We start from the raw sequence: 54,970 nt of genomic DNA, 5'->3' as shown, positions 1-54,970 counted from the left end.
GGCCAGTTGCGCCAGGTGATCGGAGATGGGCGCGGCAAAGAACGAAATCTCGCGCTTCACGATGCCCGGCCCGTTCGCGAGCTTGTCGGCGAAGTGCAGCGCATCGGCGAAGTTGTCGAAGGTCACCAGCGTTTCGAGCCACGGGTGCGCGGGCGCCAGTGCAATCTCCAGTTCCAGCACGAGGCCGTTCGTGCCCCACAGATGGTGCATGCGCATTGCATCGGCGCCGCGCAGTTCGACCACCTGAGGCTCGGCCTCGATGGTCATCGCGCGGATGCCCAGCACGTTGCCCGGCGCACCGAGCGGCCCGTAGTTGATCGAACCCACGCCGCCGAAGCCGCCGCCGAACAACCCGCCCAGCGTGGCGCTGCGGTAGGTGGAAGGCACGCAGCGCATTTCCTGCCCCGAGGGTTTTGTCTGCTTTTCGAGTTCGCCCAGGCGGATGCCGGCCTGTGCGCGCGCCACGCCGGGCTGCACCCAGAGGAAGGCGTTGTAGCCCGTCATGTCGAGCACCACGCCGCCGGCCAGCGGCGTGGTCTGGCCGTAGTTGCCGGTGCCGCTGCCGCGAATCGTGATCGGCACGTTGCGGCGCGCGCAGGCCCCAACCACCGCGCGGATCTCGTCCTCGGTGCGCGGGCGCACGACCACGTCGGCGCGCTTGTCCTTCAATTGGCGGTTGAGCACGGGGCTGAACCACGAGAAGTCTTGCGACAGCCGCGTCACGCGGCCTTCGTCGGTGATCCAGTCCAGATCGGGCAACTCGAGCAGCAACTGCTCGATGGAAGAAACGGGAGCGTTCATGGTCAAGTTCAATCCTGGGAAAGTTCGCTCGCATGCCACGAGCCGAGCGCCACCTTGGTGAGCCACGCCATCAGCACGAAGAGCGCGACACCGGTCAATGAAATCAGCAGCAGCGCGGCGAACATGCGCGGAATGTTCAGTTGAAAGCCCGCCTGCAGGATCTGGTACGCCAGCCCCGCGCCCGAGCCACCGGTGCCCGCGACGAACTCCGCCACCACCGCGCCGATCAGCGCCAGGCCGCTGGAAATGCGCAGCCCGCCGAAGAAGTAGGGCAGAGCGCTCGGAATGCGCAGCCGCACCAGTTGCTGCCAGCGCGTCGCGCGGTTGAGCTTGAAGTAGCTCTGCAGGTCGGGGTCGATGCTGCGCAGGCCCAGCGTGGTGTTGCTGATGATCGGGAACAGCGCCACCAGCGCCGCGCACACCGTCATCGCGGCCACCGGGTTCTTCACCCAGATGATGATGAGCGGCGCCACCGCCACGATGGGCGTCACCTGCAGCAGCACCGCATACGGAAAGAGCGCGGTCTCGATGCGCTTGCTCTGCACGAACAGGAACGAGATCAGCACGCCCGCCACCGTGGCCAGCGCGAACGACAGCACCGTGATCTTGAGCGTGACCAGCAGCGCGCTGCCCAGCGGCGCCCAGTCGGTCACCAGCGTCTGCATCATGAGGAAGGGCGAGGGCACCAGGTACGGCGGCAGCTCCATCGCCACCACCAGCCATTGCCACAGCGCGACCAGCACCACGCCGATCAGCACCGGGTACAGCACGCGCTGCGCGCGCGGCTGGTTCAGCAAGGGTGTTCTGTGCTTCATCGCGCGATCTCCTCGTCGGCGTGGCTGCTCGCGCGCAGCAGGCTGTCCTGCAGTTGCTTTGCATGGCGGGCGAACTCGGGCGTCACCATGAAGTCGGCGCTGCGCGGATAGGGCTCGTCGATCCGGAACTGTTCGACCACGCGACCCGGCCGCGCGGCCATCATCACCACGCGGCTCGACAAAAACACCGCCTCATGGATCGAGTGCGTCACGAAGATCACCGTGAGCTTCTTCTTGCGCCACAGCTCCAGCAGGTCGGCATCGAGCTTGTGGCGCGTGATCTCGTCGAGCGCGCCGAAGGGCTCGTCCATCAGCAGCAGATCGGGCTGCGTGACGAGCCCGCGCGCGATCGACACGCGCATCTGCATGCCGCCCGACAGCGCACGCGGCAGCGCGCCGGCGAACTTTTCAAGGCCGACCAGCGCGAGCGATTCCATCACCCGCGCATCGGCCTCCTTGCGCGGCACGCCGGCCAGGTCGAGCGGCAGCCGCACGTTGGTCTGCACGCTGGCCCAAGGCATCAGCGTGGGCGACTGGAACACGAAGGACATGCGGCGCGCGCTGTCGTGCAACTGGCTCACCGGCTTGCGCCACACCAGCAAACGGCCATCGCTCGCTTCGAGCATGCCGGCCACCATCTTGAGCAGCGTGCTCTTGCCGCAGCCCGACGGGCCCAGCAGCGTGACGAATTCGCCCTCTGCAATCGACAGGTCCACCGGCAGCAGTGCCTGCGTGCCGTTGGGGTAAGTCTTCTCGGCCGAAAGTATTTCGACGGCGGGCACCGAAGGGGCGAGTTCAGGCGGTGGCGCCAGGGTGTGAGGTTCGATGCGGTTCATGCGTGGGGCCTTTCGAGAACGGCCGCAATGCGCGGCCGCCTGGTTTCAGGGCTGAAGGGCGTCAGGGCAAGACCTTGGCGTCTTTCACGAACTCGGTCGTGTAGGTCTTTGCCAGTTCGACCTTGGCCGGGTCAAGCAGCTTCGCGCTCACGAGGAAGTCGTAGCTCGCCTTGGAGCGCGCGTCGGTCATCACGCCGATGCCCAGCTTGGCTGCGTCGCCGCCGGTGACCATGCCCATCTCCTTGAGCTTGGCCACGCTGTAGGCCAACTGGTCGTCGGTCATGTTGGGGTTGTCCTTCTTGATCAGCGCATTGGCGGGCGCCGGATCGGCCAGGTAGCTCTTCCAGCCTTCGGCCGAGGCCTTCACGAAGGCGGCCACCTGCTTGTTGCGGTCCTTGAGCGTCTTCTCCATGCACGACACCGTGGTCGCATACGCGGGGAAGCCGTGGTCGCTGAACATCAGCACCGTGCTCTTCACGCCGGCCTTCTGAATGGCGTAGGGCTCCGAGGTGAGGTAGCCCTGCTGCGCGGTGTTCTTGTCCGCCACGAAGGGCTGGATGTTGAAGGTGTAGGGCCGCGTCTGCTCATCGGTGAAGCCGAACTTGGCCTTGAGCCACGGCCAGTAGCCGCGGTTGGCCTGCGCGCCGATCAGCAGTGTCTTGCCCTTCAGGTCCTCGAACTTCTTCACGTCGTCGTGCGCGATCAGCACCTGCGGGTCTTTCTGGAAGAAGGCCGCCACGTTGACCACCGGCACGCCGCCTTCGCGCACCTGCATCATCTGGATGTCGCTCGAACCCATGATGCAGTCGGCCTGGCCGGCCGCCATCATCTGCGTGATGTTGACCTGCGGGCCGCCCATCTTGATGGTCACATCGAGGCCGTACTTCTTGTAGATGCCCAGCGCCTGTGCCTGGTAGAAGCCGCCGTGCTCGGCCTGCGCGTACCAGTTGGTCATGTAGGTGAACTTGTCCTCGGCCTGCGCGGGCGCGGCGGCGGCGAGGAAGGCGATGGCGGCGGCGCCGGCCATGGACAGGGCGAAAGAGCGCATGGGGAGGACCTCTCGAAGGACTGGATTGAGAAAAGGAAAAGGGGTGAGCGGATCGGTCGATGCAAGGAGCGGGCCGAAGCCGCTTCAGGCCGGCACGAAGGACTGCTGGATGAAGCCCTGCTGGTGCCCGCGCTCCCAGGTGGCTTCCTCGCGCACGACCCAGCGCAGCGCATGCAGCTCGGTCAGTGCCTGCGTCCAGCTGTCGGAGAGCGTGTCCAGGATCTCTTCGCCCTGTTCGCGCGTGGCGCTGGTGGGGTCGCCGATGACGCCGCTGGGGCCGAAGTCGCGCGCGGTCCATGCGCAGGCCGGGCGGCCGTCGGCCGACAGCAGCTTGATCGGGAAGGGCGGCGGAAAGTTGGCGGCTGCGCGCTCCATGTGCACCGTGTCGGGCGCGAGCGCGAGCATCAGCGCGGTTTCGGAATGGCCGGCGTGCATCGACAGGCGCTTTTCCTGGTCGCTGATCTGCTTGCTCGACGCATTCGGCAGGCGCGACACGCCATGCGGCACCACCACGAAGTCGCCATGCCGCAGCCGCAGTTCGCGTGCAGCCATCTCCAGCACCTGCGGCTGGCCGCCGTGGCCGTTGGCGAACAGCAGCTTGCGAAAGCCCGCGCGGTAGACCGACTCGCCGATCTCGGTCACGGTCGACAGCAGCGTGGTGCCGGTGAGCGTCATCGTGCCGGGGAAGTGCAGGTGCTCTTCCGACTTGCCATAGGTGATGGTCGGCAGCGCGAAGGCGCGCACCTCGGCGGGGAGCTTTTCGAGCGCCTTGCCCATCACGCCCGAGGCGATCACGCTGTCGACCGAGCAAGGCAGGTGCGGGCCATGCTGCTCGATGGCGCCGCAGGGCAGCACGATGACCGTGTTCTCGCGATCGGGCAGCGCGGCGATTTCGGTCCAGCTCAGGTAGGGCAGGAAGCGGTGGGGCGGGATGTAGCCGTGGAGCATGGGAGTCCTTGTTCTTTACTGGGGGAAGAAAGGCGTCGCGTCGCCGTGCGTCACGCGGCCGTCGCGCAGCACCACGCGGCTGGCGGTGCGCGAGGGCCAGCCGTGGCGGTCGGCCTGCGTGAACAGCACGAGATCGGCCTTGGCGCCGATCAGCGTGGATGTAGCGGTGGCCGGCGCGCGTTGCAGCCAGTCGCTGCGGCACAGCGCCTGCGACCAGTTGTCGAAGGGGTCGTCGAGCTGCGCCACCAGCGCGGCCGTGCTCAGTGCCTCGACCGGATCGAAGCTGCCGAGGCGACAGAACGGGTCTTGCACGTTGTCGCTCGCGAACAGCAGCGGAATGCCGCGCTCACGTATTTCCTTCACGAGCGTGATGCCGCGCATGCGTGGCGTGCGGCCCGTCACCGCGTCCTGCAGCAGCAGGTTGGTGGCTGGCAGCGACACCACGGTGATCGGCGCGCGCGCCACCGCATCGAGCGTGGCGAAGGCCTGCGCTTCGGGCTGGGCCGCGAGCGCGCAGATGTGGCCGCAGACCACGCGGCCTTCGTAGCCGATCTCGCGCAGGATGCGGGCCGTGGTCTGCAGGCCCACTGCTGAAGCGTTCAGTTCTTCGTCGACGTGCAGGTCGATGTCGAGGTCGCAAGCCTGCGCCGACAGCAGCAGGTTGCGCAGTGCGTTCTCGCTCCAGTTGGTCGAGTGCACGAAGCCGCCGAGCAGCGCATGCGGGCCCGTGGCCTTCACCTGCTTCGCAAGGCGCATCGCCTGTGCCGCGTCCTCGAACAGCGGCAGCTTGATCAGGCTGACCTGCTCCAGCTTCACCTTGCCGGCCCATTCCTGCGCCAGCTCGGCCATCACCGGCCAGGCCAGCGGCACCGCATCGGGCTCCCACCAGTCGACGTGCGTGCGCACGTGCGTGGTGCCGCATTCCCAGGCCCACTGCAGGCCGCGCGAGGCGCGCGCGTGCACGTCGGCGGGGCTCCAGTGCACGCGGTCGGCCAGCATCGCGTCGATGGCGCCGAGCAGGCCGGGCTGCACCTGCTTCATGCGCGGCAGCGTGAAGGCCTTGTCGAGGTGCGTGTGGGCGTCGACGAAGCCGGGCAGTACCAGCGTGCCGGCCAGGTCCCAACCAGCGAGCGGGCGTTCGGCTTGATCGGATGCGGGGCGTACCGATGTCACGCGACCGGCTTCCACAGCGATGCGCGCCAGCACCGGCACGCCGTCGTGCTGTGGCCAGTCGGTCGGCAGCAGCCAGCGCGGCAGGCGCGCGTTGTCGAGCAGGGCAGGGGCGCTCATGCGAAGCGCGCCATGGCCTGGCCTACACGCGCCATGAAGCGCTTGAGCTGGGGCTCGGTCGCCACGTTCATGTGGTAGTGGGCGTGGTAGTCCACCCTGGCGCGCTGGCCGGTGAGCCGCTTCATGTAGCGCGTGACGATCTTGCGCGGCGGATCGCCCATGTACCAGGCCATCCAGCGCGGCCGGCCATAGGTGACCACCGCGCTGATGCGTTGGATGTGCGTGAGCATCGGCTTCACATTGGCCGGGTCGCTGATGTCGAAGGCCACGCCCGGCATGAAGAGCCGGTCGAAGTAGCCCTTGAGCATCGCCGGCAACCCGAAGCACCACGTCGGAAAGCAGAACACGATGCCTTCGGCCCACTGCAGCCGCTCTACATAAGGCTTCAGCGGCAACTGGTTGGCCGGCACCTCGTGGTAGCCGAGCCGCTCCTCGCGCGACAGCACCGGGTTGAAGCCTTCGGCGTAAAGGTCGCAGTCGTCCACCTCGTGCCCCGCGGCGCGCAGGTTCTTCAGCACCTCTTGGTGCAGGGCGGCATGGAAGCTGGTTTCGACCGGGTGGCAGTAGACGACGAGCACGCGCATGGTGTGTTTGACCGCTTAATCAGAGCAAGTGGTCAGGTTATGCAAGTGACGTGCCAGTCCCGATGCACCGGATTGGATTGCAGTCGTGCAAGCGCAACATGCATGCATTTAGGGGGGCTAATTGGTTACATAAGAGTACGTTTTTGACGACTGTTGACTAAAATTAACATTTCCAAGGTATGAGCACTTTGGAATTACTTTTGCCCGTCAACTCAGTCGATACACCGAGAGTTCCTCTTGAAAAAACTACTTTTGATTGCAGCCATCGCAGGCGCCCTCCCTTTCGCTGCGCAAGCAGAGTCCAATTTCACGAGTGCAGCCTCGGGACAGTTGAGCGCCACCGCCCGCCTCAACTTCACGGTGACGATTCCGCGCGTGATGTACCTGCAGGTCGGTACTGGTACCAACTTCACCACCGTGGGCACGGTCGACGCCCTGGCCTTCACGGTGCCGGGTGCATCGGTCGGCGCGGGCGGCACCATCGCCGGCACGGGCGGTGACCTGACCGGTGGCGCGGTCACGGTCCGCGTGCTCGGCAATGCCGGCAACCTGTCGCTCAACTCCGGCGTGACCGGCCAGTTGAGCAACGGCACCAACACCATTCCCTGGAGCGCCATCACCGTGACGGCAGCGCCGCTCACCACGGGCACGACGGGCTTCACCAACGCGGCCATCGCCCACCCGGCCTTCAGCACCACGACCGGCGCGGGCCCGACCGCCACGGGCTTCACGGCCGTGAACACGGTGGTGCGCCAGGAAAGCAAGTGGACCTTCGCGTACGACAACACCGGCGTCTACGCGCCCGGTACGTACGGTGCCACGGTGGCCAACAACGGTGTCGTGACCTACACGCTCACCTCGCCCTGACCCTGCGTCATCGCCACGGGAAGAAGGCGGCCTGGCGCCGCCTTTTTTTCCGCCGCGGGAGAAGCCCCTTGAAATTGCGTCGTCCTTCGCTCGAACATCTCTGCTTCGCGGCCGCTCTCTGCGCGCTGGTGCCTGCGCACGCTTACACAGTGGCCATCAGCTCCGCGTCGCGCTCGCTGTACTTGCAGGTCGGCGTCGGCAACATGACGACCGGCAACGTCAACACCGCCGGCAACAACGCGACACGAAACAACGTGACCGTGACCGTGCCCGTGGCCGCGCTGTTCACCGGTGCGGCGCAGACGATGAACACCGACAGCACCGTCATCAACAGCCCGATCGACGGCGCGGCCTACTGCACCCCCGCGGGGAAGGTCTACATCGGCAGCTTTTTCCGCACCACCGGCTCGTCCAACAGCGGCGCCACGCTCACCGTGAGCACGCCGGCCACCCTGTCCAGCGGCAGCGCCACCATTCCGTTCAGCACCATCGCGTGGACCAGCCCCGGCACCGCTCCGTACAACTCGGAGATCCCGTCCGGCTCGTTCAGCAGCACCTTGCTCACGCTGGCCACGGTGGCCAAGAACACCTGGTCGGAAAGCTGCCTGCTGTTCACCTATAGCAATCCGGGGATCATGCCGTCCGGCACCTTCACCGGCACGGCCACCTACACGCTGACGGCGCCATGACGAACGCATGCCGCGCGCTCGCCGCTGCCTTGCTGGCCCTGCTCGCCGCGCAGGCGGGCGCTGCCACCTATCGCGTGGACGACACCGGCACCGTGGTCGGCCAGCCGGTCACGCCGATGCGCTGGCGCCAGCCCGTGCCCGGCCGCATCGCGGACAACACCGTCGACGGGCAGGTCTCCGTGGCGCTGCGCCTGAACCTGTCGCAATGGGTGATGCGCCAGGCCCGCATCTACATGCTGCTGGCCCCGACCGAGAACGAACGCTTGGTCGCCACCTGGCGCACCCAGGGCCGGCTGCTGCCGGGCGCCATGCGCGGCGGCGACCGCGTGCTGGTCTACGAGGGCGTGGTGCGCGAACCCTTCCTGCAGGAAACCATCCTGCTGAACCTCACGGCCGACGGCCGCGCCCTCGAGCGCGCCCAGTCGCTGCAATTCAACTTCGAGATCGAGATGACGCCATGACGCGCGCGATCGGACTTTCTTCCCGCCTGCTGCGTGCACTGGCGCTGGTGGCAATCCCCGCGTTGGCTGCCCTCATGGGCACCAGTGCACAGGCCCAGTTCGCACTGGCCGTCTCACCCCCGCGGCTGGAGCTGACCGGCAAGCCCGGCGAGCGCGTGCGCGACGTGATCGAGCTCACCCACTCGGACGCGCGCCAGGGCGAGTACACCTTCAAGACCTCCGACTGGACGCTCAAGCCCGATGGCTCGGTCGACTTCAGCGACGAGCTGGTGCCGGGGAGCTGCCGGCCCTGGGTGGCCATCGAGCGCCGCGAACTCAGCATTGCCGCCGGCAAGCCCTACCGCTACCGCTTCGAGGTGACGCCGCCGCCCGACACACCGCCGATGGAGTGCCGCTTCGCGGTGCTGATCGAGGGCAAGGAACACGCCACCGCGCCCGGCACCCCGGTGGCGATGGCCGCGCGCATCGGCGTCATTGCCTATGTGGCGATCGGCGATGTCCAGCCCGCGCTCGATATCGCCGGCAGTGCCGTGAAGGCCGTGAACGGCCAGAACCAGCCGGTGCTGCGCATCCGCAACACCGGCACGGCGCACGGCCGGCTCGCGGGCTTCCTGAACGGCACCGACGCCAGCGGCGCGCGGCTCGAATTCCAGCCCGCCACCACGCCGATCATGCCGGGCGAGACGCGCGACATCGCGCTCACGGCAACCCGGCCCGGCGACACGGATGCGGCCGTCGCGGTGCGTTTTCCGGTCACGGTGACCGGCTCGCTCGAATGGGGCAAGAGCGGCTCCTTCAAAGTCAACGAACGCTTCGCTCAATGAAGAAACGGGCCCTGCGAACCGCGCTCGGACTCTGCAGCGCAGGCACGGCCTTGGCCGGCGCCGGCGCGTGGGCCCAGGCGCCGGTATCGGCAGGCGCCCCGCCAGCCACTGCGTACGTGGACCGCGTGCTCGAGGAGGGCCCGGTGGTGCCCGAAGCCCCGCAGATCGAGGAGCCCAGCACCGGCTGGCCGCGCGGCTGGAGCACCGAGCTGCAGTCCACCCAGCAGCGCAGCGGCACCGTCAAGACGCAGAGCCAGACACTGAATTTCTCGGGCTTTCTCGACACGCCCAACTACGGCGCCTTCTCCGCCAACCTCAACCTGAACCGCAACCCCGCGCCGGTGTACGGCTACGGTGTGTTCGGCAGCAGCGGCTCGCCCTACAGCGTCGTGCCCTTCAGCGCGAGCAACAACAGCACCTGGCGCATCGACCAGCGCGCGATGCCCTTCGACGGCGGCTGGTTCGGCAACAGTGCCATCGGCAACATCAACATGGTCAACACGCCGCTCGCGCGGGGCGTTGGCCGGGTGTTCCTGCCCAGCCTGCCGATCGAAGGCGCCGCCGTGAGCGTCGAGCAGCCGGGCCGCACGCAGCTCAATGCCTCGGCCGGCCGGCTCGGCTACTTCAACGGGCTGGCCTTCGAGGGTTTCTCGACCGGCCGCGGCACGGCCGCCAGCGTGGGTGCGCAGACGCAGATGGCCGGCGGCGACGGCCCGCTGGCGCTGGGTCGCACCGATGCCGCCGTGCAGTTCGTCGAAGCGCGCAACGTCAACACCAACGGCGTGACCGGCTACGCGCGCGACACCCGCACGCTGTGGGGCGCCGTCTCGTGGCAGGGGCTCGCACCCTGGGCTGACGCGCTCGGCAGCGGCACAGGTGGCGTCGGCGACCGTGTCGGTGGCATGCGCGTGCAGGCCAACCTCGTGCACAGCGCGGGGCGGCCATCGGACGCGACCTCGCAGGCCGCCTCCGACTCGGCCACCGGCGGCTGGCTCGACGCGGCATGGCGCACCGACTGGCTGCAGCAGAACGCCTCGGTGTTCTATTTCCAGCCCTCGCTGCGCTGGGGCTCGGACACGCTGCCCAACAACCTGCGCGGCGCCTCGTGGCGCGGCGACATCTCCACCCGCCAGTGGCAACTGGGCGGCAACGTCGAGCTGAGCGACAGCGTGAGCGGCGCCCCGCAGCGCTCGCTCTATGCCAACGCGTTCGGCCGCTACCGCTTCGATTCGCGCGACGCGGTCTCGGGCAACCTGGCCGTGCGCAGCGGCAGCTATGCCGCGCAGTCGGCCCAGGTGACGTGGGAGCACCAGTCCGACTGGGGCTACACCCAGTGGCGCACCGACGCGGCCCACGGCGTCGACCTGCGCGTGCTGCGCACCGGTGTCGACCACGCCTGGCGCGTCGGCGAAGCGCAGACGCTCTCGACTTCGCTGGCCATCGAGCAATCGAGCCGTTCGGGCGCGAGCCTGCGCACCGTGTACTGGGGCGTGCTCGGCACGACGCCGTTCGTGGCGGGCGCCCGGCTCGACCTGAGCCTGCGCGGCAGCAACGGCATCGGCGGCAACAGTTCGCGCTTTCTCAGTGCCAATGCACGGCTCGCGTGGCCGCTGGGCAGCGGCTGGTCGTTCATCACCCAAGTCACCGCCTCGCGCGGGCAGGAGGCGCTCGACCCCACCGTGGTGTCGGCCCTCACCACCGCCACGCTGCAGCCGACGCTGATCGTGCCTTCCACCCGTTCCTTCATGCTGGTGCTGCGCTACGAAGGCCGGGCCGGCTCGGCCAGCGCCCCCATCGGCGGTGCACCGGGCGTGGGTGATGGCCGGCTCGAAGGCCATGTGTTCTTCGACCAGAACAACAACGGCCGGCGCGAAGCGAACGAGGGCGGCGTCGCCGGCGTCACGGTGCGCATCGACCGCCGCTACGTCACCCAGACCGACGCCCAGGGCTTCTACAGCTTCCCGTCGGTGGCCGGCGGCAGCCACGAGGTCGAGCTGGTCCAGGACAACCTGCCGCTGCCGTGGAGCAGCGCCGGCTCTCCCACGCAGCGCGTCGACATCCGCGTGCGCGGGACCGCCCTGGCCGACTTCGCGATCCAGAAGGACCGCTGAAGCGGGCGTTTGGCGCCCGGCGCCCCGCGCCCTACACTTTTCGTCTTTGCTGCCGATATCCGGAGGTCGGGCGCCGTTGCCGCGCCCGAACCTCATGTTCTTACGGATCGGGCCTTATGACGGGAAGCTGGCTTCAACCGGGTCGCGGCGCACACCGTCGCGGCCTTCGGGGCGTTGTGACTGCGCTGTGCCTTGCGCCGATGCTGTGCGTCGCCGAGTCGATGCACGGCGTCAACTCCGCAACGAGCCAGCTGCGCATCACCGTGATCGTGCCGCCCGTGTTCCGCGTGCTGCAGATCACGCCGGCCGGCGAGGGCTACGACTACCGCGTGTGGACCAACATGAAGTCGATCATTCTTGCTGGGCGCGAATACCGGTTCGACCGGATCGGCGAGACGACGCTGCACTTGCGCGCTTCGCCGGACAACGTGTGGATGATCCACGGGCTGTAGACGCGATCGCGCAGGCCCTGACCGGGGCTAAGTGCGCAACCGAACAGAACTCGCCGGCCCGCAGGGCTAGAGTGTCCAACGCGGTTTTCCGCGTTTCATCACTCCAAAGGCCCCGATGTCCGACGCTCCCTTCTTCCACGACGCCTCGGGCACGGTCCGCTTCTCGGTGACGGTGGAGGGCAACCCGGTGAACGCCAGCATCGGCAGGGAAGCCCTGCGCTATCACTTTCGCACCGGAGAAAGCGCCGACCCGATGGAAACCTATGCCCAGCATGCCGATGAACTCGATGCCGCCGTCCGCCGGCGCATTGCCAAGGGTTCGATGGAGCCCGTGATGCTGCGCGAGAACGACCTGCAGCCCGTGACCTGAAGGCCAGGCCGGTCGGCACCGGATCAGGCGATCAGGTCCGCATAGCTCCTGCGATTGGCCCGGTAGCAGTCGCAGGCGGCGTTTTCCAGCCCCGCACGGTCCGTGATGGTGATGACGCCGCGGCGGTAGTCGATCAACTGGCGCGTGTGAAGCGCCGTTGCGGCATTGGTGATGCCGACCCGGCGCACGCCCAGCATGCGGCCCAGCACTTCATGGGTCAGCGCCAGATGCGGCGAATGTGCGCAGTCCTGCGTGGTCAGCAGCCAGCGCGCCAGCCGTTCTTCAATCTGGTGGAACTGGTTGCACAGTCCCGAGCGGCCGAACTCCATCAACAGCACGCAAACATAGCGATTCAGAACGCGCTTGAGCGTCGAACTCTGCAACAGCTCCTGCTCGAAGGATTGCGCGGTCAGGCGCCAGGCCAGGCCCGCGCCTTGCACCAGGGTTCGCAGCGGCGCGCTTTGCACGTCCAGGGAAAGCTCATAGCCCAAGGCCCCTTCGTTGCCCACCATGCCGGTCTGCAGGCCGTCGTGGCCGTCAGCGGTGGACACCAGCGACACAAAGGCGCTGGTGGGAAAGTGGATGTGCCGGATCGCGTCGCCCGGCTCGTAGAGAACCTGCGCCGCCACCAGCGACACGCTCTCGCAGCGGTCGAGCAGGCGGGCCCTGTCCAGGATCGGCAACGCCTCCAGCAGGCGGTTCAGAACGGGGGCGGTCGGCTCGGTGGTCACGGATCCGCCTGTTGGGAAGAAAGCACGCCCGCGCGAAAGTGCGCGGGCGGCGCATTGTTGCCGAGGGGGTTGCGCGTGTCTGTGCGGCGGCGTACCGAGAGCGGCAGGCCGCCGCGCGATCAGGTCGCCAGCAGGTGCGGCAGCAGCCGGTCGGTCTCGCGCTTCACGACTTCGTAGCACTCGCAGACCTGCCGCTCCAGGCCCGGGCGGTCCAGCACCGTGATGTGGCCGCGCGAGTACTTGATGAGGTTCAGGCGCTGCAGCTTGCCTGCGGCCTCCGTCACGCCTTCGCGCCGCACGCCGAGCATGTTGGCGATGAGTTCCTGCGTCATCACCAGCTCGTTGCCGGGCAGCCTGTCCAGGCTCAGCAGCAGCCAGCGGCACAACTGCTGCTCCAGCGAATGGTGCCGGTTGCACACCGCCGTCTGCGACATCTGCGTGATGAGCGATTGCGTGTAGCGCAGCAGCAGGTGCAGCAGCGGCCCGCCCTTGTCCGTCAGCGCCTTGATGTGGCTCGCGCTCAGGCGGTACGCGTGGCCCGCGCTCTGCACCACCGCACGGTTGGGGGTGCTGCCTCCGCCCATCAGCAGCGACACGCCGACCATGCCCTCGAAGCCCACCACGGCGATCTCGGCCGATTGCCCGTTCTCCAGCACATAGAGCAGCGAGACGATGCAGTCGGTGGGGAAGTACACATGCTGCTGGACCACGCCCGATTCGTAGAGCACCTCGCCCAACTGCAGCGGTACCAGCTCCAGCAGCGGCCGCATGCCGTCCATCACCTCCGGCGGCATCACCTCCAGGAGGCTGTTGCGCGCTGCGGCTGCGCGCGAGGAAGACGAAAGGGGGGACGATGCCATAGGGGAGAAGAGTCCAAATTGCAGATCATTTTGCAGCCGATGCCTTGTCGTCTGTGCGGTGACGCACAAATGGACCTCTCTATTTTCAAGACGCCAGCGTGCGCCACCGAACGGAGGCAGGATCGCTTTCGCGGTAGCGTGGAATTTCAGCCCTTCATTGGGCGGAGAAATACCATGACCCCCTTGATGAGTCCCTCGGAGTTCGCTGCCGATGCATTGGTTCGCGCCTATCTGCACGGGCGCACGCTGCCCAAAATCCTGCATGGCGCGGTGGTCTGGGTCGCGGAAACGCGGCTGCGTAGCGGCAAGCGACCCGTGCTCGACGCCACCCTGTGCGCCGACATCGACAGCCAGGCAATCGCGCCGCGGCACCCCGCCCCCCTGTTCGCCGCGACGGTGATCGCCGTGGCCGAAGGAGCCTGAATGCCCATGGAACTGCTCGGCAAGTTGTGCTGCGCGAAGCTCCCGCTGCAGCTCGACGACCAGACCGACATCTACAAGTGCGACGTACTTCGCAGCGCACAGCTGATCGAGGCCGAACTGCCGCCCGTCCTGCATCAGCGTGGAAGCATCGTCTATTCGGGGCAGGCCACGGTGATGCGCGTCACGGCCAAGGGCCATTCCGTCGCGAAGCAGCACAGCGGCGGCGGCTGACCACCGCCCGCGCCTGCAAACGCGCCGGCGTCAGGCAACCACCGGCGAAGCCGCAACCAGGTGCTCGGTGAGAAACCACACCTGAAGCTCGTTGGTGCGCAGCACATTGCTCACGAACACGTCGTTGCTGCCGGGGTCCCCTGACTTGTCGACCTGATCGGCCGCCTCGCGCGCGGCAATGATGATCTGCTCGTGCGCCTGCGCAAGCCGCCGCAGTTGCACCGCAGCCGGTTCACGCCCGCGCGGCGGCCGTGCGATCTTCGTGGTCTCGGCAATGTCGGCGGCCATGGCCAGCGCAATGCCGCCCAGCAGCTGGATGCGCTCGGCCACGATGTCGACCAGCAGCACCTGCCCTTCGTAGTGCTGGTCGTACATCAGGTGCAACTGGTTGAAGGTCGGTCCCACCACCTGCCAGTGGTGCTTCTTGTACATGTCGCGCAGGGTGATGGTGTCGGCCAGGCACTGGTTCAGCAGCGCCACGCTTTGCTTGCAGACCTTTTCCGACAGCCCGTTCGGCAGCTTGACGATCTCGCCATAGCGCTGGGTCTCGTGGCTTTGCTGATGCAGGTCGGGCTCGACTTCCCGCTTCGACGGACTCGGCGCGCCGGGTACTTTGGATTTGCTGGCCATGTGTGTGCTCCTGGGTTGAGGAAAAGGGATGGAGAAAGAATGAGGCGTTCAATTTCTAGCACCCGCACATCGCGTCGCACGTAGGCGAGACGGCCAGTTGTCGCGGTGCCGAACGCTTGTCCTACCCAGGGTCGCGCCCGTGGATCGCAGCGTCCCCGGCGCCCGGGTGTTGGTGTGGAGAGGCAGCAACCCGGAGCACGACCATGACCACACTCATCACCTACCTGGCCGAAGACAACGAGACCATCCGCGACAACCTGATCGAGACGCTGCGCGAAATCGCCGACGTGCGCGTGGTCGCGCACTCCGCCACCCAGGCCGAGACCAGCCAGTGGCTGTCGATGCACGACGGCACCTGGCACCTTGCCATCGTCGATCTTTTCCTCAAGGGCGGCAGCGGCCTGGGCGTGCTGGCGGGATGCCGCCGCAGGGAGCCTTACCAGAAGGTCGTCGTGCTGACCAACTACGCCACCCGCGAGATCCGGCAGCGTGCCGCCGAGCTGGGCGCCGACGCGGTCTTCGACAAATCCACCGAACTCGACGACCTGTTTGCCTACTGCGTCGAGCAGACGCGCCATCTTGCGCAAGAGGAGGACGCACAGCCCTGACGCGAAGGGGCCACGCGCCCGCCAGGCAAACGTGCTGAAATGTCCTGGCGCACCCCCCAAGGAATCCAGGCCTCATCCATGCGCAGATTGCGCTTTCTCACCAGCCGCCATCGCGCGCCCTCCACCAACAGGGCGCTGGGGTTGCTGCTGGCCTTCAATGCCGGCGCGGTCAATGCGGGCGGGTTCCTGGTGCTTCACATGTACACCTCGCACATGACCGGCTTCGCGTCGCAGCTCGCCGACGGGCTGGTGCTGGGCAACACGAAGCTGCTGCTCAATGCGCTCGGCGCCGTGCTGGCGTTTCTCTCGGGCGCCGCGGTCTGCGCGGTCCTGGTGAACTGGGGCCGCCAGCATCATCTGCACAGCGTCTATGCATTGCCGCTGCTGCTGGAAGCCGCGCTGATGTTCCCCTTTGGCCTCATGGGCGCCGTGACGCTGACCTGGGCCACGCCGTTCGCGGTGCCGCTCACCGTGCTGCTGCTCTCCTTCATCATGGGCCTGCAGAACGCGGTCGCCTCGAAAACCTCGGGCGGCAGCATCCGCACCACCCACATGACCGGCAACATCACCGACCTGGGCATTGAGCTGGGCAAGATGCTTTATTGGAACGGGCGGGCCGCCACCGCAGACTCGGCGGTTCGCCACGATCACAGCCGCATGCAACGGGCGGCCGGGCTGATCGGCATGTTCGTGCTCGGCGGCGCAGTGGGGGCGCTGGGCTTCAAGTACATCGGGTTTGTCTGCGTGATCCCGCTCGCCGCGCTGCTGCTGGCGTTGTCGATTCCGCCGTTCATGCGCGACATGCCGCGCTCAGGCCTTCTGTTGCGGCGGCAGCCCAGAGGCTGACGCGCTTGTCTGTTCGCTGGCGCACATCGGGTTTTCCCCGATCTCGATAAGGTTGCGCAGACTGGCTTCCCCTGGAAGCGGCGGAACTTCAAGCACCATGCCCAAGCTCTCCATGCACACCGCGACCGTCACCATCAGCCTGCCGTCCGACATCGGTTCGGACGAGGAGATCGCCGCATTGCGCATCGCCGGCATCCCTGTCGATGCGCTGGGCAATGCCCAGTTCGGATATCTCTTCGTGAGAAATGGCGGTGGCAGCAACAGACGGAACATCTTCAGATGGTTCGCCGGCGGGTTGCCGCAAGAGCCGCCCTTGCCCTGAATGGCGCTGCTCGCCAGGGACTGGGGCAAGCCTCCTAAGCCTTGATGCCGCAGCCGCCCAGCACAAACGCCACCAGCTCGCGCGCGATGGGTTCGCGCTCGATCGGTGCGTCGGGCGGCAGGCCGAGCATCACGCGCGTCTGTATCGCGTAGTCGGCATAGCTCTGGGTCATGGCCCAGATGTGCATCAGCAGGATGCGCGCGTCGAGCGGACGCATCAGGCCGCGTGCGATCCAGCCGTTGATGACGTCCACTTTCTTCTGCGTCCAGGCCCGTGCGTTGGGCCAGTAGCGCTCGAGGTTGCGGCCGCCGTCGAGCACCTCGCGCGTGAAGATGCGCGAGATCTCGGGGTTGTCGAAGGCGTGGTCCAGCTTCTTGCGGATGTAGTCGGCGAGCACCGTGGCCGGGTCGCTGGCGTCCTCGAACGAGAACACCACCTTCCAGGCGTGCAGCACCTGCATCAGCAGTTCTTCGTACAGCTCTTCCTTGCCCGCGATGTAGTAGTGCAGCTGGGGCTTGGTGAGCCCGGCGCGCGCCGCGATGGCCTGCGTCGACGTGCCCTTCAGGCCATGCAGGCTGAACTCGGTCACCGCCGCGGTGCGGATCGCGGTCATGATGCGTTCGCGGCCCGGGCGTGCACGCGACAGCGGACCGTCGGGGGCGGGCATTTCCTGGGCTGTCGAGGGGGTGAGGGCGGCGGGATCGGCGTTCATGGCGGTGGGCGGCGGGGGCGCCCGGTCGATGGTAATCCCTGGCGCATGACCGCATGTCGTGCCCGCATGGCGATGCCGTGCATGCGGGCACGGTTCATGTATCTTCCTCGCCGCCTCGAAAAATTTCCTCAAACCAAGGAGCCTTTCATGTACCTCTCTCCCCGTTTCCGTGCCTTCGCGGCCGGTACCGCATTGCTCGCGGCCAGCGCCCTGGCGCAGGCCCAGCAGGCCCTGCCCAATGTGGTGATTCTTGCCACCGGCGGCACCATCGCCGGCGCCGGCGCTTCGGCCGTCAACAGCGCCACCTACGCGGCCGCCAAGGTCGGTGTCGAGAAGCTGATCGCCGGCCTGCCGGAGCTTTCCAAGGTCGCCAACGTGCGCGGCGAGCAGGTGTTCCAGGTCGCATCCGAAAGCCTCACCAACGACAACCTGCTGACGCTGGCCAAGCGCGTCTCGGCGCTGTCCAAGCAGGCCGATGTGGACGGCATCGTCATCACCCACGGCACCGACACGCTGGAAGAAACCGCCTACTTCCTGACGCTGACTGTGCACACCAACAAGCCGATCGTGGTGGTCGGCTCGATGCGTCCGGGCACCGCGCTGTCGGCCGACGGCGCGCTCAACCTATATGACGCCGTGAACGTGGCGGGCAGCAAGGACGCGATGGGCAAGGGCGTGCTGGTGACGATGAACGACAACATCGACAGCGGCCGCGACGTGAGCAAGAACGTCAACATCAAGACCAACGCCTTCTCCAGCCAATGGGGCGCGCTGGGCATGATCGTCGAGGGCAAGAACTACTGGTTCCGCGCGCCGGTCAAGCGCCACACCATGAACTCGGAGTTCGACATCGACAGCATCAATGCGCTGCCGCCGGTCGAGATCGCCATGGGCTACGAGGGCGTGTCGTCCATCGCCATCGACGCCATCGCCAAGAGCGGTGCCAAGGCGCTGATCCACGGCGGCACGGGCAACGGCTCGGTGGCCGATCGCATCGTGCCGAACCTGCAGAAGGCGCGCGCCGATGGCGTGATCGTCATTCGCAGCTCGCGCGTGCCTGACGGCTTCGTGATCCGCAATGCCGAGCAGCCCGACGACAAGTACGACTGGGTGGTGGCGCACGACCTGCGTCCGCAGAAGGCGCGCATCCTGGCAATGGTCGCGCTGACCAAGACCAACAACACCAAGGAACTGCAGCGGATCTTCTGGGAATACTGATCCGTCGAGCGATTTCAGTGACCAGAACCGGGCCGCGGGGGCATCAGCCTTCGCGGCCTTTTTGCTGGGCGAAGGCCTGGCTACCGCGTTCGGCGATGGTGCCGCGCGTACTCGATGCTCGCGATGCAGATCGCCAGCCACGCCCCGCCCGAGCACAGCCCCGCGAGCACGTCGGTCGGAAAGTGCGCCCGCACGAAGATGCGGCTGCAGGCCACGGTGATGACCACGGCCGTTGCCGCCATCACCGACGGCACGCGCCAGCGCGGCGGCAGCATGCGCAGCCCCAGGTAGCCCAGCATGCCGTAGAGCACCATCGAGCCGGAGCTGTGGCCGCTCGGAAAGCTGAAGCCTGATACCAGCGCGAAGCCGTTCTCATGAATCGGCCGCGCGCGCTCGAAGATGTGCTTGAGCACATGGTTCAGCCCCGCGTTGCCGACGCTGGCCGCCAGCCATCCGACGGCAAAGCCGCGATGCCCGCGCAGCCACAGCAAGACAGCCACCAGCACGCAGATCGACCCCATGAACCACGGGTCGCCCAGATGGGTGAGCCGCAGGAACACTTCGCGCACGGCCAGCGGCGTGTGGGCGCCGACCGCTTCGCTGATGGTCTCGTCCAGCAGCCCCATCGGCCGGCCGTTGCCCAGGCCCTCGGCCACCTCGGCAAAGACCCTCGCAAGACCGAGCACCGTGACAAGGCCGATGGCCAGTCCGCCGAAAAGCAGGTACGTGCCCGGCTCGGGTTGCGCCGCATGCCGGCGCCGAAGATGCTCGAAACCCCAGGCCGCGAGGCCGGCACCGGCGGTCAGCACGGCCAGCAACACCAGGAAACCGGGCCAGGCCTGGGCGCCGATGCGTTCGCCCAGGGCGGTCAATGCGGTGGGATCAACGGGCATGGGCAAAGGGCGCGGACGGCGAGGACAGGCGAATCACGATGTACGGGGGAGGTTCCAAAAGGGGGAGGTCGAGCATAGCGGGGCGTTCCTGACCGCCCGCTGCCTCGTAAAATAGCCGGTTCGTTGCGCCGCGGGGTTCTCCCACCGGGCGGCCGCCTTCACGCAGAGCCATGCTGACCTTCCAACAAATCATTCTCAAACTGCAGTCGTACTGGGCCGACCAAGGCTGTGCGCTGCTGCAACCGTACGACATGGAAGTGGGCGCGGGCACCTCGCACACCGCCACCTTCCTGCGCGCCCTCGGCCCGGAACCGTGGAAGGCCGCCTATGTGCAGCCCAGCCGCCGCCCCAAGGACGGCCGCTACGGCGAGAACCCCAACCGCCTGCAGCACTACTACCAATACCAGGTGGTGCTCAAGCCCGCGCCTTCCAACATTCTGGAGCTGTACCTCGGCAGCCTCGAAGCCCTGGGCTTCGACCTGAAGAAGAACGACATCCGCTTCGTCGAGGACGATTGGGAAAACCCCACGCTCGGCGCCTGGGGCCTGGGCTGGGAAGTCTGGCTCAACGGCATGGAAGTGACGCAGTTCACCTACTTCCAGCAGGTCGGCGGCATCGACTGCAAGCCGATCACCGGCGAAATCACCTACGGCCTTGAACGCCTGGCGATGTACCTGCAGCAGAAGGAAAGCATCTACGAACTGGAATGGGCGCCCGGCGTGACCTATGGCGACGTCTATCACCAGAACGAGGTCGAGCAGTCGACCTACAACTTCGAGCACAGCGACGCCGAGTTCCTGTTCACCGCCTTCAATGCGCATGAAAAGCAGGCCAAGCACCTCATGACCGAGCAGCTCGCGCTGCCGGCCTACGAACAGGTGCTGAAAGCCGCACACAGCTTCAACCTGCTCGACGCGCGCGGCGCGATCAGCGTGACGGAGCGCGCGGCCTACATCGGCCGCATCCGCAACCTCGCGCGCAGCGTGGCGCAGAGCTACTACGAAAGCCGCGAGCGCCTGGGCTTCCCGATGGCGCCGCGCGAATGGGTTGCGCAGATGCCGCCGAAGAAGCCCGCCTGACCCTGCCCGCCCGCCATGCCAACGATCTTCACCCATGTCGCCGTTCCCGTCTGCGCAGCCATTGCGCTGGGCACGCGGCGCGTGCCGGTGGCGGCGCTGCTGGTGGGCATGCTCGCGGCCATCGTGCCGGACTTCGACGGCCTCGCTTTCAAGCTCGGCATTGCCTATGGCGGCATGAGCGGACACCGCGGCTTCACGCACACCCTGCTGTTCGCGCTGGTGTTCGGCCTCATCGGCTGGTGGCTCGCGCCGCGATGGGGCATGCGCCGCGCGACCGGCTGGGCGTGGATCGCGCTGTGCACCGTGTCGCATCCGCTGCTGGACATGCTGACCAATGGCGGCATCGGCATCGCCTTCTTCTGGCCGTTCAGCGACGTGCGCTACTTCAGCCCGTGGCGGCCCATCGAGGTGTCGCCGATAGCGCTCAAGCGCTTCTTCTCGCCGCGCGGCGCGCAGGTGCTGCTCAACGAGATGTTCACCGTCTGGGCGCCGCTGCTGGTGGTGGCGGTGCTTGCGCTCGTGGCGCGCCGCAGCGTGGAGCGGCGCAACGGCGCCGTCGCCGCATGAACCGTTTTTCTTCTTTCCCTTCCACGGTGCCGCATTGCTGCGTGCCCGTGACCGGCGCCGCTTGCGGCGCAGTTTTCGTCCTATCCCTCTGAGCCATGTCGTCTGCCAGCCTTCTTGTCGAACTGTTTGTCGAGGAATTGCCGCCCAAGGCGTTGAAGAAGCTCGGTGACGCCTTTGCCGGCGTGCTGCGCGACCAGCTCGTGGCGCAGGGGCTCGCCGAGGCGGGCGCGGTGCTCACCGCCTATGCTTCGCCGCGCCGCCTTGCCGCGCACCTCACGCACGTGGCCGAGCGCGCCGCCGACAAGGCCGTGTCGCAAAAGCTCATGCCCGTGGCCGTGGGCCTCGATGCCTCGGGCCAGCCCACGCCGGCCCTGCTCAAGCGCCTGGGCGCGCTCGGCGCCGACGCCTCGGCCGTGCCGGGCCTCAAGCGCGCGATGGACGGCAAGGCCGAAGCGCTGTTCTACGAAAGCACCGCCAAGGGCGCCACGCTGGCCGAAGGCCTGCAGAAGGCCCTGGCCGAGGCCATTGCCAAGCTGCCGATTCCGAAGGTCATGACCTACCAGCTTGAAGAAGGCAGCGAGCTGCCCGGCTGGACCAGCGTGAGCTTCGTGCGTCCCGCGCACGGCCTCGTGGCGCTGCACGGCAGCACTGTGGTGCCCATCGAGGCGCTGGGCCTGAAGGCCGGCCGCGAGACGCACGGCCACCGCTTCGAGGCGGCGGTCGATCCGGTCGTGCTGCGCGATGCCAACAGCTATGCGCTGCAACTGCAGGACGACGGCGCAGTCATCGCGAGCTTCGAGGCGCGCCGCGCTGAAATCGCACGCCAACTGGCGGCCGCCGCCATCAAGGTCGGCGGCGGTGCCGTGCCCATCCACGACGACGCACTGCTCGACGAAGTGACCGCGCTGGTCGAACGCCCCAACGTGCTGGTCTGCAGTTTCGAGCGCGAATTCCTCGAAGTGCCGCAGGAATGCCTGATCCTCACGATGAAGGCCAACCAGAAGTACTTTCCGCTGCTCGACGCGTCGAACAAGCTCACCCACAACTTCCTCGTCGTCAGCAACATCAGCCCCGACGACGCGAGCGCGGTGATCCAGGGCAACGAGCGCGTGGTGCGCCCGCGCCTGGCCGATGCCAAGTTCTTCTTCGACCAGGACCGCAAGAAATCGCTGGCCTCGCGCGTCGAGTCGCTGGGCAAGGTGGTCTATCACAACAAGCTCGGCACGCAGGGCGAGCGTGTCCAGCGCGTGATGCACATCGCACGCGGCATTGCCGAAAAACTCGGTGACACCACGCTGGCCGCGCAGGCGACGCAAGCCGCGCAACTGGCCAAGGCCGACCTCGTGACCGACATGGTCGGCGAGTTCCCCGAGCTGCAAGGCACCATGGGCCGCTACTACGCGCTGCACGACGGCCTCGATGCCGCAGTGGCCGACGCCATCGAAGACCACTACAAGCCGCGCTTTGCCGGCGACGAACTGCCGCGCAACACCGTCGGCCTCGTGGTCGCGCTGGCCGACAAGCTCGAAACGCTGGTCGGCATGTTCGGCATCGGCAACCTGCCCACCGGCGACCGCGACCCGTTCGCGCTGCGCCGCCATGCGCTCGGTGTGATCCGCATGCTGACCGAAAGGGACCTCGCGTTGGGCCTGAACGCGCTGCTGCAGGACGCCGCCGCGCAGTTCAAGGGCATCGCCGGCTTCGAGAGCAGCAAGGCCACGGTCGAGCTGCAGGACTTCATCCTCGACCGCCTCGCCGGCAGCCTGCGCGAGCAGGGCGCGAGCGCGCAGGAAGTCGATGCCGTGCTGGCCCCTCGCCCGCAGCGCCTGGGCGAAGTGCCCAAGCTGCTGGCGGCAGTGCGCGCCTTCGCCGCACTGCCCGCCGCCGCTGCACTGGCCGCCGCCAACAAGCGCATCGGCAACATCCTCAAGAAGGCGCCCGAGGCCGACGCGCACGTCAGCGAACTGCTGCTGCAGGAGCCCGCCGAGAAGGCGCTGCACGCGGCCATGGCACAGGTCGTGCCCGCCGCCAATGCGCAGTTCGACGCCGGCGACTACACCGCCTCGCTGCAGACGCTGGCCGCGCTGCGCGAGCCGGTCGATGCCTTCTTCGACGGCGTGATGGTCAATGCCGAGCAGGCCGACCTGCGCCTGAACCGCCTGGGCCTGCTGATGTTGCTGCACGCCGCGATGAACCGCGTGGCGCAGCTCGAGCGGCTGGCCGTCTGATCTTCCGGACAACCTCACCATGGGTGGTTCTGCCATGAAACTCGTCATCCTCGACCGCAACGGCACGATCAACGTGCACCGCGAAGATTTCGTCAAGAGCGACATCGAGTGGACGCCGCTGCCCGGCGCGCTGGAGGCGGTGGCGCGGCTCAACCATGCGGGCTGGCACGTGGTGATCGCGTCCAACCAGTCGGGCCTGGGGCGCGGCCTGTTCGACATGGCCTCGCTCAATGCCATGCACGCCAAGATGCACAAGATGCTCGCGGCCGTGGGCGGCAAGATCGACGCCGTGTTCTATTGCCCGCACAGCCCGGACGAGGACTGCGACTGCCGCAAGCCGAAGTCGGGCCTGTTCCTGCAGATCGGCGACCGCTATGGCATCGATCTGAAGGGCGTCCCGACGGCTGGCGACAGTCTGCGCGACCTGCAGGCCGGCGCGGCCGCCGGCTGCGAGCCGCACCTGCTGCTCACGGGCATGGGCGCGGCCTGCCGCGGCGTCGATCCGCTGCCGCCCGAATATCCGGCGAACACGATGGTTCACGAGAGCCTCGCCGCCTTTGTCGACTTTCTGCTTGTGCGCGAAGCGCAGGCTGCACTGCAGGTAGCTGTCTGATGGCGTTTTTCCGTTCCGTTCTCCACGCCCTGTGGATGCTTGTCACCGTCGTGCCCTGGGGCATCATCATGTGCGTCAGCTCGATCTGGAAGCGCGGCATTCCGCTCTACTGGATGGCCGAGCAATGGCTCAGTTGGGCCATCGGCGGCGCGCGCGTGCTGCTGGGCATCAAGACCCGCGTGACCGGCATGGAGAACCTGCCGACCGACCAGCTCGCGGGCGCGGTGTTGCTGGTCAAGCACCAGTCCACGCTCGAAACCTTCCTCATGCCCACGCTGATGCCGCACCCGCTGGCCTACGTGTTCAAGAAGGAACTGATCTACGTGCCCTTCTTCGGCTGGGCCATGGCGCGGCTGGACATGATCCACATCGACCGCAGCCAGCGCGCGCAGGCTTTCAACAAGGTGGTCAACCAGGGCCGCAAGCTGCTGGCGCAGGGCATCTGGATCATCATGTTCCCCGAAGGCACGCGCATTCCGCGCGGCCAGAAGGGCACCTACAAGAGCGGCGGCACGCGGCTGGCCTGCGAGACGGGCGTGCCGGTGATCCCGATTGCCGTGACCTCGGCCAAGGTCTGGCCGCGCAAGGCATTCATCAAGCGCCCGGGCGTGGTCGATGTGTCCATCGGCCCGGCAATCCCGAGCGTGGGCCGCAAGCCCGATGAGCTGATGCGCGAAGTCGAAGCCTGGATCGAGGCCGAGATGCGCCGCCTCGACCCCGAGGCCTACGTCGACAGCCCGCAGCAGCAACCATTGCCGTCGTCGCCATCGGACGCGCGCTGAAGAAAGAACCCGACATGCAGGGCCTGCTGCAGTTCACGATGGACCTGTTCGAGGGGCTGGGGAGCGAATTTGCACCGCCAGCACCTTCGCCAGCAGCGCCCCGGCGAGCGAAGAAGCCCAAGCTGGTTGCGCCGCCCGCTGTGCCGGCCGCGCCGCCAACGCTCGTGGAGCCGTACGACAAGGATGCACCGCCAGCGATCCCGCTGGCTGAGACCCTGACCCTCGCGAACTTCGCGCACCCTCAGGCCACACGCCAGGTGGTGCTGGGCACGGCGCGCGTGGCGTATGAATTCAAGCGCGGCAAGCGCAAGACCATCGGCTTCCTGGTGGGTGCCGAAGGCCTGTCGGTGCGCGCACCGCGCTGGGTGGCACTGCGCGATGTCGATGCCGCGATCCAGGAGAAGGCCGACTGGATCCTGCGCAAGCTCACCGAGACGCAGCAGCGTCATGCGCGTGTCGAGGCCACGCGCATCGAATGGAAGAACGGCGCACAGTTTCCCTTCATGGGCGAGCCGGTCGTGATCCAGCTCGACCCGAAGCACGGCTTTGCGAGCGTCGGCGGCACGCTCGATGCCGCCGAGGGCGACGGGCCGCGCACCTTGCGGCTGGCGGTGGCGCAGAACGCCGAGCCCTCGCAGATCCGCGATGCGGCGCAGGCCTGGCTCATGCGGCAGGCGCGGCGCCTGTTCATCGAACGGCTCGATCACTTCGCGCCCAGGCTCGGGGTGAGCTGGCAGAAGCTGTCGCTGTCGAATGCCGCAACGCGCTGGGGCAGCGCGAGCGCGGACGGCTCGATCCGCCTCAACTGGCGGTTGATTCATTTCGGGCTGCCGGTGATCGACTACGTGGTCGCGCACGAGCTGGCCCACCTGCGGGTGATGGACCACTCGCACCGTTTCTGGGAAACGGTCGAGAGCGTGGTGCCCGACTACGACCTGCTCAGGCAGAAGCTGAAGGACGAAGCCGTCCCTCGCTGGTCGTAGAAGAAAAGCCTCAGCGGGCGTGCGTGACGCCGCCGTCGACCACCAGCGTCGAGCCCATCACGTAGTCGCCAGCCCGCGACGCCAGGTAGATGGCGGCGCCGGCCATGTCTTCCGGCACGCCGATGCGACCGGCCGGAATGCGTTCCTTGACCTCGTCCCCATGGTCCCGCGCCACCTTGTTCATGTCGGACGCAAACGCGCCGGGCGCGATCGCGCTGACCACGATGCGGTCTTGCGCCAGCCGCAGTGCCATGCGCCGCGTGAGCTGGATCAACCCGGCCTTGCTGGCCGCGTAGGAGTACGTTTCCTGCGGATTGATCGAGATGCCGTCGATCGACGCGATGTTGATGACCTTCGACAGATGGTCGGTCGCGGCCTTCTTGAGCATCGGCGTCAGCGCTTGGGTCAGGAAGAAGGGCGTCTTCAGGTTCAGGTCGACCACCTTGTCCCAGCCGCTTTCCGGAAACTCCTCGTACGGCGCGCCCCAGGCTGCACCGGCGTTGTTGACGAGGATGTCGAGCGAGTCTTCGTGTTTGGCGTAGGCCTCGACCAGCGCCTGCGCGCCTTCCAGCGTGGACACGTCCGCCGGCAGCGACACGCAGTGGCCGAAGGCCGAAAGCTCCTTGGCGGTCTGGTCGCAGGCCGCGGCCTTGCGCGCCGAGATGTACACGCGCGCGCCCTGCGCCAGGAAGCCCTCGGCGATCATGCGGCCGATGCCGCGCGAGCCGCCGGTGATCAAGGCGCTGCGGCCCTTCAGCGAGAAGAGTTGGGTGGTGTCCATGGTGCAGGTGTCTCCTGAATTAGAAAAATCTCAGGAAACGAGCTTAGTGCGCGGCGCGTCCGCGCTGCGTCACCTTGGCGCCAGCGACAGGCTGCGCGGGCTCATGAAATTGCGCAGGCCGCCGGTGATGGGGTCGAGAAAAGCCACCGACTTGGCCAGCAACTGCAGGGGCTTGTCGAAGTCGTCGGTGTTCTCGGGCAGCAGCGTGGGATAGATCGGGTCGTTCACGATCGGCATGCCCAGCGCCATGCAGTGCACGCGCAGCTGGTGCTTGCGGCCGGTGACCGGCGAGAGCTGCAGCAGCGCATGGCCATCTCGCGCCTCTTGCACCACGATGCGGGTCTCGGAGTTGGGCTCGCCCGCTTCTTCCTTCACGCGCATGAAGTGCTCGTCGTCGACCAGCCGGCTGCGGTAGACCTCGGGCACCGACGACACGCCCTCGTGCCACGGCACCACGGCCTCGTAGTGCTTGGCGATGCGGCGTTCGGGAAACATCGCCTGGTAGGCACCACGCGTTTCGGGGCGCACCGAGAACAGCACCAGCCCCGAGGTGCTGCGGTCGATGCGGTGCAGCGGCACGAGGTCGTCGATCTTCAGTTTGCGCTTGAGCCGCACCAGCAGGCTTTGCTGCAGGTACTTGCCGGTGGGCGTGACGGGCAGGAAGGGGGGCTTGTCCACGACCACGAGCTGGTCGTCCTGGAACAGCACCTGTTCCTCGAAGGGGATGGGCACCTCGGCATCGAGCGTGCGGTAGTAATAAACGCGCAGCGGCGATTCATAGCGGCGCTGCGCGGTCACGGGCACGTGGTGCTCGTCGATCACGTCGCCGGCCGCGATGCGCTCGAGCCAGGCCTCGCGCGTGATGGCGGGAAAGCGCTCGATCAGGAATTCGGCGATGGTGGGCCAGGGGCCGTGCGACAGCCCCACGCAGCTCGGGCCGACGCCTTCGCGCGTGGGCAGCGGCAGCCGGGGGCTTGTCATTGCGCGAGTTCTCGTTGCAGCACCGACAGTGCTTCGGCAAACGAGGGGCGCGCTGTCACGTCGGGTTGCATGCATCGGTCTTTCAATGCCGTTGCTGCTTGCGGTGGCGTATTGCTGCAGCGTTCAAGCAGCTCTTCCAGCAGGCAGCCGAAGGCGCGCATCTCCAGGCGCTGCAACGCCAGAGCCTGCGCCGCATCGAGCGAGCGGGTCATCCAGGCCGCGCCGAAGTCGCCGAGCCGCCCCCCGCCTTGCGCGTTCCACAGGATGTTGTGCGCGTACAGGTCGCCGTGCAGAAGGCCTTGCGCATGCAGGTGCTGCATGGCCGAGGCGATGTCGCGCGCGATGCGCAGGGCCACGTCGCAAGACCAGCGTGCATCGTCCGAATAGACATCGCGCGTGCACGACGCCAGGCTCGGCGGCCCCGCGAGGGTAATGAACGACGGGGCCACCAGCGCCATCACCAGGCCTTCGGTGCCGTCGGGATGGCCGTCGATGCGGCTCTGTGCGGCAATCAAGGTGGGGTGCAGGCCGGCCGCGATGCAGGCGGCCATTTCGCTGTGCGGCCAGCCGTCGCTGGTGACCGCGCCCTTGAACAGCTTGACCGCCACCTGTTGCTGCGATGCACCCAGCGCCGCCTGATGGATCACGCCCGAGGCGCCTTCGCCGAGTTTCTTGCCGAGCGTCAGCTCGCGCCAGTCGACGTGCGGCACCGATTGCGCGGTGATTGCCGCGTCTTCCGCCTGCGTGTCGAAAGGGTTGCCTGCGGCGGCGAGCCACGACAGGCGCGGCAACGAGAGCAGCCATTCGGGCAGCGCCTCGAAGCGATTGGCGGAAATGCGCAGCAGTTCGAGCTGCCGACAGGCCGCCACCGATTGCGGCAGCGTGCGCAGGCGATTGCCCGCCAGCATCAGCTTCTGCATGCGCGTGCACTGGCCCAGCGTGTCGGGCAGTTCCTCGATCTGGTTGTCCGTGAGGATCAGCCAGCGCAGCGAAGGCGGCAGTGCTTCGGCCGGCACGCTGCGGATGTGGTTGGCCTTGAAGCCGACGATGCCGAGTTCACGGCACTGGCCGATGGACGCGGGCAGTTCCGTGAAGCGGTTGTCCGAGCAGAACAGCACGCGCAGCCTGTGCAGCCGGCCCAGGTCGTCGGGTAGCGCGCTCAGCGCATTGCCCGAGAGGTTCAGTGTTTCGAGTGAATCGGAAAGGTCGAAAAGCTCGCGCGGAAACTCGGTGAGTCCGCACGAGAGATCGATTCGTTTTGCGCCTGCCAGCCGGCCCGCGCGCAGCTGAGCCAGCGTGTTGTCCATCCGGCGAGTCTAAATCGCTAGGCCGTCGTGCTTCGGGCGCCGAAGCGGTAGATGCCGTCCTGTCCCAGTTCGCGCTTGACCTGGCCCGAGAACCACAGCAGGTGCAGGTGGGCCACGGCCTCACCCATCGCGAAGGTCATCTGGTGCAGGTCGAGTTCGCGCTTGAACAGGATCGGCAGGCCTTCGGCTGCGGTGATCGGGCGCGCGGTGCAGGCTTCGAGCAGCTCGGCCAATCGGTCGCGGTGGTGCTCCTGCAACTGGTCGACGCGGCGGTGGATGCCGGTGAACGGCTTGCCGTGCGAGGGCAGGCCCAGCGTGTCGACCGGCAGCGCCTTGAACTTGTCGATGCTGTCGAGAAAGAGCCGCAGCGAGTTGGCTTCGGGCTCGCCCGCATGCACGCTCACGTTGGTCGAGATGCGCGGCAGCATCATGTCGCCGCCCAGCAGCAGCTTCAGTTCGTCGCAGTACAGCGCGATGTGCTCCGGCGCGTGGCCGTAGCCGCTGATGCAGCGCCAGGCGTGGCCGCCGATCATGACCGTGTCGCCGTCGAGCATGCGCGTGAAGTTGTCGGGCACCGAAGGCACCATGCCCGCGTAGTAGTTGGTGCGCGCGCGGATCTTGGCGACGGCCTCGGGATCGGTCAGGCCGTGCGAAGCGAAAAACTTCGCCGCCAGCTCGCCGCCCGCCGCGCTGTCGCCGGCGGTGGTCAGCACGCGTGCCACGTGGTAGTCGGTCGAGCTGATCCACAGCGGCGCGTTCCAGCGCGTGCAGAGCCAGTCGGCCAGGCCGATGTGGTCGGGGTGCATGTGGGTGACGATCACGCGCAGGATCGGCAGGCCCTGCAGTTGCGTCTCGAACACCTGCTCCCACTGCGCGCGCGCTTCGTCGCGGGCGATGCAGCAGTCGACCACCGTCCAGCCCTCGACGCCGTCGATGGTGTCGCGCAGCAGCCAGAGGTTGATGTGGTCCAGTGCAAAGGGCAGCCGCATGCGGATCCAGCGCACGCCGGGTGCCACTTCCAGTGCGGTGCCGGGCTCGGGCAGGGTGTCGCCCATCGGGTAGTGGAGTTCGCGTTCGAGGAGGTTCATGTAAGATTGACGTTTACGTAAACGTCATGTGTTGATGGCATCATTGTAGGGAGCGCGGCAAGAAGCTGCTGTCGCCCCCGTAACGCCCCCCGACGTTCCCGAACCGTCCTGCCATTCCATGTCCGCGCAAACCTTCACCATCAGCGAACTCGCGAAGGAGTTCGACCTCACGACGCGAGCCATCCGCTTCTATGAAGACATGGGCCTGCTCACGCCCGAGCGCGCCGGCATGCAGCGCGTGTACAGCGCGCGCGACCGGGCGCGCCTGACGCTCACGCTGCGCGCCAAGCGCCTCGGCCTGAGCCTGACGGAGGCCAAGGACATCCTCGACATGTACGACAGCCCGCAAGACACGGTGCCGCAGCTGCAGAAGTTCCTCGGCGTGCTGGGCGCGCACCGGTCGCAGCTCGAAGCACAGCTGGCCGAACTGCAGACCAATATCGCGGAAGTGCGCGCTCACGAGAAGAAAGGCCGCGCCACGCTCGCACGTGCCCAGAAGGCGGCCAAGGCTGCCTGAACCCCGCGCCAGAAACACGACTCACCGACAATAGGTTCCTATGTCCGACAACCTCGACGACCTCTTTGCCCACAACCGTGCCTGGTCCGCACAGATGGAACGCGATCGGCCCGGCTTCTTCACCGGCCTGGTGAAGCAGCAGACGCCGCGCTACATGTGGATCGGCTGTTCCGACAGCCGCGTGCCCGCCAACCAGATCACAGGCCTGGAGCCGGGCGAGGTGTTCGTGCACCGCAACGTGGCCAACATCGTGGTGCATTCGGACCTGAATGCGCTGTCCGCGATCCAGTTTGCCGTCGAGCGACTGAAGGTCGAGCACATCATGGTGGTCGGTCACTACGGCTGCTCGGGCGTGCAGGCCGCGCTCGAAGGCGCGCGCATCGGCATCGCCGACAACTGGATTCGCCACATCCAGGACGTGCGCGACCGGCACAAGGTCATGCTGGAGAGCTTTCCCGAGGAAGTGCGCGCCGATGCGCTGTGCGAGCTCAACGTGGCCGAGCAGGTGGTCAACGTGGCGGTCAGCACCGTCATGGTCGATGCCTGGGCGCGGGGCCAGAAGGTCAGGATCCACGGCTGGGCCTTCGGCGTGCACGACGGCCTGCTGCAGGACCTGGGCCTGAACGTCGATGGCGACAAGCCGCTCGACGCCATCTACAAGGCCGCGGTGCAGCGCATCCGCTACAAATGGAGCAAGCCGCCGGGCCTGTCGCCTAGCGCGCAGGCGGGCGCGGACGGCACCGAAGGCACGGCGAAGTAACCCGGCCGGGCCCATGTTCCCGCAGCGCCTCGATTCGCCGCTGGCCTACGACATCGCCAAGGCGATGATCGACGGATTCAACCGCCACTACCGGTTGTTTCGCGCCGAATCGGCGCGTGCCAAGCATCGATTCGAGACCGCCGACTGGCACGGCCAGCAGCGCGCCCAGCGCGAGCGCATCGAGTTCTACGATCTGCGCGTGAACGAGGCCGTGGCCCGGCTCGAAAAAGAGTTCAAGGCCGGCGAGCAGCCGATGGATGTGTGGCACCAGGTCAAGCTGCACTTCATCGGCTTGCTGGTGGACCATCACCAGCCCGAGCTGGCCGAGAGTTTCTTCAACTCGGTCACCACCAAGATCCTGCACCGGGCCTACTTCCAGAACGACTTCATCTTCGTTCGCCCAGCCATCAGCACCGAGTACATCGAGCCGCGCGGTGCGCCGACCTACCGCCCGTACTACCCCGCGCACGACACGCTGGCCGACACCATCGAGCAGATGCTCGACGACTTCGCGCTGCAGGGCAGCTATGCCAACAAGCGGCGCGATGCCGAGCGCGTGGCGCACGTCATCCTGATCCGCTTCCACCAGGTCAAGTTGCGCGCCAACTTCCAGTTGCAGGTGCTCTCGGGCCTGTTCTTCCGCAACAAGGGCGCCTATGTGGTCGGCCGCATCCTGAACGGCTTCACCGAGATCCCGTTCTCGCTGCCGATCCTGCACGACAGCCACGGCAAGTTCTACATCGACGCGGCGCTGTTCGGCGAAGACGACCTGCAGATGCTGTTCAGCTTTGCACGCGCGTACTTCATGGTCGACATGGAAGTGCCCTCGGCCTGCGTGCAGTTCCTGCGCTCGCTGATGCCGCGCAAGCCGCGCGCCGAAATCTACAACGCGCTCGGCCTGGCCAAGCAGGGCAAGACGCTGTTCTACCGCGACTTCCTCTCGCACCTGAACTATTCGAGCGACCGCTTTCGCATCGCGCCCGGCATCAAGGGCATGGTCATGCTGGTGTTCGACCTGCCTTCGTTTCCGTTCGTGTTCAAGGTCATCAAGGACTTCTATCCGCCGCAGAAGGACACCACGCGCGAGCAGATCAAGGGCAAGTACATGCTCGTGAAGCAGCACGACCGCGTGGGCCGCATGGCCGATACGCTGGAGTACAGCGACGTGGGTTTTCCGCTCGATCGCTTCGAGCCCGAACTGATCGAGGAGATCCGCAAGTTCGCACCCAGCCAGCTCGAGATTGGCGACCGCGATGGCAACGGGGAGATGGAGCTGGTGCTCAAGCACGTCTACATCGAGCGCCGCATGATCCCGCTGAACATCTACCTGCAGGAAGCCTTCGACACGCTGGCGCACCCCGAGAGCCCGGCCCACGCCAGGCGCGCGAAAGACCAGCTCGAACATGCGGTGATCGAGTACGGCAACGCCATCAAGGACATGGTGGCCGCCAACATCTTTCCGGGCGACATGCTGTGGAAGAACTTCGGCGTCACGCGCGGCGGCAAGGTCGTGTTCTACGACTACGACGAGATCGAATACGTCACCGACTGCAAGTTCCGCAAGGTGCCCACGCCGCGCAACGAGGAAGACGAGATGAGCGGCGAGGTCTGGTATTCGGTCGGCCCGAAGGACGTGTTCCCCGAGACCTTCGAGCCCTTTCTGCTCGGCAACAGCGACGTGCGCGCGGCCTTCATGGCGCACCACGCCGACCTGCTCGACGCTGCCTTCTGGCAGCACCACAAGGAACGCATCCAGGCCGGCCAGATGCTCGATGTGTTCCCGTACGAAGAGTCGCAGCGCTTCCAGCACGAGGGGCACGCGACGCATTTCTGACACTGGCCGCGGCACGCGCCGCAGCCGACTGCTTCAACGTCAACGCTTTTTGCTTTCACATTCCAGAAGGAGACCTCCCATGTCCGAATCCATCGTCATCGTCGGCGCCGCCCGTACCCCCATGGGTGGCTTTCAAGGCGACTTTTCTTCCCTCTCCGCGCATGACCTCGGTGGCGCCGCCATCAAGGCCGCCGTCGAGCGCGCGGGCATTGCGCCCGAGAGCGTGGGCGAAGTGCTGTTCGGCAACTGCCTGATGGCTGGGCAGGGCCAGGCGCCGGCACGCCAGGCGGCCTACAAGGGCGGCCTGCCCGACAGCGCGGGGGCCGTCACGCTCAGCAAGATGTGCGGCTCGGCCATGAAGGCCGCGATGCTCGCGCACGACCTGCTGCTGGCCGGCACGCACGACGTGATCGTCGCGGGTGGCATGGAAAGCATGACCAACGCGCCCTACCTGATGCTCAAGGGCCGTGGCGGCTACCGCATGGGTCACGACAAGATCTATGACCACATGATGCTCGACGGCCTCGAAGACGCTTACCAGCCGGGCCGCTCGATGGGCACCTTCGGCGAAGACTGCGCGGCCAAGTACAAGTTCACGCGCGAGCAGCAGGACGCCTTTGCCATCGCCAGCGTGCAGCGTGCCAAGGCCGCGACCGAATCCGGTGCCTTCAAGGACGAGATCGTGCCCGTCACCGTGAAGGGCCGCAATGGCGACACCGTGATCTCCATCGACGAAGGCCCGGGCAAGGTCAAGCTCGACAAGATCCCCACGCTCAAGCCCGCGTTCAAGAAAGAAAACGGCACCATCACCGCCGCATCCAGCTCGTCGATCAACGACGGCGCGGCCGCGCTGGTGATGATGACCGAGTCGCATGCCAAGAAGATCGGCGCCAAGCCCATCGCCCGCATCGTCGGCCATGCCACGCACGCGCAGCAGCCCGAGTGGTTCTCCACCGCGCCCGTCGGCGCCGTCGCCAAGCTGTTCAAGAAGACCGGCTGGACCGTGAAGGACGTCGACCTCTGGGAAGTGAACGAAGCCTTTGCGGTGGTGCCGATGGCGCTCATGCACGAGCTTGACGTGTCGCACGACATCGTCAACGTGAACGGCGGCGCCTGCGCGCTGGGCCACCCCATTGGTGCGAGCGGTGCGCGCATCATGGTCACGCTGATCCATGCGCTGAAGGCGCGCGGCAAGAAGCGCGGCGTGGCCACGCTGTGCATCGGTGGCGGCGAAGGCACCGCCGTGGCACTCGAATTGCTATAAAAACAGAGACCGGGAGCGCCCGAAGAAGGGCGTTCGCCGGCTTTTTCATTCAGACAGTCAAAACAATGCGTAGAGCAGGAGATTTCATGCGCCCATCCATCCACCGTACCGCCCTTGCCGCCTTGCTGGCCACCGCCTTCCTGGCACCCGCCGCCAGCTGGGCCCAGAAGCGCGACAACGTGCTGTTCCAGGCCGCCACCGACGAGCAGCCCGCGGTGATCAAGACGCTGGAGAAGCTCGTCAACATCGAAACCGGCACAGGTGACGCCGAGGGCCTTGCCTCCGCCGGCACGTACCTCGAAGGCGAACTCAAGAACCTGGGCTTCACCGTCACGCGCAGCAAGTCGGCCGGCATCGTCGTGGGCGACAACATCGTGGGCAAGATCAAGGGCCGTGGCGGCAAGAACCTGCTGTTGCTCTCGCACATGGACACCGTGTACCTGAAGGGCATCCTCGCCAAGGCGCCGTTCCGCGTCGAAGGCGACAAGGCCTACGGCCCCGGCATCGCCGACGACAAGGGCGGCAACGCCGTCATCCTGCACACGCTCAAGCTGCTCAAGGACTACGGCGTGCGCGACTACGGCACCATCACCGTGCTGTTCAACACCGACGAAGAAAAGGGCTCCTTCGGCTCGCGCGACCTGATCCAGGAAGAAGCCAAGCTGGCCGACTACGTGCTCTCGTTCGAGCCCACCAGCGCCGGCGACGAAAAGCTCTCGCTCGGCACCTCGGGCATTGCCTACGTGCAGGTCAACATCACCGGCAAGGCCTCGCATGCGGGCGCCGCACCCGAGCTGGGTGTGAACGCGCTGGTCGAGGCCTCCGACCTCGTGCTGCGCACCATGAGCATCGACGACAAGTCGAAGAACCTTCGCTTCAACTGGACCATCGCCAAGGCCGGCAATGTGTCGAACATCATTCCGGCCAGCGCCACGTTGAATGCCGACGTGCGCTACGCGCGCAATGAAGACTTCGACGCCGCCATGAAGACGCTGGAAGAGCGCGCGCAGCAGAAGAAGCTGCCCGAAGCCGACGTCAAGGTGCTCATCACCCGCGGTCGCCCGGCCTTCAATGCCGGCGAAGGCGGCAAGAAGCTGGTCGACAAGGCCGTGGGCTATTACAAGGAAGCGGGCGGCACGTTGGGCGTGGAAGAACGCACCGGCGGCGGCACCGACGCGGCCTATGCGGCGCTCTCGGGCAAGCCCGTGATCGAAAGCCTGGGCCTGCCGGGCTTCGGCTATCACAGCGACAAGGCCGAGTACGTGGATATCAGCGCCATTCCGCGCCGCCTGTACATGGCAGCGCGCCTGATCATGGATCTGGGCTCGGGCAAGTAAGCAAGCCAACCGCAAGAAGAAAAGACAGGAGACACGCCATGCTGCTCAGCGCCGACCAGGAAGCCATCCGCGACGCGGTACGCGATTTTTCGCAAGCCGAACTGTGGCCCAACGCCCCCAAGTGGGACCGTGAGCACAGCTTTCCGAAGGAAGCGCACCAAGGCCTCGCGGCGCTGGGTGCCTACGGCATCTGCGTGCCCGAGGAGCATGGCGGCGCCGGCCTGGACTACCTCACGCTCGCGCTGGTGCTGGAAGAAATCGCGGCCGGCGACGGCGGCACCAGCACCGCCATCAGCGTGACCAACTGCCCGGTCAACGCGATCCTCATGCGCTATGGCAACGCGCAGCAGAAAAAGAAGTGGCTTGAGCCGCTGGCGCAGGGCCACATGCTCGGCGCCTTCTGCCTCACCGAGCCGCAGGCCGGCAGCGATGCATCGAGCCTGCGCACCACCGCGCGCAAGGACGGCGACGCCTACGTGATCGACGGCGTGAAGCAGTTCATCACCAGTGGCAAGAACGGCCAGGTGGCCATCGTCATAGCCGTCACCGACAAGGGCGCGGGCAAGCGCGGCATGAGCGCGTTCATCGTGCCGACCGACGCGCCCGGCTACGCAGCGACGCGGCTGGAAGACAAGCTCGGCCAACACAGCAGCGACACCGCGCAGATCAACTTCGACGGCTGCCGCATCCCGGCAGAGAACCTGATCGGCGCCGAAGGTGAGGGCTACAAGATCGCGCTCGGCGCGCTCGAAGGCGGCCGCATCGGCATCGCGGCGCAGAGCGTCGGCATGGCACGCAGCGCCTTCGACGTGGCGCTGGCCTATGCCAAGGAGCGCCAGGCTTTCGGCGGCGCGATCTTCGACCAGCAGGCCGTGGGCTTTCGCCTCGCCGAATGCGCCACGCAGCTCGAAGCCGCGCGCCAACTGATCTGGCACGCCGCGAGCCTGCGCGATGCCGGCCTGCCCTGCCTGAAGGAAGCGGCCATGGCCAAGCTCTTCGCGAGCGAGATGGCCGAACGCGTGTGCAGCGCCGCGATCCAGACGCTGGGCGGCTACGGCTACGTGAACGACTTTCCGCTGGAGCGCATCTACCGCGACGTGCGTGTGTGCCAGATTTATGAAGGCACGTCGGACATCCAGAAGCTGCTGATTCAACGCGCGCTGGCGTGAGCGGGCGCGTCGGACGTCCCTGGGTTCGGATCGGCGCGGCACTTGTGCTGGCGGCGCTGGCTGGCTGGGGCTTCGTCATCGAGCCGCGCTGGGTCGCGGCGCGCGTCGAGCCGTTGAGTTCGACTGCGTGGACCGCGCCCGCGGGCCTGAAAGTCGCGGTCGCGGGTGACTGGCATCTCACCACGCGGTCGGCGTGGCGCATCACCAGCGTCGAACGGGCCGCGCAGATCGTCGAGAAGATCAATGCTGCGCAGCCCGATGTGATCCTTCTGCCCGGCGACTTCCTCGCGGGTTCGGGCGACGACGAGGCGCTGTCCATCGAAGAGATGGCCGCCGTGTTCGGTCGCCTCAAGGCACCACAAGGCGTGTACGCCGTGCTGGGCAATCACGACTGGTGGCATGACGGCAAGCGCACGACCGAGGCCCTGTCCGCGCAGGGCATCCACGTGCTGGAGAACGCCTCGGTGCGCCTGCCCGGTCATGAGGTCTGGGTGGTCGGCATCGGAGACCACTCCACCGGCCATTCGCAACCAGACAGGGCTTTGGCAGGCGTGCCGGCCGGCGCCCCGACGCTGGTCATGATGCATGACCCCTTCAGCTTCGCGACCATGCCGCGTACGCAGGGGCTGGTGGTGGCCTCGCATACGCACGGCGGGCAGATCCGCGTGCCCGGCCATGGCGCGCTGGTTGTGCCCGGTGCGGCGCCGCGCGAATGGGCCTACGGGTGGATCGCGCACAAGAACAAGCGCATGTATGTCACCAGCGGGCTCGGCGTGAGCATCCTCCCGGTGCGCTTCAACATGCGGCCCGAGTGGGTGATGTTCCAGTAGCCGACGCGCCTTCCTGTCATCGGTTTCGATGACAGACAAGCCGGTTGTGCGGGCGCACGATGGCCGCCTCATTCATCGAGGCCATTGCCATGACCGTTTCCAGATTCATCTCTCGCGCCGCACGGTTGACGGCACTGCCATTTGCCGCGGTGCTCGGCCTGCCGGCACAAGCGCAGCCCGCCGCACCCGACATCGCCACGTTGACCGCGAGCCAGGCCGTGCAGCAGCTTTGCGCGGGCACGCTGACCAGCGAGCAACTGGTGACCGCCTACATCGCGCAGGCCAAAGCCAAGGCCAACCTCAACGCCCTCATCACGCTCGACGAAGCGGGTGCGCTGAAGGCGGCGCGTGCGGCCGATGCGCAGCGCAAGCGCGGTGGTGCCTGCACGCCGCTTGCGGGGCTGCCGGTGCTCATCAAGGACAACATCCAGGTCAAGGGCCTGCCCGCGACGGCCGGCACGCCCGCGCTCAAGGGCTTCGTGCCCGACACCGATGCGCCGGTGGTCGCCAGGCTGCGTGCGGCCGGTGCGGTCGTGCTCGGCAAGTCGAACATGCACGAGCTGGCCTTCGGCGTGACCGGCTACAACCCGGCGTTCCAGACCGGGCCCGAGGTGGGCGTGCGCAATGCCTATGACGCGAGCCGCATCGCAGGCGGTTCGTCGTCGGGCAACGGCGCTGCGCTCGGTGCGCGCATGGCACCGGCTGCGCTGGGCACCGACACCGGCGGGTCGGTGCGCATTCCTTGCGCCTTCAACGGCTGCGCGTCGCTGCGGCCCACCATGGGGCGTTATTCGCAGCAGGGCATCGCACCGATCTCGCACACGCGCGACACGGCAGGGCCGATGGCGCAGTCGGTGGCCGATGTCGCGCTGCTCGACCGCGTGATCGCCGGTGGCGTGCCGCTCAAGCCCGCCGACCTGAAGCGCGTGCGGCTCGGCGTGGTGCCAGCCTTCTACGCGAACCTCGATGCGGACACGCGCGCCACCACCGATGCCGCACTGGCCAAGCTGCGCGCGGCCGGCGTCACGCTGGTGGATGTGGAGATGCCGAAGCTGATGGAACTGAACGGTGCCATCGGCTTTCCGCTCGCGCTCTACGAGGCGCACGACGACATGGCGGCCTACCTTGCGAAGTACCGCACCGGCATCGACATCGCACAGCTCGCGGCCGGCATCGCCAGCCCCGACGTCAAGGGCACCTTCGACGCCTTCGTGATCCCGCGCAAGCTGCCGGCACCGAATGGCGTGGTCGATGCAAAGCCGGTCTACGACAACGCCATGCGCGTTGCCCGGCCTGCGTTGCAGAAGCTCTACCGCGACACCTTCGCGAAGAACAGGCTCGACGCACTGGTGTTCCCCACAGTGCCGCGTGTGGCGTTGGCGGCCGCACCCGAAGCCAGCAGCCCCGAGAACTTCGGTGCGCTGATCCAGAACACCGACCCGGGCAGCAATGCCGGCATTCCCGGCGTGCAGTTGCCTTCGGGCCTGGGCGCGACCAGCGGCCTGCCGGTGGGGCTGGAGCTGGACGGTCCTGCAGGCAGCGACCGCCAACTGCTGGCCGTGGGCCTGGCCATCGAAGGCGTGCTCGGCCGCCTGCCTGCGCCGAAGTGATGGGTCAGCGCGCTGGCGTGCCCCAGCCCGCCAGCGCCGAGCGGCGCTCGATGCCCAGCTTGTCGAAGATGCGCCGCAGGTAGGTGCGCACCGTGGGCACGCCCACCGCCATGCGCCGCGCGATCTCCTTGTCGGTCAGCCCTTCGCGCACGCAACAGGCGACCTCTTGTTCGCGTGCGCTCAGCAAGGTCCAGGCGGCTTCGCGCCCATCGCGAGGGGAGGGCAGCGCAAGAGCCGCCGTGCGCTGCGCACGTTGCAGCGCGCCCGCGAAGGCCGGCTCGATCAGGTCGAGCAGCGCCTTCTCGTGATCGCCGAAATCGCCGCGTCCCTTGCGGCGCCAGATGCGCAGGTCGCCCAGTGCCCGTTCGCCCTCGAAGGCATGCAGGTTCATGCCCCAGTGCAGTCCGTCGCGCGAGAGAAAGTCGGTGAAGAACGCGGTGCGCATCAACGCGCGCTGCGGCATCACGTCGGTCACGCGCGTGGCGCGGCGGTGCGACTGCAGCACGAAGGTGATCGGGTCATGGTGCTGGTGCCACTGCGCATAGCGATCGAGGTTGGCGGGGTCCATGTTGAGCGCCACGCGCGCGCCGAAGCTGCCGCTGTCCGCATCCCACACGAAGGAGGCGAACTGGTCCGCATGCAGCAGGTCGAGCAGCGCCCAGCCCAGGCGCTCGCGGGTCTCGCGTTCGTCGCGGTCTTGCGCCAGCAGCGTGAAAACGCCACGCAGCGCGTGCTGTTCAGAGCCTGTCAGGTACATCGCCGCCTCGCTCTTTCATGTGCCGGAGTAAGGCTAACGTTTAGCAAGCGCCGCGCCAATGGTGGATGTCCGGGTGGGTACCCCGGCGTCATGCAATACGCGCAAAATCATGGGCCGGCTTCTGCTCATGCCCTCATCCCCTTCCAGCCCCGTCCGCAAGCCCTTCCTGGGAGTGGTCCTGCGGCGCATACGCGACTACTGGGTCGAGTCGCCCAATGCGAATCCGCTGGTCGACCAGAGCCTTGCGCGGGCCTTCGTGATCGATACCTTCGACACGCCGCTGATGGCGGCCACGGTCGCCGCGATCTTCTGGATTACTTTTCTCGTACTCACCGGCGACCCGGGCGCGCTGGTCTGGGGCGTGCTCGTGCACACCTCACAGTGGCAGCGGCACCGCCACCTGCGCCGCTTCGACCCGGCCAGCATCGAGGTTGCCACGGCCGTGCAGACGCGCCGGCGGCTGGAGCTGCGCATGCTGGTGCCGGGGCTGATCTGGGCACTGGCGCCGTGGCTGTTCTTTCCGCACGACAACCTCGCGCTGATCCTGCTGATGTACTTTTTCATCAGCGGCGTTTCCGGCGTCGTCATTGCGGCGCTGGCGCAGTGGTGGCTGGCGGCCGTGTGCTTCAGCGTGCCGATGTTCATGGGCATGGCGCTGCGGCTGGTGGTCGAGCCGGGCAGCGTGCAGCTCATCATGGGCTGCCTGGTGGTCTCGCAGATGTTTGCCGCGCTCTACTACGCGCGCAAGCAGAACCGGCTGATCGTGGGCGCCATCGAGGCTGGCTTCGAGAAGGCGCGGCTGGCCGATGCGCTGGCGCGCCAGCTCGACCACGTCGCGCACCTGGCGGCGCAGCGCGCGCGCATCTTCGCGGCCGCCAACCATGACCTGCGCCAGCCCATGCATGCGCTGGCGATCTTTGTGGACGCCCTCAACACCCGCACCGCGCCCAGTGCCGACAACCTGCGTTTCATGCGCGACAGCGTCGATGCGCTGCGTGGTTCCATCGACGCGCTGCTCGACATCGCGCAGCTCGACGGCGGCGTTGCGCCGGTGCGGCTGGAGCCCTTGTACCTGGACACGGTCTTCGAGTCGCTGCACGGGCGTTTCGGGGCCCTGGCAGACGCCAAGGGGCTGGCACTGCGCGTGCGCCCGACCGAGGCCGTGGTACGGGCCGATGCGCGCATGCTTGCGCGGGTGCTGGGCAACCTGATCGACAACGCCATCAAGTACACGCCGAGCGGCACGGTCTTCGTGTTCGCACGGCGGCTGCAGCATCCGCGCAATGGCGTGCCTGCCTGGCGCATCGAGGTGCGCGACTCGGGCCTGGGCATCGAGGCGCAGCACCAGGAGCAGGTGTTCGAGGAGTTCTTCCAGGTCGACAACCCGGGGCGCGACCGCAGCCGCGGCCTCGGGCTGGGCTTGTCGCTGGTGGCGAGCATGGCGCAGGTCATGGGCTCGCGCATCGAGGTGCGCACCGCGCCGGGCCGTGGCAGCACCTTTTCGCTGGAGCTTGAAGAAGCGGTGGCGTCGCCCGTGGATGCCGACGTCGCCGTGGCCGATGCGCCGGCCGAGCCCGGGGCGGACCTGTCGCCCGTTCGCATCCTGGTGCTCGACGACGAGCAGCCCGTGCGCGAGGCGATGCGCTCGCTGCTGTGCGGCTGGGGCCACGAAGTGGCGCTGGCTTCCAACCCGCGCGAGGCCCTGCAGCACGGCGGTGTGTTCGACCTGATGCTGAGCGACCTGCGACTGGGCAGCGGCCTCTCGGGGCTGGCCGCCGCGCAGGCCCTGCAGGCGGTCGGCAAGGTGCGCAGCGTGGTCATTCTCACGGGTGAAACCGCCCATGCAACGCGGGCCGAAGTCGAGCGCGCGGGCTATGCGCTGATCTACAAGCCTGCGCAGGCACAGGCCCTGCAGGAAGCCATCGCTGGCAGCCGTCGGGCCTAGGGTGAATCGACATTCAACGGCCCCGTTTGAATGTCGATTCACCCTGGCTCCGGGCTTGCCCCATCGGCACCTCGCCCGCGAGGTGTTCCAATAGCGGTCTTCATGAGCGCCATCGATCCCACCACCGGACCTTGCCCCTGCGGTCGCACCGACCGCCGCGACAAGCCCATCGGCTACGCCTTGTGCTGTGGCCGCTACCTCGACGATTTCGAGAACACACCCGCCCCCGACGCCGAATCGCTGATGCGTTCGCGCTATTCGGCCTTCGTGCTGGAGCGGGCCGAATACCTGCTCGCCAGCTGGCATGCGTCGAAACGGCCGGCCTCGATCGAGTTCGAGCCGGGCGTCAAATGGCTGGGGCTGGACATCCGTTCGCGCTCCGTGCTGGACGCGGACCATGCCGAGGTCGAGTTCGTTGCGCGCCAGCGCAGCGCGGCCACGGGCGCCGCCACGCGCCTGCACGAGCGCAGCCGTTTCGTACGGGAAGACGAGCGCTGGTACTACCTCGAAGGCGACCTGCAGCAGCCCCTGGGTTGACGCACCGGGCCGAGGCTCGCACAATCGGCCTCGCTCCGGGGTGCACACAAGTGGTGTGCTGAGATGGCAAAGCAGCCGACCCGCGAACTTGATCCGGGTCATACCGGCGTAAGAAGAGCTGCACTCCCTGACTTCGGTCCGTCCGTCACCCCCCCCTTCCGTGACGGCCCGAAGGCCCACCGAGCGATTGCGGAGCACCCTTTCCCTCAACAAGGAGTGCCCCGATGAATGCCCCCGACAAGTTCACCTCTTTGCTCTCGCTCACGCGCGAGCCCTTTCCCGCGTCCCACAAGTGCCTGATTCCGGGCAGCCGGCCCGACCTGAACGTGCCGGTGCGCGACGTGCTGCTCACCAACGGCGAGACCGTGTCGCTCTACGACACCTCGGGCCCGTACACCGACGCCAAGGTCGAGATCGACGTGCGCCGCGGCCTGCCCGACGTGCGCGGCGCCTGGGTGATCGAGCGCAATGACACCGAAAGTTACGAAGGCCGCTCGCACCAGGCGCTGGACGAAGGCCTGAAGCACGCCCAGGACCACGACGCCCAGCGCCTGGCCGAACTGCGCGCCGGTGCCGCAGCCCTGCAGCGCACGCCGCGCCGCGCCAAGTCGGGCGCCAACGTCACGCAGATGCACTACGCGCGCCGCGGCATCGTCACGCCCGAGATGGAATACGTGGCGCTGCGCGAAAACGGCAAGCGCGAGTGGATGGCCGAATACCTCGCCAATGAAGAGCGCGCCAAGCGCGTGGCCGGCAACCCGATGGGCGCGAGCATTCCGCGCATCATCACGCCCGAGTTCGTGCGCGACGAGGTGGCCCGTGGCCGCGCGATCATCCCGGCCAACATCAACCACCCCGAAGTCGAGCCGATGGCCATCGGCCGCAACTTCAAGGTCAAGATCAACGCCAACATCGGCAATTCGGCCGTCACTTCCAGCATCGAGGAAGAGGTCGAAAAACTCGTGTGGGCGATCCGCTGGGGCGCCGACAACGTGATGGACCTGTCGACCGGCAAGAACATCCACACCACGCGCGACTGGATCGTGCGCAACAGCCCCGTGCCCATCGGCACCGTGCCGATCTACCAGGCGCTGGAGAAGGTGGGCGGCGTGGCCGAAGACCTGACCTGGGAAATCTTCCGCGACACGCTGATCGAGCAGGCGGAGCAAGGCATCGACTACTTCACCATCCACGCCGGCGTGCGCCTGCCGTTCATTCACCTGACGGCCGACCGCATGACGGGCATCGTGTCGCGCGGCGGCTCGATCATGGCCAAGTGGTGCATCGCGCACCACAAGGAGAGCTTTCTCTACGAGCGCTTCGAGGACATCTGCGACATCATGAAGGCGTACGACGTGAGCTTCTCGCTCGGTGACGGGCTGCGTCCCGGCTCCGGCGCGGACGCCAACGACGAAGCGCAATTCGCCGAACTGCGCACCCTGGGCGAGCTGACGAAGATCGCGTGGAAGCACGACGTGCAGACCATGATCGAAGGCCCGGGCCACGTGCCGATGCACATGATCCAGGCCAACATGGACGAGCAGATCAAGCACTGCCACGAGGCGCCGTTCTACACGCTCGGGCCGCTGACCATCGACATCGCGCCGGGCTACGACCACATCTCCAGCGCCATCGGCGCCGCGATGATCGGCTGGGCCGGCACCGCGATGCTGTGCTACGTGACGCCCAAGGAGCATCTGGGCCTGCCCGATCGCGACGACGTGAAGCAGGGGATCATTGCCTACAAGATCGCCGCGCATGCGGCGGACGTGGCCAAGGGGCACCCGGGTGCGCGCTCGCGCGACGACGCATTGAGCAAGGCACGTTTCGAGTTCCGTTGGCAAGACCAGTTCAACCTGGGCCTGGACCCCGACACGGCGCGCGAATTCCACGACGAAACCCTGCCCAAGGATTCGAGCAAGGTGGCGCATTTCTGTTCGATGTGCGGCCCCAAGTTCTGCTCGATGAAGATCACGCAGGAAGTGCGCGAGTACGCGGCCAAAAAGGGCGTGGCCGAGGCTGCGGCCGTGGCGGCGGGCATGGAGGAAAAGTCGAAGGAATTCATGGCCGGCGGTGGCGAGATGTACATCCCGATCCGTTCGGTTTCCTGAGCGGGCGCCCTGGCGGCGCCGGGGTCATTGCTACCATGGGGCCACTCCCCCGAACCTCCCCAGTGCAATGACTCCATTTCCTTTTGCCGCAGTCCTGTTCGACTGCGACGGCGTCCTCGTGGATTCCGAGCCCATCACCAACCGCGTCCTTGCCGAAATGCTGGGCGAGCTGGGCTGGCACATCACGACCGAAGAGTCGATGAACACCTTCACCGGCAAGGCCGTGAAGGACGAGGCCGCGCTCATCGAATCGAAGACCGGTTTCGCGATCACGCCGGAATGGCTCAAGGCGTTCCGGGCTCGCCGCAACGAAGCCCTGGAGCGCGACCTGGTCGCGATTCCCAATGCGCCTGCCGCCATTCGTGAAATCCACACCAGGCTCAAGGGGCGCATCGCCTGCGCTTCGGGCGCCGACCGCCACAAGGTCGAGCTGCAACTGGCCAAGGTCGGGCTGCTCGACTGCTTCCAGGGGCGCATTTTCAGCGGGCACGAAATGCCTCACTCCAAGCCGCATCCCGACGTGTACCTGGCCGCCGCCGAAGCCCTCGGCGTCGACCCGCGCCGTTGCGCCATCGTCGAAGACACGGTCACCGGCACGATGGCGGGCGTGGCTGCGGGCGCCACGGTGTTCGGCTACAGCACCGGCGAATCCGGCCACAGCGGCCCCGGGCCACTGCTGAGCGTGGGCGCGGTGAAGGTGTTCAGCGACATGGCCGAATTGCCCGCGCTGCTATCGGCCTACCGGCTGCAGGCAGCCTGAGTTTCTGGTGCAATGACGCGACCGACGGCCGCGTCGACGACAGACCCGAAACAGGAGCCAGCCCCATGACATCCGAGTACAAGACCGAGCAACCCGACCGCACGGAGATCGACGCCCTCAAGGGCCCTGCCGTCGTGGAGTTCGGCACCAACTGGTGCGGCATCTGCAAGGCCGCGCAGCCGAACATTGCCGAGGCCTTTGCCAAGTACCCGGACATTCCACGCATCAAGGTCGAAGACGGCAGCGGGCGCCCGCTGGGCCGTTCGTTCAACGTGCGGCTGTGGCCCACGCTGGTGTTCATGCGCGACGGCCAGCAGGTCGCGAAGCTGGTGCGTCCCGAAGACAGCCAGTCCATTGCGGACGCGCTGGCGTCGATCTCGCAGCCAGCCTGACGCACGCACATCGCGCGTCGCAGCGCCTGCTGCTTTCATGAAAATCTGGACGCAATTGCTCAGATAAATTCATTTCTCACGGGCGCCTGTCGCGTCCAGAATCCGCGTTCATGATGAACATCGCGGTACTGGACGACTACTTTGACACCTTGCGCACCCTGCCTTGCTTTCGCAAGCTGGATGGTCACCAGGTCGCGGTCTGGAACGACCATGTCGATGGTCTTGATGTGCTCGCGCGCAGGCTCGCCGATGCCGACGCGGTGGTGCTGATCCGCGAGCGCACCGCGCTCAGGGCTGCATTGCTGGAGCGCCTGCCCCGGCTGCGGCTGATCAGCCAGCGCAGCGTGTACCCGCACATCGACATCGAGGCCTGCACGCGGCTCGGCATCGTGGTGTCGTCGGACCTGCATCCGGGCACCCCGTCGTATGCGGCGGCCGAGCTGACCTGGGCCTTGCTGCTGTGCGCGGCCCGGCAGCTTCCCCAGCAGATGGCGTCGCTGCAGCGGGGCGACTGGCAGGCCGGCGTGGGCTCCACGCTTCGTGGCAAGACGCTGGGTATCTATGGCTACGGCCGCATCGGCGCCACCGTGGCGGGTTACGCTGAAGCCTTCAGCATGAAGGTGCTGGTGTGGGCGCGGCCGGATTCGCTGCAGCGTGCCCTTGCGGATGGACGGCAGCCGGCGCCGGACCGTGACGCCTTCTTTCGGGAATGCGATGCCATCTCGCTGCACATGCGGTTGGTGCCCGGCACTCGGGGCATCGTGCGACGCGAAGACCTCGCACTGATGAAGCCCAGCGCGATCCTTGTGAACACAAGCCGCGCAGGGCTGGTCGAACCCGGTGCGCTGGTCCAAGCCCTCCAGGCGGGGCGTCCGGCGATGGCGGCGGTGGACGTCTACGAAACGGAACCCCTCACCGATCCAGCCGATCCGTTGATCTCCCTGCCCAACGTGGTGTGCACGCCCCACATCGGCTACGTGACGCGCGAGGAATACGACCTGCAGTTCTCCGATGTCTTCGAGCAGATCACGGCCTTCGCCGAAGGTCACCCGACCAACGTGGTCAACCCGGACGTGCTGGGCCACATGCGGAGCGTCGCGGGGTCATGAACGCAGAGCTGCAGCGGCTGGCCGTGGAGGTCGATCTCCAGTCGGAGCGCCAGATGCCGTTGCGCCTGCGTTTCGGCTTTGCGTGCGTACAGCGCGTGCGGCACCTGCTGGAAGCACCGGAGGCCATCGATGCGCTGGACACGCTCGGCGCCTTCCTTGAAGGCCGCTGCGATGCACAGGCGCTGGCGCGGGTGCAGGAACGAATGGCAACTGTCGCGCGCAGCCACCCGGGCTCGGCCTCCATCGATGCGTCGGCGCATGCGGCCGTTTCCGCGACCTATGCCGTGTTCCATGCGGTGACGGGGCATGCGCTTCAGGCGGCGGAGTACGCCGCGTACGCCACGGTCTACGCGTATGGCGCCTATGCCTTGTCGGACCCCGACGCGTTTGCGGAAGAGTTTGCTTGGCAGGTCTCGGAGTTTTGTTCTTTGTCGAAGGGCTGTGCGGTTCCCTTTGGCGCGTGACGCTTTGCTGGGTGCTGTTCAGGGCGACGCCCACGCCGACACGGTGCTCTTTTTCGCGAATGTCCCCCGCTTCGCTCCTCCTTTATTTCGCGAAAAAGAGCCCCGTATCGGCGCGAGCGCTGGACAGGGCAGTCGTTGATCAGCAGTACACCAGCAGCGTGTCCCTGTGCGAATGACACCAGGTGCTCCCCGCAGCGAAATAAAGGAGGAGCGAAGCGGGGGACATTCGCGGAGGGGAGCACCTGGTGTCATTCGCACGCGCCCTGAACAAGAGCGTCAACCAAGCGCCTAACTACAACCCGAGTTGCCGGAAGTCCCGCGGCGCATGCCCCGTCCACTGCAGGAACGCGCGCGAAAAGCTCTTCTCGTTGCGAAACCCCACCGCCAGCGCCACCTGCTTGATCGGACGTGTGGTGCGTCGCAGCTGCTCCACCGCCAGCTCGTGGCGCACTTCATTCTTCAGCGTCTGCAGCGACGTGCCTTCCTCGTGCAGTTGGCGGTGCAGCGTGCGGCCCGATACGTTGAGCAACCCGGCCAGCGCCTCGGCCGTGGTCGCCTCGCTCGCACGCGAACGCAGCAGCTCGCGCACTCGTTGCCCCAGCAGGCGGTCGCGCCGGTACTGCAGGATGGTCAGCGGCAGCGCGCGCTTGAGCATGGTGCGCAACGCGCGTTCGTCGCGCTGCAGCGGCAGGGCGAGGTAGCGCTCGTCGAAACTGATGCTCGCCTGCGGCGCGTCGAAGCGCACCTCCGGCGTGAACATCGGCGCATAGGCGTCGCTGTGCGGCGGCGTTGCGAACGGAAAGGTCGCGCTGCGCAGCGAAATGCGCGAGTCGATGGCCCAGCACATGTAGCCGTGCATGAAGCGCAGGCTGGTCACCAGGCAGAACTCGCGGAAGGCGTCGTCCAGCGCGCGGTTCTCGGTGATGCGCAAGGTGGCCACGCCGCCCGCCACTTCGAGCGCGAGGCCGATGTCTTCGGTCAGCAGGCGGTGGTGGCGGCACCAGCGCTTGATGGCCACGCCCAGGTCGGGCGAGGTCAGCGACGCGCGGCACAGCATGCCGTAGCTGCCCCAGGGCAGCCGTCGCGAGAACCAGCCGAGCGCCTCGTCGTCCAGCTCCTGCATGGCGTGTTCCGACAGCGCCTCGAACTGGGCGGCTGTTACCCGTGCGCCCGGCCGGGCCAGTTCACGCGGCGTGATCTGTGCCGCCTGCAGGGCCTGCGCCGGATCGACCTCATAGCGCGCATAGCCCTGCACGATAGCTCGGACAAAGGCCATCGGGGTGACGGCGCGGGCGGGCCTCAGGAAGGATGGGGACGACATGGTTCGGCGGGTCAGGCGTGGCGCAATTTGCAACCATTGTGGCGCCAATTGCGGCGCCACGAGGCGTAAGCTGCGATCTTTCAAGCGCCATCCAGCGCGGGCAGTCCTGCGCGCCGACCCCTTCAGAGGAGACAACACACATGCACGATCCCGGCCTGAACTTCGACCTGGGCGACACCATCGACTCGCTGCGCAGCGCGATCCAGGACTTCGCCGCGAACGAGATCGCCCCCCGCGCCGCCGACATCGATCGCGACAACCTGTTCCCGCACGACCTCTGGCAAAAGCTGGGCGAACTCGGCCTGCACGGCATGACGGTGAAGGAAGAGTTCGGCGGCACCGAGCTGGGCTACCTGGCGCACATCGTGGCGATGGAAGAAGTCTCGCGCGCTTCGGCCTCGGTGGGCTTGTCGTATGGCGCGCACTCCAACCTGTGCGTGAACCAGATCCACCGCAACGGCAGCGATGCGCAGAAGAAGAAGTACCTGCCCAAGCTGGTGAGCGGCGAGCACGTCGGTGCGCTGGCCATGAGCGAGCCCAACGCCGGCTCCGACGTGGTGAGCATGAAGCTCAAGGCCGAGAAGAAGAACGGCTACTACGTGCTCAACGGCGGCAAGATGTGGATCACCAACGGCGGCGACGCCGACACGCTGGTCATCTACGCCAAGACCGAACCCGAGATGGGCGCGCGCGGCATGACGGCCTTCATCGTCGAGAAGAACTACAAGGGCTTCTCGGCCGGCACCAAGCTCGACAAGCTGGGCATGCGCGGCTCCAACACTTATCCGCTGTTCTTCGACAACTGCGAAGTGCCGGAAGAAAACGTGCTGGGCGGTGAAGGCCTGGGCGCGAAGGTGCTGATGAGCGGCCTCGACTACGAACGCGCGGTGCTCTCAGGCGGCCCGCTGGGCATCATGGCCGCGTGCATGGACGCGGTGCTGCCCTTCGTGCACGAGCGCAAGCAGTTCGGCCAGAGCATCGGTGAATTCCAACTGATGCAGGGCAAGCTGGCGGACATGTACTCGACCTGGCAAGCCACGCGCGCTTACGTGTACGCCGTGGGCAAGGCCTGCGACCGCAACGACCATGCGCGCACTTTCCGCAAGGACGCAGCCGGCGCGATTCTGTATTCGGCCGAGAAGGCGACGTGGATGGCCGGTGAGGCGATCCAGGCGCTGGGCGGCGTGGGCTACACGAAGGACTTTCCGGTGGAGCGGTTGTGGCGCGATGCCAAGCTGTACGAGATCGGTGCGGGCACGAGCGAGATCCGGCGCATGCTGATCGGTCGCGAGCTTTTCGCGGAAACGGCCTGAGCTGTTTTTCTCCCTCCCCTTCCGGGGGAGGGCAGGAGTGGGGGCAAGCGGCGTTCGATGAGGCACTGAATCCAACCAGCGCCGCTTGCCCTCATCCCAACCTTCCCCCGGAAGGGGAAGGGGCCAGACAAGGAGACAAGGAAGGAAATGGAAATGACTGCAGCAGCACTGACCGAGAGCTACGGCAAAGGCGCCACCGACGTCCCCCTCATCGAGCAACCCATCGGCGACTTCTTCGACGACATGGTCGAAAAGCAACCCGACCGCGAAGCGCTCATCAGCCGCCATGAAGGCCAGCGCTTCACTTACCGCGAGCTGCAGACCGAATCGAACAAGCTCGCCAGCGCGCTGCTGAACCTCGGCCTCGCAGCCGGCGACCGCGTCGGCATCTGGTCGCACAACAACGTGCCGTGGGTGCTGATGCAGATCGCCACCGCCAAGGTCGGCCTGATCCTCGTCAACATCAATCCCGCGTACCGCACCTCCGAGCTGGAATACGCGCTCAACAAGGTCGGCTGCAAGGCGCTGGTGACGATGGCGCAGTTCAAGACCAGCGACTACCTGGGCATGCTGCGCGAGCTGGGCCCCAAGCGCCTGCCGCTGCTGCAGCACACCTTCTGGATCGACGGCAAGGCGGCTGCGAGTGTGGAAGAGCCGGGCATGCAGCGCTTCAGCCAACTGCTCGCAAGCGGCGATGCGGCCGATCCGCGCATCGCACAGATCCAGAAGACGCTGAAGTCCACCGACCCCATCAACATCCAGTTCACCAGCGGCACCACGGGCTTTCCCAAGGGCGCGACGCTCACGCACCGCAACATCCTGAACAACGGCTTCTTCATCGGCGAATGCATGAAGCTGTCGCCCATCGACAAGCTCTGCATTCCGGTGCCGCTGTACCACTGCTTCGGCATGGTGCTGGGCAACCTGGCCTGCCTGACCCACGGCTCGGCCATCGTGTACCCGAACGACGGGTTCGATCCGCTCACCGTGCTCGAAACCGTACAGGCCGAGAAGTGCACCGGCCTGCATGGCGTGCCCACGATGTTCATTGCCGAACTCGACCATCCGCGCTTCAAGGAGTTCGACCTGTCGACGCTGCGCACCGGCATCATGGCCGGATCGCCGTGCCCCACCGAGGTGATGAAGCGCGTGGTCGACCAGATGCACCTGAGCGAGATCACCATCGCCTACGGCATGACCGAGACCAGCCCGGTGAGCTGCCAGAGCAGCACCGACACGCCGCTGGACAAACGCGTGTCCACCGTGGGCACCGTGCAGCCGCACCTCGAGGTGAAGATCATCGACCCCGAGACCGGCGCGGTCATGCCGACGGGCCAGTCGGGCGAACTCTGCACGCGCGGCTACTCGGTGATGCACGGCTACTGGGAAGACGAGCCGCGCACGCGCGAAGCCATCGACGCCGAACACTGGATGCACACCGGCGACCTCGCCACCATGGACGCCGAGGGCTACGTCAACATCGTCGGCCGCATCAAGGACCTGGTGATCCGCGGCGGCGAGAACATCTACCCGCGCGAGATCGAAGAGTTTCTGTACCGCCACCCGAAGGTGCAGGACGTGCAGGTGGTCGGCTTGCCCGACAGGAAGTACGGCGAAGAGCTGTGCGCCTGGATCATCGTCAAGCCCGGCCAGACTGCCACCGATACCGAGATCCGCGACTTCTGCAAAGGCCAGATCGCGCACTACAAGGTGCCGAAGTACATCCAGTTCGTCACCGAATTCCCGATGACGGTGACCGGCAAGATCCAGAAATTCAAGATCCGCGATGCCATGACCGAGCAACTCGGCCTTAAGCAAGAAAAGACAGCATGAGCAAAATCGAAACCAAACTGAACGCCCGCTCGGCCGACTTCCAGGCCAACGCCGCAGCCATGCGTGCGCTGGTCGACGACCTGCACAAGCAGTTCGCCAAGGTGGAGCAGGGCGGCGGCGAGGCCGCACGCGCCAAGCACACCGCGCGCGGCAAGCTGCTGCCGCGCGACCGCGTGGCCGAGCTGCTCGACCCGGGCACGCCGTTCCTTGAAATCGCGCCGCTGGCCGCGCATGCGATGTACCTCGATGGCAAGGGGGCCGAATCGGCGCCGGGCGCCGGCATCATCGCCGGCATCGGCCGCGTGAACGGTGTCGACTGCATGATCGTCTGCAACGACGCGACGGTGAAGGGCGGCACCTACTACCCGCTGACGGTGAAGAAGCATCTGCGCGCGCAGGAAATCGCCGAGCAGAACCGCCTGCCCTGCATCTACCTGGTGGACTCGGGCGGCGCCAACCTGCCGAACCAGGACGAGGTGTTCCCCGACCGCGACCACTTCGGCCGCATCTTCTACAACCAGGCCAACATGAGCGCCCAGGGCATTCCGCAGATCGCGGTGGTCATGGGCTCGTGCACGGCGGGTGGCGCGTATGTGCCGGCAATGAGCGACGAGTCGATCATCGTCAAGAACCAGGGCACGATTTTCCTGGGCGGCCCGCCGCTCGTGAAGGCGGCCACCGGCGAAGTGGTGACGGCCGAAGACCTGGGCGGCGGCGACGTGCACACGCGGCTGTCGGGCGTGGCCGATCACCTGGCGCAGAACGACCTGCATGCGCTGGCGCTGGCGCGTACGGCGGTTGCGAATCTCAATGCGAAGGCGGCAACGCCACTGCCGGCTGCACACCCCGCGGTGAGCGCACCGGCATTCCCGCGCGAAGAACTGTACGGCGTGATCCCCACCGACACGCGCAAGCCCTTCGACGTGCGCGAGATCATCGCGCGCATCGTCGACGGCAGCGAGTTCCATGAATTCAAGGCCCGCTTCGGCGCCACGCTGGTCTGCGGCTTCGCCGAGATCGAAGGCATGCCGGTGGGCATCATCGCCAACAACGGCATCCTGTTTTCCGAGTCGGCGCAGAAGGGCGCGCACTTCATCGAGCTGTGCTGCCATCGCAAGATCCCGCTGGTGTTCCTGCAGAACATCACCGGCTTCATGGTGGGCCGCAAGTACGAGAACGAAGGCATCGCGCGCCACGGCGCCAAGATGGTGACGGCCGTGGCCACCGCCAACGTGCCCAAGTTCACCATCATCATCGGCGGCAGCTTCGGCGCCGGCAACTACGGCATGTGCGGCCGTGCGTACAGCCCGCGCTTTCTCTGGATGTGGCCCAACGCGCGCATCAGCGTCATGGGCGGCGAGCAGGCCGCGAGCGTGCTGGCCACCGTCAAGCGCGACGGCATCGAACTCAAGGGCGGCACCTGGAGCAAGGAAGAGGAAGAAGCCTTCAAGGCGCCGCTTCGCCAGCAGTACGAAGAGCAGGGCCACCCCTACTACGCCACCGCGCGGCTGTGGGACGACGGCATCATCGATCCGGCCGACACGCGCCGCGTGCTGGCGCTGGGCCTGGCGGCATCGCGCAATGCGCCGATTCCCGAGCCGAAGTTCGGCATCTTCCGGATGTGATGGCGATGCGGCTTGCGCACTTCTTCGGTTCGCGTGTCAGGCGGGGGGCGGCTGCCCTCGGGCTGGCCGCGCTGGCGATTTGCGCGCAGGCCTTTGCGGCCACCCTTCCGGAATCGGTGGTCATGGTGCCGAAGAAGGGCGGGCTGTTCACGACCGAACTCGAAACCACGCTCTACGTGCCCGAGGGCACCGGCCCGTTTCCCATTGCGGTCATCAACCACGGCAAGGCGAACGGTGACCCGAGGTTCCAGGCGCGCTACAAGCCGCTGGGCGCGGTGCGCTTCTTTCTCTCGCGCGGCTATGCGGTGGTCGTGCCGATGCGGCAGGGCTTTTCCAAATCCACCGGCAGCTACATCGGCGGCGGCTGCAACATCGAGAGCAATGGCCGTGAGCAGGCCGGCGATGTGGCGGCAGTGCTCGACCACGTGGTCGCGCAGCCCTGGGCGGACAAGTCGCGCATCGTGGTCGTGGGCCAGTCGCATGGTGGCTGGACCACGCTGGCCTTCGGCACGCTGCATTACCCCGGCGTCAAGGGGCTGATCGATTTCGCCGGCGGCCTGCGGCAAGAGAACTGCGTGGCATGGCAGAACGGCCTGATCGGCGCGGCCGGCACCTACGGCAAGGAAACGCGCACGCCCTCGCTCTGGTTCTACGGCGACAACGACAGCTACTTTCCGCCCTTTGCATGGAAGGGCATGCACGAGAGCTACGTGGCGTCCGGCGGACGCGCGAAGCTGGTGGCCTTCGGAACCTTCGGCGGCGACTCGCATGCCATGTTCGGCTCTCCCGCGGGCGCGCCCATCTGGCAGCCGGAGGTTGCGAGCTTCCTGCGCGAGATCGGCCTGCCCGACCAGCCCCTGCCCGAGTTCGCGCGCTATGCGGTGGCGGCAAGGCCACCGGCCAGCGGCTTTGCGCCGCTCGACGCGATCGATCGCGTGCCCGACCAGAGCGCCGCCTCGCTGGGCGGCTACCGCGTCTTTCTCACCAAGACATCGCCACGGGCCTTTGCCGCCAATGCCCAAGGGGGCTGGGGCTCCGCCTGGGGCGGCGACGACCCCATGGGCCGTGCGATGGACAACTGCGCCCGCAAGTCCACTGCGGGCGAGTGCCACCTCTACGCCGTCGACGACAAGGTCGTCTGGAATCCGACACCATGAATGAATACACCACGCTGAAACTGACGATCGAAGGCGCCCTTGCGCGCATCTGGCTCGACCAGCCCGACGCCCGCAATGCCTTCGACGACATCGTGATCGCCGAGCTGACACGCGCCTTCACCGAAGCCGGCGCCGCGCCGCAGGTCAAGGCCATCGTGCTCGGCGCCAACGGCCCTGCCTTCTGTGCGGGCGCCAACCTCAACTGGATGCGCCGCATGGCCGACTACACCCGCGACGAGAACATCGCCGACGCGGGCAAGCTGGCCGAGATGCTGCGCGTCATCGCCGAGTGCCCCAAGCCGACCATCGCGCGCGTGCAGGGCGATGTGTACGCCGGTGGCATGGG

The 54,970-nt window shown here is 66.9% G+C and carries 57 protein-coding genes and 1 riboswitch (2 of these 58 cut by a window edge); of the genes, 39 read left to right on the top strand and 18 right to left on the bottom strand.

The genetic code is table 11. The features are described from left to right. The 7 genes from H7F35_RS08360 to H7F35_RS08330 all read right to left on the bottom strand — a co-directional run. Positions 1-801 carry the 5' portion of an FAD-binding oxidoreductase gene (locus H7F35_RS08360; protein WP_187112451.1) on the bottom strand. It extends 573 nt beyond the left edge of the window, so the window shows 801 of its 1,374 coding nt (coding positions 1-801); it begins with the start codon at positions 799-801; the stop codon falls past the left edge of the window. 8 nt (positions 802-809) lie between these two features. Next, positions 810-1,616, bottom strand: a complete 807-nt coding sequence (locus tag H7F35_RS08355) for an ABC transporter permease (RefSeq protein ID WP_187112450.1) — start codon at positions 1,614-1,616, stop codon at positions 810-812. Next, positions 1,613-2,452, bottom strand: coding sequence for an ABC transporter ATP-binding protein (locus tag H7F35_RS08350; protein ID WP_187112449.1), 840 nt, complete (start codon positions 2,450-2,452; stop codon positions 1,613-1,615). Before H7F35_RS08350 ends, H7F35_RS08355 begins: the two co-directional genes overlap by 4 nt. Positions 2,453-2,513: 61 nt before the next feature. Further along, the gene (locus tag H7F35_RS08345; RefSeq protein ID WP_187112448.1) at positions 2,514-3,500 is read right to left on the bottom strand and encodes an ABC transporter substrate-binding protein; all 987 of its coding nucleotides are present in this window, start codon (positions 3,498-3,500) and stop codon (positions 2,514-2,516) included. A gap of 84 nt (positions 3,501-3,584) precedes the next feature. Then, complete coding sequence (locus tag H7F35_RS08340) at positions 3,585-4,448, bottom strand: creatininase family protein (protein WP_187112447.1); 864 nt, start codon at positions 4,446-4,448, stop codon at positions 3,585-3,587. Between the two features lie 15 nt (positions 4,449-4,463). Further along, positions 4,464-5,738 carry an amidohydrolase family protein gene (locus H7F35_RS08335; protein ID WP_187112446.1) on the bottom strand — a complete coding sequence of 425 codons (1,275 nt, stop codon included), beginning with the start codon at positions 5,736-5,738 and terminating at the stop codon, positions 4,464-4,466. Beyond that, positions 5,735-6,322 carry an NAD(P)H-dependent oxidoreductase gene (locus H7F35_RS08330; protein WP_187112445.1) on the bottom strand — a complete coding sequence of 196 codons (588 nt, stop codon included), beginning with the start codon at positions 6,320-6,322 and terminating at the stop codon, positions 5,735-5,737. Before H7F35_RS08330 ends, H7F35_RS08335 begins: the two co-directional genes overlap by 4 nt. A gap of 330 nt (positions 6,323-6,652) precedes the next feature. Here H7F35_RS08330 and H7F35_RS08325 point away from each other — a divergent pair, with 330 nt between their 5' ends. The 7 genes from H7F35_RS08325 to H7F35_RS08295 all read left to right on the top strand — a co-directional run bounded on the left by H7F35_RS08325 (position 6,653) and on the right by H7F35_RS08295 (position 12,096). Further along, the gene (locus H7F35_RS08325) at positions 6,653-7,189 is read left to right on the top strand and encodes a hypothetical protein (protein WP_261803565.1); all 537 of its coding nucleotides are present in this window, start codon (positions 6,653-6,655) and stop codon (positions 7,187-7,189) included. Between the two features lie 68 nt (positions 7,190-7,257). Next, a complete protein-coding gene (locus H7F35_RS08320) occupies positions 7,258-7,878 on the top strand; it encodes a hypothetical protein (RefSeq protein ID WP_187112443.1) in 621 nt (206 codons plus the stop codon). Further along, the gene (locus H7F35_RS08315; protein WP_187112442.1) at positions 7,875-8,339 is read left to right on the top strand and encodes a hypothetical protein; all 465 of its coding nucleotides are present in this window, start codon (positions 7,875-7,877) and stop codon (positions 8,337-8,339) included. The genes H7F35_RS08320 and H7F35_RS08315 overlap by 4 nt, the downstream gene beginning before the upstream one ends. After that, positions 8,336-9,163: a hypothetical protein gene (locus tag H7F35_RS08310; protein WP_187112441.1), complete on the top strand. Its 828-nt coding sequence runs from the start codon at positions 8,336-8,338 to the stop codon at positions 9,161-9,163. Before H7F35_RS08315 ends, H7F35_RS08310 begins: the two co-directional genes overlap by 4 nt. Further along, positions 9,160-11,274 (top strand): SdrD B-like domain-containing protein, encoded by a 2,115-nt coding sequence (locus tag H7F35_RS08305; protein WP_187112440.1) that lies wholly within the window; start codon positions 9,160-9,162, stop codon positions 11,272-11,274. Before H7F35_RS08310 ends, H7F35_RS08305 begins: the two co-directional genes overlap by 4 nt. 200 nt (positions 11,275-11,474) lie before the next feature. Next, positions 11,475-11,726 (top strand): hypothetical protein, encoded by a 252-nt coding sequence (locus H7F35_RS08300; RefSeq protein WP_187112439.1) that lies wholly within the window; start codon positions 11,475-11,477, stop codon positions 11,724-11,726. A gap of 115 nt (positions 11,727-11,841) precedes the next feature. Then, a complete protein-coding gene (locus H7F35_RS08295) occupies positions 11,842-12,096 on the top strand; it encodes a DUF1488 family protein (protein ID WP_187112438.1) in 255 nt (84 codons plus the stop codon). Positions 12,097-12,119: 23 nt separating this feature from the next. On the opposite strand, the gene H7F35_RS08290 is transcribed toward H7F35_RS08295, so the two are convergent. Both H7F35_RS08290 and H7F35_RS08285 read right to left on the bottom strand, forming a co-directional pair. Further along, positions 12,120-12,827, bottom strand: a complete 708-nt coding sequence (locus H7F35_RS08290) for a Crp/Fnr family transcriptional regulator (RefSeq protein ID WP_187112437.1) — start codon at positions 12,825-12,827, stop codon at positions 12,120-12,122. A gap of 119 nt (positions 12,828-12,946) precedes the next feature. Beyond that, positions 12,947-13,687 carry a Crp/Fnr family transcriptional regulator gene (locus H7F35_RS08285; RefSeq protein ID WP_187112436.1) on the bottom strand — a complete coding sequence of 247 codons (741 nt, stop codon included), beginning with the start codon at positions 13,685-13,687 and terminating at the stop codon, positions 12,947-12,949. Between the two features lie 174 nt (positions 13,688-13,861). Here H7F35_RS08285 and H7F35_RS08280 point away from each other — a divergent pair, with 174 nt between their 5' ends. Then, entirely contained in the window at positions 13,862-14,110 is a 249-nt protein-coding gene (locus H7F35_RS08280) for a hypothetical protein (RefSeq protein WP_187112435.1), read from the top strand. After that, entirely contained in the window at positions 14,111-14,341 is a 231-nt protein-coding gene (locus H7F35_RS08275; protein ID WP_187112434.1) for a hypothetical protein, read from the top strand. Positions 14,342-14,371: 30 nt separating this feature from the next. Here the strand turns inward: H7F35_RS08275 and H7F35_RS08270 are convergent, their stop codons facing one another. Next, positions 14,372-14,971: a Dps family protein gene (locus H7F35_RS08270; RefSeq protein WP_187112433.1), complete on the bottom strand. Its 600-nt coding sequence runs from the start codon at positions 14,969-14,971 to the stop codon at positions 14,372-14,374. A 203-nt stretch (positions 14,972-15,174) separates the two neighbouring features. Here H7F35_RS08270 and H7F35_RS08265 point away from each other — a divergent pair, with 203 nt between their 5' ends. The 3 genes from H7F35_RS08265 (at position 15,175) to H7F35_RS08255 (ending at position 16,747) form a co-directional block, all read left to right on the top strand. After that, positions 15,175-15,579 (top strand): response regulator, encoded by a 405-nt coding sequence (locus tag H7F35_RS08265; protein WP_187112432.1) that lies wholly within the window; start codon positions 15,175-15,177, stop codon positions 15,577-15,579. A gap of 78 nt (positions 15,580-15,657) precedes the next feature. Beyond that, positions 15,658-16,425 carry a YoaK family protein gene (locus H7F35_RS08260; protein ID WP_187112431.1) on the top strand — a complete coding sequence of 256 codons (768 nt, stop codon included), beginning with the start codon at positions 15,658-15,660 and terminating at the stop codon, positions 16,423-16,425. 97 nt (positions 16,426-16,522) lie between these two features. Further along, positions 16,523-16,747: a hypothetical protein gene (locus H7F35_RS08255; protein WP_187112430.1), complete on the top strand. Its 225-nt coding sequence runs from the start codon at positions 16,523-16,525 to the stop codon at positions 16,745-16,747. Between the two features lie 34 nt (positions 16,748-16,781). Here H7F35_RS08255 and H7F35_RS08250 read toward each other — a convergent pair whose 3' ends face one another. Further along, on the bottom strand, positions 16,782-17,459 hold the full coding sequence (locus H7F35_RS08250; protein WP_187112429.1) for a TetR family transcriptional regulator C-terminal domain-containing protein: 678 nt from the start codon (positions 17,457-17,459) through the stop codon (positions 16,782-16,784). Between the two features lie 147 nt (positions 17,460-17,606). On the opposite strand from H7F35_RS08250, the gene H7F35_RS08245 reads away from it, so the two are divergent. Next, positions 17,607-18,677 (top strand): asparaginase, encoded by a 1,071-nt coding sequence (locus tag H7F35_RS08245; RefSeq protein WP_187112428.1) that lies wholly within the window; start codon positions 17,607-17,609, stop codon positions 18,675-18,677. An 80-nt stretch (positions 18,678-18,757) separates the two neighbouring features. On the opposite strand, the gene H7F35_RS08240 is transcribed toward H7F35_RS08245, so the two are convergent. Further along, positions 18,758-19,570, bottom strand: coding sequence for a phosphatase PAP2 family protein (locus H7F35_RS08240; protein WP_187112427.1), 813 nt, complete (start codon positions 19,568-19,570; stop codon positions 18,758-18,760). 170 nt (positions 19,571-19,740) lie between these two features. Here H7F35_RS08240 and glyQ point away from each other — a divergent pair, with 170 nt between their 5' ends. From glyQ to H7F35_RS08210, 6 genes are all read left to right on the top strand, one after another. After that, positions 19,741-20,649 carry a glycine--tRNA ligase subunit alpha gene (glyQ, locus tag H7F35_RS08235; RefSeq protein WP_187112426.1) on the top strand — a complete coding sequence of 303 codons (909 nt, stop codon included), beginning with the start codon at positions 19,741-19,743 and terminating at the stop codon, positions 20,647-20,649. A 15-nt stretch (positions 20,650-20,664) separates the two neighbouring features. After that, on the top strand, positions 20,665-21,216 hold the full coding sequence (locus H7F35_RS08230) for a metal-dependent hydrolase (protein ID WP_187112425.1): 552 nt from the start codon (positions 20,665-20,667) through the stop codon (positions 21,214-21,216). Positions 21,217-21,311: 95 nt separating this feature from the next. Continuing rightward, a complete protein-coding gene (gene glyS, locus H7F35_RS08225; protein ID WP_187112424.1) occupies positions 21,312-23,444 on the top strand; it encodes a glycine--tRNA ligase subunit beta in 2,133 nt (710 codons plus the stop codon). A gap of 19 nt (positions 23,445-23,463) precedes the next feature. Beyond that, positions 23,464-24,057 (top strand): D-glycero-beta-D-manno-heptose 1,7-bisphosphate 7-phosphatase, encoded by a 594-nt coding sequence (gmhB, locus tag H7F35_RS08220; protein WP_187112423.1) that lies wholly within the window; start codon positions 23,464-23,466, stop codon positions 24,055-24,057. Beyond that, a complete protein-coding gene (locus tag H7F35_RS08215) occupies positions 24,057-24,839 on the top strand; it encodes a lysophospholipid acyltransferase family protein (RefSeq protein ID WP_187112422.1) in 783 nt (260 codons plus the stop codon). Before gmhB ends, H7F35_RS08215 begins: the two co-directional genes overlap by 1 nt. Positions 24,840-24,853: 14 nt before the next feature. After that, positions 24,854-25,822, top strand: coding sequence for a M48 family metallopeptidase (locus H7F35_RS08210; protein WP_261803564.1), 969 nt, complete (start codon positions 24,854-24,856; stop codon positions 25,820-25,822). A 10-nt stretch (positions 25,823-25,832) separates the two neighbouring features. On the opposite strand, the gene H7F35_RS08205 is transcribed toward H7F35_RS08210, so the two are convergent. The 4 genes from H7F35_RS08205 to H7F35_RS08190 all read right to left on the bottom strand — a co-directional run bounded on the left by H7F35_RS08205 (position 25,833) and on the right by H7F35_RS08190 (position 29,979). After that, positions 25,833-26,603: an SDR family oxidoreductase gene (locus tag H7F35_RS08205; RefSeq protein ID WP_187112421.1), complete on the bottom strand. Its 771-nt coding sequence runs from the start codon at positions 26,601-26,603 to the stop codon at positions 25,833-25,835. Positions 26,604-26,672: 69 nt separating this feature from the next. Then, positions 26,673-27,584 carry a pseudouridine synthase gene (locus H7F35_RS08200; protein WP_187112420.1) on the bottom strand — a complete coding sequence of 304 codons (912 nt, stop codon included), beginning with the start codon at positions 27,582-27,584 and terminating at the stop codon, positions 26,673-26,675. Next, positions 27,581-28,891: a leucine-rich repeat-containing protein kinase family protein gene (locus H7F35_RS08195; RefSeq protein ID WP_187112419.1), complete on the bottom strand. Its 1,311-nt coding sequence runs from the start codon at positions 28,889-28,891 to the stop codon at positions 27,581-27,583. The genes H7F35_RS08200 and H7F35_RS08195 overlap by 4 nt, the downstream gene beginning before the upstream one ends. 17 nt (positions 28,892-28,908) lie before the next feature. Next, positions 28,909-29,979 (bottom strand): MBL fold metallo-hydrolase, encoded by a 1,071-nt coding sequence (locus tag H7F35_RS08190; protein WP_187112418.1) that lies wholly within the window; start codon positions 29,977-29,979, stop codon positions 28,909-28,911. A gap of 118 nt (positions 29,980-30,097) precedes the next feature. On the opposite strand from H7F35_RS08190, the gene H7F35_RS08185 reads away from it, so the two are divergent. The 8 genes from H7F35_RS08185 to iaaH all read left to right on the top strand — a co-directional run bounded on the left by H7F35_RS08185 (position 30,098) and on the right by iaaH (position 39,300). Continuing rightward, positions 30,098-30,496, top strand: coding sequence for a MerR family transcriptional regulator (locus H7F35_RS08185; protein WP_187112417.1), 399 nt, complete (start codon positions 30,098-30,100; stop codon positions 30,494-30,496). Between the two features lie 40 nt (positions 30,497-30,536). Next, on the top strand, positions 30,537-31,256 hold the full coding sequence (can, locus tag H7F35_RS08180; RefSeq protein ID WP_187112416.1) for a carbonate dehydratase: 720 nt from the start codon (positions 30,537-30,539) through the stop codon (positions 31,254-31,256). 13 nt (positions 31,257-31,269) lie between these two features. Then, positions 31,270-33,090 carry a bifunctional isocitrate dehydrogenase kinase/phosphatase gene (gene aceK, locus H7F35_RS08175; protein ID WP_187112415.1) on the top strand — a complete coding sequence of 607 codons (1,821 nt, stop codon included), beginning with the start codon at positions 31,270-31,272 and terminating at the stop codon, positions 33,088-33,090. A gap of 79 nt (positions 33,091-33,169) precedes the next feature. Then, positions 33,170-34,354 carry an acetyl-CoA C-acyltransferase gene (locus H7F35_RS08170; RefSeq protein ID WP_187112414.1) on the top strand — a complete coding sequence of 395 codons (1,185 nt, stop codon included), beginning with the start codon at positions 33,170-33,172 and terminating at the stop codon, positions 34,352-34,354. Positions 34,355-34,440: 86 nt separating this feature from the next. After that, on the top strand, positions 34,441-35,691 hold the full coding sequence (locus H7F35_RS08165) for a glutamate carboxypeptidase (RefSeq protein ID WP_187112413.1): 1,251 nt from the start codon (positions 34,441-34,443) through the stop codon (positions 35,689-35,691). 38 nt (positions 35,692-35,729) lie between these two features. Continuing rightward, positions 35,730-36,860, top strand: coding sequence for an acyl-CoA dehydrogenase family protein (locus tag H7F35_RS08160; protein ID WP_187112412.1), 1,131 nt, complete (start codon positions 35,730-35,732; stop codon positions 36,858-36,860). After that, positions 36,857-37,690, top strand: coding sequence for a metallophosphoesterase (locus H7F35_RS08155; RefSeq protein WP_187112411.1), 834 nt, complete (start codon positions 36,857-36,859; stop codon positions 37,688-37,690). Before H7F35_RS08160 ends, H7F35_RS08155 begins: the two co-directional genes overlap by 4 nt. 89 nt (positions 37,691-37,779) lie before the next feature. Further along, the gene (gene iaaH, locus H7F35_RS08150) at positions 37,780-39,300 is read left to right on the top strand and encodes an indoleacetamide hydrolase (RefSeq protein ID WP_187112410.1); all 1,521 of its coding nucleotides are present in this window, start codon (positions 37,780-37,782) and stop codon (positions 39,298-39,300) included. A 4-nt stretch (positions 39,301-39,304) separates the two neighbouring features. Here the strand turns inward: iaaH and H7F35_RS08145 are convergent, their stop codons facing one another. Continuing rightward, positions 39,305-40,057 carry a helix-turn-helix transcriptional regulator gene (locus H7F35_RS08145; protein ID WP_187112409.1) on the bottom strand — a complete coding sequence of 251 codons (753 nt, stop codon included), beginning with the start codon at positions 40,055-40,057 and terminating at the stop codon, positions 39,305-39,307. A gap of 127 nt (positions 40,058-40,184) precedes the next feature. Between H7F35_RS08145 and H7F35_RS08140 the strand changes: the two genes are divergently transcribed. The 7 genes from H7F35_RS08140 (at position 40,185) to H7F35_RS08110 (ending at position 47,375) form a co-directional block, all read left to right on the top strand. Continuing rightward, on the top strand, positions 40,185-42,002 hold the full coding sequence (locus H7F35_RS08140; RefSeq protein WP_187112408.1) for a hybrid sensor histidine kinase/response regulator: 1,818 nt from the start codon (positions 40,185-40,187) through the stop codon (positions 42,000-42,002). A 102-nt stretch (positions 42,003-42,104) separates the two neighbouring features. Further along, complete coding sequence (locus H7F35_RS08135; protein WP_187112407.1) at positions 42,105-42,539, top strand: YchJ family protein; 435 nt, start codon at positions 42,105-42,107, stop codon at positions 42,537-42,539. Positions 42,540-42,565: 26 nt separating this feature from the next. Continuing rightward, positions 42,566-42,671, top strand: a riboswitch (TPP riboswitch). A gap of 92 nt (positions 42,672-42,763) precedes the next feature. Continuing rightward, positions 42,764-44,650, top strand: coding sequence for a phosphomethylpyrimidine synthase ThiC (gene thiC / locus H7F35_RS08130; protein WP_187112406.1), 1,887 nt, complete (start codon positions 42,764-42,766; stop codon positions 44,648-44,650). 67 nt (positions 44,651-44,717) lie between these two features. Further along, the gene (locus H7F35_RS08125) at positions 44,718-45,410 is read left to right on the top strand and encodes an HAD family hydrolase (RefSeq protein ID WP_187112405.1); all 693 of its coding nucleotides are present in this window, start codon (positions 44,718-44,720) and stop codon (positions 45,408-45,410) included. Positions 45,411-45,475: 65 nt separating this feature from the next. Further along, positions 45,476-45,802: a thioredoxin family protein gene (locus H7F35_RS08120; RefSeq protein WP_187112404.1), complete on the top strand. Its 327-nt coding sequence runs from the start codon at positions 45,476-45,478 to the stop codon at positions 45,800-45,802. 113 nt (positions 45,803-45,915) lie between these two features. Further along, a complete protein-coding gene (locus H7F35_RS08115) occupies positions 45,916-46,911 on the top strand; it encodes a D-2-hydroxyacid dehydrogenase family protein (RefSeq protein ID WP_187114191.1) in 996 nt (331 codons plus the stop codon). Continuing rightward, positions 46,908-47,375: a putative immunity protein gene (locus H7F35_RS08110; protein WP_187112403.1), complete on the top strand. Its 468-nt coding sequence runs from the start codon at positions 46,908-46,910 to the stop codon at positions 47,373-47,375. Before H7F35_RS08115 ends, H7F35_RS08110 begins: the two co-directional genes overlap by 4 nt. Positions 47,376-47,667: 292 nt before the next feature. Here the strand turns inward: H7F35_RS08110 and H7F35_RS08105 are convergent, their stop codons facing one another. Continuing rightward, positions 47,668-48,696, bottom strand: a complete 1,029-nt coding sequence (locus tag H7F35_RS08105; protein ID WP_187112402.1) for an AraC family transcriptional regulator — start codon at positions 48,694-48,696, stop codon at positions 47,668-47,670. A 140-nt stretch (positions 48,697-48,836) separates the two neighbouring features. Between H7F35_RS08105 and H7F35_RS08100 the strand changes: the two genes are divergently transcribed. From H7F35_RS08100 to H7F35_RS08080, 5 genes are all read left to right on the top strand, one after another. Beyond that, positions 48,837-50,009: an isovaleryl-CoA dehydrogenase gene (locus tag H7F35_RS08100; RefSeq protein ID WP_187112401.1), complete on the top strand. Its 1,173-nt coding sequence runs from the start codon at positions 48,837-48,839 to the stop codon at positions 50,007-50,009. A gap of 147 nt (positions 50,010-50,156) precedes the next feature. Then, positions 50,157-51,842, top strand: coding sequence for an AMP-binding protein (locus H7F35_RS08095; protein WP_187112400.1), 1,686 nt, complete (start codon positions 50,157-50,159; stop codon positions 51,840-51,842). Then, positions 51,839-53,467 carry a carboxyl transferase domain-containing protein gene (locus H7F35_RS08090; protein ID WP_187112399.1) on the top strand — a complete coding sequence of 543 codons (1,629 nt, stop codon included), beginning with the start codon at positions 51,839-51,841 and terminating at the stop codon, positions 53,465-53,467. Before H7F35_RS08095 ends, H7F35_RS08090 begins: the two co-directional genes overlap by 4 nt. Positions 53,468-53,589: 122 nt before the next feature. Next, positions 53,590-54,624 carry a dienelactone hydrolase family protein gene (locus tag H7F35_RS08085; RefSeq protein ID WP_261803563.1) on the top strand — a complete coding sequence of 345 codons (1,035 nt, stop codon included), beginning with the start codon at positions 53,590-53,592 and terminating at the stop codon, positions 54,622-54,624. After that, positions 54,621-54,970: the 5' portion of an enoyl-CoA hydratase/isomerase family protein gene (locus H7F35_RS08080; RefSeq protein ID WP_187112397.1), read on the top strand. Its footprint extends 451 nt past the window's final position; the window shows 350 of its 801 coding nt (coding positions 1-350); the start codon lies at positions 54,621-54,623; its stop codon lies beyond the right edge, outside the window. The genes H7F35_RS08085 and H7F35_RS08080 overlap by 4 nt, the downstream gene beginning before the upstream one ends.

This window comes from Variovorax sp. PAMC26660 (assembly GCF_014302995.1).
GTDB lineage: Bacteria > Pseudomonadota > Gammaproteobacteria > Burkholderiales > Burkholderiaceae_C > Variovorax.
The sequence above is the reverse complement of the archived record's forward strand: the minus strand, read 5'-3'. Positions and strand labels throughout refer to the sequence as shown.

Excerpts from the sequence above, each read along its gene's own strand:
- H7F35_RS08355 (WP_187112450.1), bottom strand. The coding sequence starts at position 1,616 with ATGAAGCACAGAACACCCTTGCTGAACCAGCCGCGCGCGCAGCGCGTG.
- H7F35_RS08350 (WP_187112449.1), bottom strand. The coding sequence starts at position 2,452 with ATGAACCGCATCGAACCTCACACCCTGGCGCCACCGCCTGAACTCGCC.
- H7F35_RS08345 (WP_187112448.1), bottom strand. The coding sequence starts at position 3,500 with ATGCGCTCTTTCGCCCTGTCCATGGCCGGCGCCGCCGCCATCGCCTTC.
- H7F35_RS08340 (WP_187112447.1), bottom strand. The coding sequence starts at position 4,448 with ATGCTCCACGGCTACATCCCGCCCCACCGCTTCCTGCCCTACCTGAGC.
- H7F35_RS08335 (WP_187112446.1), bottom strand. The coding sequence starts at position 5,738 with ATGAGCGCCCCTGCCCTGCTCGACAACGCGCGCCTGCCGCGCTGGCTG.
- H7F35_RS08330 (WP_187112445.1), bottom strand. The coding sequence starts at position 6,322 with ATGCGCGTGCTCGTCGTCTACTGCCACCCGGTCGAAACCAGCTTCCAT.
- H7F35_RS08315 (WP_187112442.1), top strand. The coding sequence starts at position 7,875 with ATGACGAACGCATGCCGCGCGCTCGCCGCTGCCTTGCTGGCCCTGCTC.
- H7F35_RS08310 (WP_187112441.1), top strand. The coding sequence starts at position 8,336 with ATGACGCGCGCGATCGGACTTTCTTCCCGCCTGCTGCGTGCACTGGCG.
- H7F35_RS08305 (WP_187112440.1), top strand. The coding sequence starts at position 9,160 with ATGAAGAAACGGGCCCTGCGAACCGCGCTCGGACTCTGCAGCGCAGGC.
- H7F35_RS08300 (WP_187112439.1), top strand. The coding sequence starts at position 11,475 with ATGCTGTGCGTCGCCGAGTCGATGCACGGCGTCAACTCCGCAACGAGC.
- H7F35_RS08295 (WP_187112438.1), top strand. The coding sequence starts at position 11,842 with ATGTCCGACGCTCCCTTCTTCCACGACGCCTCGGGCACGGTCCGCTTC.
- H7F35_RS08285 (WP_187112436.1), bottom strand. The coding sequence starts at position 13,687 with ATGGCATCGTCCCCCCTTTCGTCTTCCTCGCGCGCAGCCGCAGCGCGC.
- H7F35_RS08280 (WP_187112435.1), top strand. The coding sequence starts at position 13,862 with ATGACCCCCTTGATGAGTCCCTCGGAGTTCGCTGCCGATGCATTGGTT.
- H7F35_RS08275 (WP_187112434.1), top strand. The coding sequence starts at position 14,111 with ATGCCCATGGAACTGCTCGGCAAGTTGTGCTGCGCGAAGCTCCCGCTG.
- H7F35_RS08270 (WP_187112433.1), bottom strand. The coding sequence starts at position 14,971 with ATGGCCAGCAAATCCAAAGTACCCGGCGCGCCGAGTCCGTCGAAGCGG.
- H7F35_RS08265 (WP_187112432.1), top strand. The coding sequence starts at position 15,175 with ATGACCACACTCATCACCTACCTGGCCGAAGACAACGAGACCATCCGC.
- H7F35_RS08260 (WP_187112431.1), top strand. The coding sequence starts at position 15,658 with ATGCGCAGATTGCGCTTTCTCACCAGCCGCCATCGCGCGCCCTCCACC.
- H7F35_RS08255 (WP_187112430.1), top strand. The coding sequence starts at position 16,523 with ATGCCCAAGCTCTCCATGCACACCGCGACCGTCACCATCAGCCTGCCG.
- H7F35_RS08250 (WP_187112429.1), bottom strand. The coding sequence starts at position 17,459 with ATGAACGCCGATCCCGCCGCCCTCACCCCCTCGACAGCCCAGGAAATG.
- H7F35_RS08245 (WP_187112428.1), top strand. The coding sequence starts at position 17,607 with ATGTACCTCTCTCCCCGTTTCCGTGCCTTCGCGGCCGGTACCGCATTG.
- H7F35_RS08240 (WP_187112427.1), bottom strand. The coding sequence starts at position 19,570 with ATGCCCGTTGATCCCACCGCATTGACCGCCCTGGGCGAACGCATCGGC.
- glyQ (WP_187112426.1), top strand. The coding sequence starts at position 19,741 with ATGCTGACCTTCCAACAAATCATTCTCAAACTGCAGTCGTACTGGGCC.
- H7F35_RS08230 (WP_187112425.1), top strand. The coding sequence starts at position 20,665 with ATGCCAACGATCTTCACCCATGTCGCCGTTCCCGTCTGCGCAGCCATT.
- glyS (WP_187112424.1), top strand. The coding sequence starts at position 21,312 with ATGTCGTCTGCCAGCCTTCTTGTCGAACTGTTTGTCGAGGAATTGCCG.
- gmhB (WP_187112423.1), top strand. The coding sequence starts at position 23,464 with ATGGGTGGTTCTGCCATGAAACTCGTCATCCTCGACCGCAACGGCACG.
- H7F35_RS08215 (WP_187112422.1), top strand. The coding sequence starts at position 24,057 with ATGGCGTTTTTCCGTTCCGTTCTCCACGCCCTGTGGATGCTTGTCACC.
- H7F35_RS08210 (WP_261803564.1), top strand. The coding sequence starts at position 24,854 with ATGCAGGGCCTGCTGCAGTTCACGATGGACCTGTTCGAGGGGCTGGGG.
- H7F35_RS08205 (WP_187112421.1), bottom strand. The coding sequence starts at position 26,603 with ATGGACACCACCCAACTCTTCTCGCTGAAGGGCCGCAGCGCCTTGATC.
- H7F35_RS08200 (WP_187112420.1), bottom strand. The coding sequence starts at position 27,584 with ATGACAAGCCCCCGGCTGCCGCTGCCCACGCGCGAAGGCGTCGGCCCG.
- H7F35_RS08195 (WP_187112419.1), bottom strand. The coding sequence starts at position 28,891 with ATGGACAACACGCTGGCTCAGCTGCGCGCGGGCCGGCTGGCAGGCGCA.
- H7F35_RS08190 (WP_187112418.1), bottom strand. The coding sequence starts at position 29,979 with ATGAACCTCCTCGAACGCGAACTCCACTACCCGATGGGCGACACCCTG.
- H7F35_RS08185 (WP_187112417.1), top strand. The coding sequence starts at position 30,098 with ATGTCCGCGCAAACCTTCACCATCAGCGAACTCGCGAAGGAGTTCGAC.
- can (WP_187112416.1), top strand. The coding sequence starts at position 30,537 with ATGTCCGACAACCTCGACGACCTCTTTGCCCACAACCGTGCCTGGTCC.
- aceK (WP_187112415.1), top strand. The coding sequence starts at position 31,270 with ATGTTCCCGCAGCGCCTCGATTCGCCGCTGGCCTACGACATCGCCAAG.
- H7F35_RS08170 (WP_187112414.1), top strand. The coding sequence starts at position 33,170 with ATGTCCGAATCCATCGTCATCGTCGGCGCCGCCCGTACCCCCATGGGT.
- H7F35_RS08165 (WP_187112413.1), top strand. The coding sequence starts at position 34,441 with ATGCGCCCATCCATCCACCGTACCGCCCTTGCCGCCTTGCTGGCCACC.
- H7F35_RS08160 (WP_187112412.1), top strand. The coding sequence starts at position 35,730 with ATGCTGCTCAGCGCCGACCAGGAAGCCATCCGCGACGCGGTACGCGAT.
- iaaH (WP_187112410.1), top strand. The coding sequence starts at position 37,780 with ATGACCGTTTCCAGATTCATCTCTCGCGCCGCACGGTTGACGGCACTG.
- H7F35_RS08145 (WP_187112409.1), bottom strand. The coding sequence starts at position 40,057 with ATGTACCTGACAGGCTCTGAACAGCACGCGCTGCGTGGCGTTTTCACG.
- H7F35_RS08140 (WP_187112408.1), top strand. The coding sequence starts at position 40,185 with ATGCCCTCATCCCCTTCCAGCCCCGTCCGCAAGCCCTTCCTGGGAGTG.
- H7F35_RS08135 (WP_187112407.1), top strand. The coding sequence starts at position 42,105 with ATGAGCGCCATCGATCCCACCACCGGACCTTGCCCCTGCGGTCGCACC.
- thiC (WP_187112406.1), top strand. The coding sequence starts at position 42,764 with ATGAATGCCCCCGACAAGTTCACCTCTTTGCTCTCGCTCACGCGCGAG.
- H7F35_RS08125 (WP_187112405.1), top strand. The coding sequence starts at position 44,718 with ATGACTCCATTTCCTTTTGCCGCAGTCCTGTTCGACTGCGACGGCGTC.
- H7F35_RS08120 (WP_187112404.1), top strand. The coding sequence starts at position 45,476 with ATGACATCCGAGTACAAGACCGAGCAACCCGACCGCACGGAGATCGAC.
- H7F35_RS08115 (WP_187114191.1), top strand. The coding sequence starts at position 45,916 with ATGAACATCGCGGTACTGGACGACTACTTTGACACCTTGCGCACCCTG.
- H7F35_RS08110 (WP_187112403.1), top strand. The coding sequence starts at position 46,908 with ATGAACGCAGAGCTGCAGCGGCTGGCCGTGGAGGTCGATCTCCAGTCG.
- H7F35_RS08105 (WP_187112402.1), bottom strand. The coding sequence starts at position 48,696 with ATGTCGTCCCCATCCTTCCTGAGGCCCGCCCGCGCCGTCACCCCGATG.
- H7F35_RS08100 (WP_187112401.1), top strand. The coding sequence starts at position 48,837 with ATGCACGATCCCGGCCTGAACTTCGACCTGGGCGACACCATCGACTCG.
- H7F35_RS08095 (WP_187112400.1), top strand. The coding sequence starts at position 50,157 with ATGGAAATGACTGCAGCAGCACTGACCGAGAGCTACGGCAAAGGCGCC.
- H7F35_RS08090 (WP_187112399.1), top strand. The coding sequence starts at position 51,839 with ATGAGCAAAATCGAAACCAAACTGAACGCCCGCTCGGCCGACTTCCAG.
- H7F35_RS08085 (WP_261803563.1), top strand. The coding sequence starts at position 53,590 with ATGGTGCCGAAGAAGGGCGGGCTGTTCACGACCGAACTCGAAACCACG.